The 57,671-nt window shown below is 54.5% G+C and carries 44 protein-coding genes (2 of these 44 running past the window's edge); 18 read left to right on the top strand and 26 right to left on the bottom strand.

The window, feature by feature from the left end:
* The 3 genes from F5984_RS22470 to F5984_RS26625 form a co-directional block, all read left to right on the top strand.
* Positions 1 to 2,189: the 3' portion of an Ig-like domain-containing protein gene (locus F5984_RS22470; RefSeq protein WP_185155617.1), read on the top strand. 6,160 nt of this gene lie to the left of the window's left edge; 2,189 of the gene's 8,349 nt are visible here — the last part of the coding sequence; its start codon lies off the left edge, out of view; it ends in the stop codon at positions 2,187 to 2,189.
* Positions 2,190 to 2,256: 67 nt separating this feature from the next.
* Complete coding sequence (locus tag F5984_RS22465) at positions 2,257 to 2,823, top strand: hypothetical protein (RefSeq protein ID WP_246169278.1); 567 nt, start codon at positions 2,257 to 2,259, stop codon at positions 2,821 to 2,823.
* Between the two features lie 28 nt (positions 2,824 to 2,851).
* Positions 2,852 to 3,682: a hypothetical protein gene (locus F5984_RS26625; RefSeq protein ID WP_185155616.1), complete on the top strand. Its 831-nt coding sequence runs from the start codon at positions 2,852 to 2,854 to the stop codon at positions 3,680 to 3,682.
* Between the two features lie 139 nt (positions 3,683 to 3,821).
* On the opposite strand, the gene F5984_RS22455 is transcribed toward F5984_RS26625, so the two are convergent.
* On the bottom strand, positions 3,822 to 4,898 hold the full coding sequence (locus F5984_RS22455) for a flavin monoamine oxidase family protein (RefSeq protein ID WP_152126461.1): 1,077 nt from the start codon (positions 4,896 to 4,898) through the stop codon (positions 3,822 to 3,824).
* Positions 4,899 to 5,217: 319 nt separating this feature from the next.
* Here F5984_RS22455 and uraH point away from each other — a divergent pair, with 319 nt between their 5' ends.
* Positions 5,218 to 5,640 carry a hydroxyisourate hydrolase gene (gene uraH, locus F5984_RS22450; protein ID WP_152126460.1) on the top strand — a complete coding sequence of 141 codons (423 nt, stop codon included), beginning with the start codon at positions 5,218 to 5,220 and terminating at the stop codon, positions 5,638 to 5,640.
* 8 nt (positions 5,641 to 5,648) lie between these two features.
* Here uraH and F5984_RS22445 read toward each other — a convergent pair whose 3' ends face one another.
* The 5 genes from F5984_RS22445 to F5984_RS22425 all read right to left on the bottom strand — a co-directional run bounded on the left by F5984_RS22445 (position 5,649) and on the right by F5984_RS22425 (position 16,566).
* Positions 5,649 to 6,752 (bottom strand): sensor histidine kinase, encoded by a 1,104-nt coding sequence (locus F5984_RS22445; protein WP_246169275.1) that lies wholly within the window; start codon positions 6,750 to 6,752, stop codon positions 5,649 to 5,651.
* Positions 6,753 to 7,166: 414 nt separating this feature from the next.
* On the bottom strand, positions 7,167 to 7,589 hold the full coding sequence (locus tag F5984_RS22440; RefSeq protein WP_152126459.1) for a hypothetical protein: 423 nt from the start codon (positions 7,587 to 7,589) through the stop codon (positions 7,167 to 7,169).
* Between the two features lie 56 nt (positions 7,590 to 7,645).
* Positions 7,646 to 13,621 (bottom strand): SdrD B-like domain-containing protein, encoded by a 5,976-nt coding sequence (locus tag F5984_RS22435; protein WP_152126458.1) that lies wholly within the window; start codon positions 13,619 to 13,621, stop codon positions 7,646 to 7,648.
* Between the two features lie 547 nt (positions 13,622 to 14,168).
* Positions 14,169 to 15,119 (bottom strand): DUF11 domain-containing protein, encoded by a 951-nt coding sequence (locus F5984_RS22430; RefSeq protein ID WP_262884517.1) that lies wholly within the window; start codon positions 15,117 to 15,119, stop codon positions 14,169 to 14,171.
* A complete protein-coding gene (locus tag F5984_RS22425) occupies positions 15,085 to 16,566 on the bottom strand; it encodes a flavin-containing monooxygenase (RefSeq protein WP_152126456.1) in 1,482 nt (493 codons plus the stop codon). Before F5984_RS22425 ends, F5984_RS22430 begins: the two co-directional genes overlap by 35 nt.
* Positions 16,567 to 16,712: 146 nt before the next feature.
* On the opposite strand from F5984_RS22425, the gene F5984_RS22420 reads away from it, so the two are divergent.
* Together F5984_RS22420 and F5984_RS22415 are read left to right on the top strand one after the other, a co-directional pair.
* The gene (locus F5984_RS22420; RefSeq protein ID WP_152126455.1) at positions 16,713 to 17,294 is read left to right on the top strand and encodes an NAD(P)H-dependent oxidoreductase; all 582 of its coding nucleotides are present in this window, start codon (positions 16,713 to 16,715) and stop codon (positions 17,292 to 17,294) included.
* 8 nt (positions 17,295 to 17,302) lie between these two features.
* Positions 17,303 to 17,902 (top strand): Crp/Fnr family transcriptional regulator, encoded by a 600-nt coding sequence (locus F5984_RS22415; protein ID WP_152126454.1) that lies wholly within the window; start codon positions 17,303 to 17,305, stop codon positions 17,900 to 17,902.
* 23 nt (positions 17,903 to 17,925) lie between these two features.
* On the opposite strand, the gene F5984_RS22410 is transcribed toward F5984_RS22415, so the two are convergent.
* Positions 17,926 to 19,293 (bottom strand): sensor histidine kinase, encoded by a 1,368-nt coding sequence (locus tag F5984_RS22410; protein ID WP_152126453.1) that lies wholly within the window; start codon positions 19,291 to 19,293, stop codon positions 17,926 to 17,928.
* Positions 19,290 to 19,985 carry a response regulator transcription factor gene (locus F5984_RS22405; protein ID WP_152126452.1) on the bottom strand — a complete coding sequence of 232 codons (696 nt, stop codon included), beginning with the start codon at positions 19,983 to 19,985 and terminating at the stop codon, positions 19,290 to 19,292. The genes F5984_RS22410 and F5984_RS22405 overlap by 4 nt, the downstream gene beginning before the upstream one ends.
* A 242-nt stretch (positions 19,986 to 20,227) precedes the next feature.
* Between F5984_RS22405 and F5984_RS22400 the strand changes: the two genes are divergently transcribed.
* From F5984_RS22400 to F5984_RS22380, 5 genes are all read left to right on the top strand, one after another.
* Positions 20,228 to 20,812: a hypothetical protein gene (locus F5984_RS22400; protein ID WP_152126451.1), complete on the top strand. Its 585-nt coding sequence runs from the start codon at positions 20,228 to 20,230 to the stop codon at positions 20,810 to 20,812.
* Positions 20,813 to 20,955: 143 nt separating this feature from the next.
* The gene (locus F5984_RS22395; RefSeq protein ID WP_152126450.1) at positions 20,956 to 21,327 is read left to right on the top strand and encodes a hypothetical protein; all 372 of its coding nucleotides are present in this window, start codon (positions 20,956 to 20,958) and stop codon (positions 21,325 to 21,327) included.
* Positions 21,328 to 21,488: 161 nt separating this feature from the next.
* Positions 21,489 to 23,837, top strand: coding sequence for a TonB-dependent receptor (locus tag F5984_RS22390; RefSeq protein WP_152126449.1), 2,349 nt, complete (start codon positions 21,489 to 21,491; stop codon positions 23,835 to 23,837).
* A complete protein-coding gene (locus F5984_RS22385) occupies positions 23,834 to 24,991 on the top strand; it encodes a sialidase family protein (RefSeq protein ID WP_152126448.1) in 1,158 nt (385 codons plus the stop codon). The genes F5984_RS22390 and F5984_RS22385 overlap by 4 nt, the downstream gene beginning before the upstream one ends.
* 141 nt (positions 24,992 to 25,132) lie before the next feature.
* Positions 25,133 to 26,686 (top strand): sulfatase family protein, encoded by a 1,554-nt coding sequence (locus F5984_RS22380; protein ID WP_185155615.1) that lies wholly within the window; start codon positions 25,133 to 25,135, stop codon positions 26,684 to 26,686.
* Between the two features lie 116 nt (positions 26,687 to 26,802).
* Here the strand turns inward: F5984_RS22380 and F5984_RS22375 are convergent, their stop codons facing one another.
* Positions 26,803 to 27,183 carry a hypothetical protein gene (locus F5984_RS22375; RefSeq protein WP_152126447.1) on the bottom strand — a complete coding sequence of 127 codons (381 nt, stop codon included), beginning with the start codon at positions 27,181 to 27,183 and terminating at the stop codon, positions 26,803 to 26,805.
* 172 nt (positions 27,184 to 27,355) lie between these two features.
* A complete protein-coding gene (gene sugE / locus F5984_RS22370) occupies positions 27,356 to 27,673 on the bottom strand; it encodes a quaternary ammonium compound efflux SMR transporter SugE (RefSeq protein ID WP_152126446.1) in 318 nt (105 codons plus the stop codon).
* 249 nt (positions 27,674 to 27,922) lie between these two features.
* On the opposite strand from sugE, the gene F5984_RS22365 reads away from it, so the two are divergent.
* A complete protein-coding gene (locus F5984_RS22365; RefSeq protein WP_152126445.1) occupies positions 27,923 to 29,626 on the top strand; it encodes a S8/S53 family peptidase in 1,704 nt (567 codons plus the stop codon).
* 51 nt (positions 29,627 to 29,677) lie between these two features.
* Here F5984_RS22365 and F5984_RS22360 read toward each other — a convergent pair whose 3' ends face one another.
* From F5984_RS22360 to F5984_RS22315, 10 genes are all read right to left on the bottom strand, one after another.
* Positions 29,678 to 31,678, bottom strand: a complete 2,001-nt coding sequence (locus F5984_RS22360; RefSeq protein WP_152126444.1) for a hypothetical protein — start codon at positions 31,676 to 31,678, stop codon at positions 29,678 to 29,680.
* 135 nt (positions 31,679 to 31,813) lie between these two features.
* Positions 31,814 to 32,023, bottom strand: a complete 210-nt coding sequence (locus tag F5984_RS22355; protein WP_152126443.1) for a helix-turn-helix domain-containing protein — start codon at positions 32,021 to 32,023, stop codon at positions 31,814 to 31,816.
* Positions 32,024 to 32,026: 3 nt separating this feature from the next.
* Entirely contained in the window at positions 32,027 to 32,554 is a 528-nt protein-coding gene (locus F5984_RS22350; RefSeq protein ID WP_152126442.1) for a DUF2975 domain-containing protein, read from the bottom strand.
* A 160-nt stretch (positions 32,555 to 32,714) separates the two neighbouring features.
* Positions 32,715 to 33,428: a CPBP family glutamic-type intramembrane protease gene (locus F5984_RS22345; RefSeq protein ID WP_152126441.1), complete on the bottom strand. Its 714-nt coding sequence runs from the start codon at positions 33,426 to 33,428 to the stop codon at positions 32,715 to 32,717.
* 203 nt (positions 33,429 to 33,631) lie between these two features.
* Positions 33,632 to 35,170, bottom strand: coding sequence for a carboxylesterase family protein (locus F5984_RS22340; protein WP_152126440.1), 1,539 nt, complete (start codon positions 35,168 to 35,170; stop codon positions 33,632 to 33,634).
* Complete coding sequence (locus F5984_RS22335; RefSeq protein ID WP_152126439.1) at positions 35,167 to 36,561, bottom strand: agarase; 1,395 nt, start codon at positions 36,559 to 36,561, stop codon at positions 35,167 to 35,169. Before F5984_RS22335 ends, F5984_RS22340 begins: the two co-directional genes overlap by 4 nt.
* Positions 36,562 to 36,634: 73 nt before the next feature.
* Entirely contained in the window at positions 36,635 to 38,284 is a 1,650-nt protein-coding gene (locus tag F5984_RS22330; protein ID WP_152126438.1) for a RagB/SusD family nutrient uptake outer membrane protein, read from the bottom strand.
* Positions 38,285 to 38,305: 21 nt separating this feature from the next.
* Positions 38,306 to 41,647: a SusC/RagA family TonB-linked outer membrane protein gene (locus F5984_RS22325; RefSeq protein WP_152126437.1), complete on the bottom strand. Its 3,342-nt coding sequence runs from the start codon at positions 41,645 to 41,647 to the stop codon at positions 38,306 to 38,308.
* 12 nt (positions 41,648 to 41,659) lie between these two features.
* Positions 41,660 to 42,679, bottom strand: a complete 1,020-nt coding sequence (locus tag F5984_RS22320; RefSeq protein ID WP_152126436.1) for a FecR family protein — start codon at positions 42,677 to 42,679, stop codon at positions 41,660 to 41,662.
* Positions 42,680 to 42,706: 27 nt separating this feature from the next.
* A complete protein-coding gene (locus tag F5984_RS22315; protein ID WP_152126435.1) occupies positions 42,707 to 43,366 on the bottom strand; it encodes a sigma-70 family RNA polymerase sigma factor in 660 nt (219 codons plus the stop codon).
* A gap of 191 nt (positions 43,367 to 43,557) precedes the next feature.
* Between F5984_RS22315 and F5984_RS22310 the strand changes: the two genes are divergently transcribed.
* Positions 43,558 to 43,917: a hypothetical protein gene (locus F5984_RS22310; protein ID WP_152126434.1), complete on the top strand. Its 360-nt coding sequence runs from the start codon at positions 43,558 to 43,560 to the stop codon at positions 43,915 to 43,917.
* 128 nt (positions 43,918 to 44,045) lie between these two features.
* Here the strand turns inward: F5984_RS22310 and F5984_RS22305 are convergent, their stop codons facing one another.
* The 6 genes from F5984_RS22305 to F5984_RS22280 form a co-directional block, all read right to left on the bottom strand.
* The gene (locus tag F5984_RS22305) at positions 44,046 to 44,990 is read right to left on the bottom strand and encodes a PDDEXK nuclease domain-containing protein (RefSeq protein ID WP_152126433.1); all 945 of its coding nucleotides are present in this window, start codon (positions 44,988 to 44,990) and stop codon (positions 44,046 to 44,048) included.
* A gap of 24 nt (positions 44,991 to 45,014) precedes the next feature.
* Positions 45,015 to 45,521 (bottom strand): hypothetical protein, encoded by a 507-nt coding sequence (locus F5984_RS22300; RefSeq protein WP_152126432.1) that lies wholly within the window; start codon positions 45,519 to 45,521, stop codon positions 45,015 to 45,017.
* Positions 45,522 to 45,705: 184 nt separating this feature from the next.
* A complete protein-coding gene (locus tag F5984_RS22295) occupies positions 45,706 to 46,869 on the bottom strand; it encodes an efflux RND transporter periplasmic adaptor subunit (protein ID WP_152126431.1) in 1,164 nt (387 codons plus the stop codon).
* 3 nt (positions 46,870 to 46,872) lie between these two features.
* Positions 46,873 to 49,968: an efflux RND transporter permease subunit gene (locus F5984_RS22290; RefSeq protein ID WP_152126430.1), complete on the bottom strand. Its 3,096-nt coding sequence runs from the start codon at positions 49,966 to 49,968 to the stop codon at positions 46,873 to 46,875.
* Between the two features lie 85 nt (positions 49,969 to 50,053).
* Positions 50,054 to 50,446: a hypothetical protein gene (locus tag F5984_RS22285; protein WP_152126429.1), complete on the bottom strand. Its 393-nt coding sequence runs from the start codon at positions 50,444 to 50,446 to the stop codon at positions 50,054 to 50,056.
* Positions 50,447 to 50,475: 29 nt separating this feature from the next.
* Positions 50,476 to 52,077, bottom strand: a complete 1,602-nt coding sequence (locus F5984_RS22280) for a DUF1593 domain-containing protein (RefSeq protein WP_152126428.1) — start codon at positions 52,075 to 52,077, stop codon at positions 50,476 to 50,478.
* Positions 52,078 to 52,247: 170 nt separating this feature from the next.
* On the opposite strand from F5984_RS22280, the gene F5984_RS22275 reads away from it, so the two are divergent.
* From F5984_RS22275 to F5984_RS22255, 5 genes are all read left to right on the top strand, one after another.
* Complete coding sequence (locus F5984_RS22275) at positions 52,248 to 52,919, top strand: response regulator (protein ID WP_152126427.1); 672 nt, start codon at positions 52,248 to 52,250, stop codon at positions 52,917 to 52,919.
* Between the two features lie 19 nt (positions 52,920 to 52,938).
* Entirely contained in the window at positions 52,939 to 54,294 is a 1,356-nt protein-coding gene (locus F5984_RS22270) for a sensor histidine kinase (protein ID WP_152126426.1), read from the top strand.
* An 83-nt stretch (positions 54,295 to 54,377) separates the two neighbouring features.
* Complete coding sequence (locus tag F5984_RS22265; RefSeq protein WP_152126425.1) at positions 54,378 to 54,671, top strand: hypothetical protein; 294 nt, start codon at positions 54,378 to 54,380, stop codon at positions 54,669 to 54,671.
* A 36-nt stretch (positions 54,672 to 54,707) separates the two neighbouring features.
* Entirely contained in the window at positions 54,708 to 55,808 is a 1,101-nt protein-coding gene (locus tag F5984_RS22260) for an efflux RND transporter periplasmic adaptor subunit (protein WP_152126424.1), read from the top strand.
* Between the two features lie 103 nt (positions 55,809 to 55,911).
* A protein-coding gene (locus F5984_RS22255) for an efflux RND transporter permease subunit (protein WP_152126423.1) crosses the window boundary here: on the top strand, positions 55,912 to 57,671 show its 5' portion. 1,444 nt of this gene lie beyond the right edge of the window; only the first 1,760 of its 3,204 coding nucleotides appear in the window; its start codon is at positions 55,912 to 55,914; the stop codon falls past the right edge of the window.

Genomic DNA, 57,671 nt, shown 5'->3' with positions numbered 1-57,671 from the left:
CAACTGTCGTAAATGGAGAGGTTGTTTACACACCACCGGTAAACTTCACGGGTACAGCGAACTTCACGTATTCAATATGTGACAAAGGCTCGCCTGTGTTATGCACAACGGCTACGGTTAATGTGAACGTATTGCCAGCACCGCCTGCCAACGCCACTTTGGCTCCTGTGGCTATTGATGATGCGTTGGTTACAAGGGTGAATACATCGGCAATAGCAACCGTAGCAGCTAACGACCGTGACCCGAATACTTCGCCACTTCCGTTGACGTACGCCAGTGGGCAACCCTCGTCAGGTACTGTAACGATGGCACCGAATGGTAGCTATACCTACACGCCTGGCAATGGCTATGTAGGACCGGATAGTTTTACCTACAGTGTGTGTAACACATCTGGTCTTTGCGATATAGCAACGGTTAGTGTAAACGTACTGCCTGTGCCTAATGCCGCGCCAAGCGTGACGCCAGACTTTGTCAATGTGGTGCCAGGTATCCCGACCACAGGCAATGTCCTGACCAACGACCGTGACCCCGAAGGTACGCCGTTGACGGTAAGTGTCATTGGTACATCACCGGCAGGCTTCACCCTGTCGCCCAATGGCAGCTATACATACACCGCCCCGGTCGGTACGACAGCTCCTGTGACGGTACGTGTTCAGGTTTGTGATGGTGGGACACCTCCTGCCTGTGCAACGAGTACCTTAACGATGGTTCCAGTGCCACCACAAAGTCTGGCCAACGATGCGCCGATTGCTAACCCGGATGCGCCCCGTCTTACTGCGGGCACTTCGGCAACGGTTAATGTGCTGGCAAACGATGTGGACCCCGAGGGGCAGCCCTTGAGTAACCCCACGATCATCGCTGGGCCGACCAATGGCACAGCAGTGGTGAATCCCAACGGTACGGTGTCTTACACCCCGGTATCAGGCTTTACGGGTACAGACAAACTAACCTATCAGGTTTGCGATGGCAGTACGCCGGCACAGTGTTCAACTGCTGTGGTGACTTTCACAGTAGACCCGGCCCCGCCAGTGGGCCTCACAAACGTGGCTCCGGTAGCGATCGATGATGCGTTGATTATCCAGCAAGGGGTAGTAAGTGCAACGGGTACGGTTGCGGCAAACGACTACGATCCACAGGGGCAGCCGTTGACGTTTACTAAGCTGGCTGGCCCAACGAGTGGCACGGTAGTGTTCTCGCCCACAGGTAGTTACACGTACACTCCGGCGGCTGGTTTTGTAGGTGGTACGAGTTTCAGTTATCAAGTGTGTGACAACGCAAGCCCGGCGCTGTGCAATACGGCCACGGCTTACCTGACTGTACTGCCTGCCCAGAGCGATGCGTACGTCCTGAATCTGAAAGTCATGCTCCAGGGTGCATTGGTTGGCAGTACTGGTAACCTCATGCGCGATGACCTGCGTAGCAAAGGTTTCCTGCCTGCGTTGGAACCGTACACAACCCTTGGCGGGAATCGCTTTGTCCACACAGGTGGTGGTGGCGGTGAAACCATGCCTAACAACGTGACCGCCCAGAATGTCGGTACAGGCGATGCGGTAGTTGACTGGGTGTTTGTGGAGCTACGCGACCCAAGCAATTTGTCGGTGGTAGTTGCAACACGGTCGGCCTTGGTACAGCGGGATGGCGATGTGGTGCTTGCCAGCGATGGGATATCTCCGTTACGGTTCACTGGATTAACACAGACCAGTTTCTACGTCAGTGTGAAGCACCGTAACCACCTGGGCGTGATGACGGCTACGGCCATCCCAATGTCGGCCAGCGGAACAGTTGTTGACTTTACCTCGATGACAGGCCCCCAGTTATGGAACAGATCCATTGGTGCTTTCAACTATGAGGGCTGGGAGCAGGTAACTGTCAATGGTAAAGCGGCAATGTGGGGTGGCGACGCTAACCACGACGGCAAAGTAAAATACCAGGGTGCGGCCAACGACCAGATTACCATCTTTTCGGAAGTAATCGGGGCTCAGAGCTCAAACAATCCGGTGTACAATTATAACGATGCGTTTGGGTACTACTTTGGGGATGTTAACATGGACGGTAAAGTGAAGTACCAGGGAACTGGTACCGACAATTCGCTCATTTTCACCAATGTCCTGAGCAATTTCCAGACGGCTACGCAGATGAACAGTGCGCAGTTGTACAACTTTGATTTCATGCGCGAGCAGATTCCTTAGTCAAGTGGGGAGCGGACCACAAGGCCCGCTCCCTGTCTTTTTTCTCATCTTGATTCAAACTTTGACCATGAAACGTTTTTTACTCCTAATCGGCCTGCTGGGTTTTGGTCTAACTGGCTGGGCGCAAACCGTGCAGTATACGATCCGGTACAATCTGACATTAAGCCGTTACGAAGTCTACGCGAAACCTAGTTTTAGCCAAAGTCAGTACAATTGGGGTAGTTCTCAGATAACCATTGTTACGCCCTCTTCCCTCACAAATGTTGCCTTTTCTGTAGTCAGTACGGCAGCGGGCGGATGGACCGACAACTCACAGGTGTATGATGTGTTCGGGAGCGATTTTCATGGGGTTGGATCAACGGGTCTGAAGGTAGATCTGGTAGCGGATCAGGAGGTATTACTGTTCCACTTTGTACTGGCTAGTGGTCAGTGTATACCTGGGCTACGGTTGTTTATTAATGGAACGGACCCAGGTTCAATTGCACCTGGAATGAATGGAGGTGATTTTAGCAATACCATGTACTCTTCCGGCGATATACTGGGTTCGAATAACTTGTATATAGCTAACTACGCCAACACCGGCACCGTATGTACGGCTTGTAACTTGCAGGCTCCGATCTTAAGTAAACTTTGATTCCAGAACCATCAGAACCAATATGTTTATGAAACGCAGTATTGTGTTGCTATGGATGCTGGGGTTTTGGCTCACTACGCCCGGAATAACAGCGTCGATGGCCGCTCAACCACACATAATAGCTGGGGATAGCGACTCCGATGGGGTCGATGATGCCAACGATCTATGCCCTGGTACACCAGCGGGGACCCCCGTCAACGTGTACGGGTGTCCGTTGTCGGTTAACAGTTGCGATTTCAACAGCAGTACTGTGACATTGGCCGCGTCGGGCGGGAGTACGGGCAACGGTGTCTCCACCCGGTATGTGTTAGCGGATAATCAGGGTACCATTCTACAAGTCAGCACATCGCCAAGCTTCAGTGGTCTTAACAACACGGCGACCTACATGGCGTTGTCAATCGTGTATGAGGGGGCCATAACGAACCTATCGGCCGGGCAATCGCTGAGTGTGGTGTCAGCCCCCTGTTTCGACTGGTCGAATGCGCTGGTTTTCAAAACGTGCCCGTTACCAACCACCCCCTGTGATTATCAGATTGGAGATATAATAACTCTGCAAAGTAATGGGGGGAGCGTGGGAAGCGGAGTTAAGACGAGTTATGTATTGACCAATTCGGCGGGAAAATTGATCGTGGTTTCGTCTACGCCCAGTTTCGATAGCAACCTCTTACAGGCGGGTACCTATCAAGCATATGCACTCACGTACCCCGACGATAACACGATTAGCAACCTCGTGGCAAACGGAGTCAATACGCTCGCCCAGGTGGGTGCCAGTTGTTTGGCAGTTTCATCCGGCTTGAGTATCACAATTTGTGGTTGTAGGACTACCTGCGTACCACTTTTGGCAACCCGAATCCGGTAAATTTTGCCTAAACCGCACCCGTCTACGCTTGTCTGCACGTTGCTGTTCACCTGTTTAGGATAAAAATCCTGAGCAGGTGAACAGCAACGTGTAACTCCACATTTTCCTATCCTGAATGAGCTGCATGGCGTATTGTCAATTACCCATCAACTTTTGCGAGTTCGGATAGGGTCGACGCCAGCCTACGGGCTGAACTAATTGCCCCTTCCATATAGCCGGGCGACTCGGTAGCCGTTTCGGTGCCACCCAAAAACAGTTTTCCGTTCAGGTACGACTGCTGAAGCAGGGGGTGTCCGTTGTTCTGATGCGGCCGGTTGAAACGCGGTGATCCCGATACGATCCATTCATCGTTCCATACTTTGTCGAAATAGGCGCTGGGCTGAAGAGCCTCCGAACCAAACAGGTCGCCGAGTTGCCGTAGCACCAGTTCCTGCCGAAGCTCTGGACTGTACGCGGCTGCGCCACTGTTCAGAAACCCGGTAAAGCCAAACCGTTGCCCATCGGCTGAGGTATGATCGTACATCTCCACCACAATGCCCGCATGGCTGTAGAGCATGCCCGAATACCCTTCAGTACGCCAGAATGGACGGTTGTACTCGAGCACAAACTTAATCGACCCGGCCATCCAGGTCTGAACCGTGGGCAACAGGGCCATTGTGTCGGGAGGCAATGGGGGTGTTATTTCCACCCGCGCACCGGTCAGTTGCGGGGGCAAGCACAGGGCCACGGCATCGGCAGCGTACGTTCGTCCATCGGCGGTTTCAACCACTACGCCCGGACCGTCTTCCTGAATAGTTGTTACCGCATTATTCAAGTGAATGGATTGTGGGTCGAGCTGTTTCACCATAGCCTGTATGAGCGCACTGGTGCCCCCCGTCAGGCGAAAAGAGGGCGACTCCGAAGCTGGTACGAAGAACCGTTGCGGAGGCTCAAATGATTTGGTCTGGAAAAGCGTGACGCCCTCCGAAAACTGCGGAAACGGGGTCAGGCCCAGCTCGTCAATCAGTTTGAGCAGGGTAGGGTGCCGGTCGGAGAACCAGGTAGCCCCCAGCTCCAGGGGTGTCGACTGGGGGCCTTCGACCGTGTGAATTCGGCCTCCCAACCGGTCCGAGGCTTCGAAGATAGTTACGGGTACGTTCTGTTTTTTGAGCAAATAGGCCAGGCACAAACCGCTGAGACCACCGCCCACAATAATGACACTTTTCGTCGATTCCATGAGGCAAAAGTACCCAATTCGCAGCTATCCGCTTCATCGGCATCATCGGCGGTCCATTTTATCAGAGCAGGTTGGTACGCGAATACCGCGGATTAGGCAGGTTTGCACGGATAGATGAACTACCGAAAAAGCAACTTTCTTCTCTGCATCAATTGGTGGGATATGCCGGGCAAAAAACGTAAGAACGTCAGCTTCCATTGATGTGTAAAGGGAGAAGAATGGAAATCAAGGGGGTAAGTTGCAGGGTATTCCTAATAAATGTTAAACCGCTAACAACCCCGTCAGACGGACTGTTGATCTTTCAACATCTATCCGTACAATGAAAAATTACCTCATTCTTTTCATGATGGCCGTGTCAACGAGCCTGTTTGTGTCAACGCAGAGTTTCGGGCAAGCGTCTGCCCATCAGTTGTCGAGTCATATTCTGGATGTGTCGAAAGGACAACCTGCCAGCGATGTTACCATTCGGTTGGAACGGCTTAACCCGCAAAGTAAACAGTGGGTGCGCGTCGACGAAAAAGCGACCGACCGGAATGGCCGAATCTCGGATTTCCTGCCCGCTAAAGCCGAGAATGGGGGCACGTACAAGCTAACGTTTTTGGTGGACGAATACTTCAGGAAAAATGGGGTCGCCAGTTTTTACCCGTTTATCGAGGTTGTGTTTGAGATAAAGGGATCTGACCATTACCATATTCCCATCACCCTGTCGCCCTACGGGTACTCGACGTATCGGGGAAGCTGATGGCTCGGTTAATTGGCGGAAGGGCTCAGCGGCAACCGAATCTCAAAGGTAGAGTCGGAGGCCGAGACAACCGGCTGCGGGAGGTTGAGCATCTGGTATTTGGCCACGATGTTGCTGAGACCCACCCCGTTTGAGAGAGCTCGTGTCGCTTTATGTTGCAGGTTATTTTGCACAATAAGCCAGCCTAACTGATCGGTCTGAATCTGAATGTGCAACGGCCGTTTCACTGACACCACATTATGCTTCACGGCATTTTCGACCAGTAATTGCAAGGTCAGGGGCGGAAGTTGAAGATTTTTGGCTGACTCTGGAATGGCAACACTAAGGGTGAGGCCGCTCCCATAGCGGGTTTGCAGGAGGTGGTAGTAGCCGTCAATGAACTGGAGTTCGGCGGCCAGTGTAGTCAGGTTTTGTTCGGTGCCGCTGCGCAGTACATATCGGTACACGCTGCTGAGTTTGTCTACGAACACCTCGGCTTTCTCGGGGTCTTCACTGATCAGCGCCGACAGCGAATTAAGCGCGTTGAACAGAAAATGCGGATTCACCTGCTGCTTAAGCACTTCCAGCTGACTTTGCAGATTCACCATTTGTAGGCGCTCGCGTTCGCGTTCCAGTTGCTCCAGCTGTGTTTTGTACACCGACGAATCCCGATTGTAAAAGTATAGTTCGTAGAGAATCAGGAAAAAAGCCGCAATCAGAAACGAACGAAACAGATCGAAACCAAAGGGGCTGGCGGTCAGAATAATTTTGTCGATGTGAACCTGCAACGCAACGGCTTTGCCATCATAGCCCGCCGGGGTGCCGGTGGTGACGATGTGCCGCCAGAGGTTAATGACCCAGGCGAGTACCGCCGTTCCGAGGGTACAGGCCAGCAGGGTAACGGCCCGGAGCGAGGGTTTGCCAAATGGGAACGTACTTCGCAGCCGGAAGTGAATGATAATGGCTCGGTTGAGGTACCAGTGCAACGTAATGGCTACCACTTTGGTAACTAACAGAATCAGATGGGTACGGGTGAGTGGCTCCCTAACCAACGGTTCGGTAAGGAGGGCAAAGAGGGTAACCAGGCTAATGCCGCCCCACCGGAGCCATCTATCTGAAATCATCCGATTCATACGCTGAGGTTTGCCCGTAAACATACGTAGCTACCCGGTTGGTTGTGTGCCAAACTACACTCGTCTGCGCAACTTTACGTATCAATTGTCAAAAAACCGGGACGAGTTGTAAAGAGCCCTCAAGCCGCTAAGGGAGGACGTAAATGAACCCAATACGGTAAGAACTCCCTTAAATAACGTGATGTACAGCCCTTGTCCTACAAGTAGTTGCTACGCAAGGGCCTTCGACAGGCTCAGGCTGACATTCGTCTTGAGAGCCCCCAGTCAGCCTGAGCCTGTCGAAGGCCCTTGCGTCAGCCATTATGCATAATTCACGTTAAATAGCCTTGCTGTCTGTTCTAAGTGGTACATACAAAAGCGGCACTGTCGAGAGCAACAGTGCCGCTTTTGATGCCGGTACGTTTAGGCGTCCTGCTAAGTCCGCTTCGTAGCCTGCATGGAGCCACCCATAGAACAGACCATGGCCAGCCGATGAAGTTCGTCAGCTTTCCACAGGTTATAATTGCGCTGCCGCAACACCATCTTTTTCCGGTCCAGACCTGCCTGCCGCAAAAGGCCCCGGCTGGTTTGTTCGGGTAAAAACTGAAGCAGAGAGCTAAGCCGTTTGATGTCCGACGCAGCTTTGCTTCCCAAACCAAGCCGCTCTGCCAGTGAGATCGTCTCGTCGATGGTCCAATTACTTACCTTTTCTTTTCGGTTCGCATACTGGACCGGTGATAGAGCCACCGTTTGGATCAATTCTTTTTTGTTCAGGCTTTTATCCTGTAAGCTGGACAGCACCCGTGCCCGAAGCGTTAGGTACGATTGTATCAGTTGCGCTATTTTTTCAGTATCCATGATGTGTAGAATAAAAGGTTGCTGAGGTAGCCCGTCGGGCTACCTCAGTACGTGTATTAGCGAACGATTTTCTTAATCGTGACAGGTACGCAAATATCGGTTGGGCAGGTACAGTTGGCCACGAGTGCCACAGTCACATCCCGGAAACAACCCGTCTGCCGGTCGGTGAGCCGCACCGTGTAATTGTTAGCCACCAGGCCCGTCCCAATTACCCCGTTGGCCGGGATGCTCGTCGCTGCGGCAGGTACCGCCGTGACCGCGTCAAAGCTCGTACCCACCGAGTACTGATACGTGTACCGGCGGGTGTCGGTCAGGCCCGTGATCGTCAGCTGACCGTTGGCCTGCGGCTCCGAGCCCACACAGGTGGGGTTTTGGGTAAGCACCGTAAACAGGGGCACTTCCACCTCCTCGATCACAATGGGGCAGCAGCCGCTCTGGGGACACTGACCGTTCACGCCTTCGTCGATGACCACCTGATAGGCACCGGGCAGGGTGGCTGTGAAGGAATTGAGCGTGCCGTCGGCAACCAGAGTGGCCGTGGTGGCTCCGGGTGCGGTCAGATACCACTGGTAACGACTGAACCCGGCGGGTGCATCGAGCTTGTAAGCAAAGGGCTGGCCTTTACACACGCGGTACGGGACAGTGGTGCAGACCTGATTGTCGTTACCGGGAATAGAGGCCGTGTTGTAGATGACCCCTTCGGTATCGACGCTGACGCTGTAGACGAGTGTGGCCGTGGCGTTGGCGGGCAGGGAGGCAATGGCCCAGCTGCCGCCGGTGAGCGAGGGGGTAAAGCTACCCGCCGAGACGGTGAGTGAGCCGGGTACGATGGCGATGCCGGGAGACGCGGCATCGTTGACCACGACGCTCGTAGCGGCCACGGGTCCGGTATTGGTCAGGGTGATGGTGTAGGAGATGACATCGCCAAACTGGGCGGCCGATGTGCTGACGGCCTTGGTGAGGACCAGATTGGGTGTACCGGCGCAGCTGTTGGGTGCGTCGAAGGCGGCCTCGGCGGACGCGCACTCGGGTGCCGAGAGCCGGGCAGTAGCCATCATGGAGGCCCCATTAGCGGGGAGGTTATCGACGGTTAGGTAGACGGTATTGGTGGTGAGCGCAGACAAGGCGAAGACTCCAGTTGTCCCCCCGATGGCGATGGTGGCCGACTGTGGCAGCAGGAGGTTGGTGACGGTGAGGGTGGCCGTTGCGGAGAAGGTGTTGGTTGCCGACTGGCAGGTACCGTGCGTCACCACGAGGCTAACCGAGCAGGGCTCCTGAGTATTGACCGTAATCGAAGCCGAAGTGAAACAAGTCGGCCCCGTGGTACAGGTCGCCGAGTAAGTCTGGGTCGGCTGGGTTGGGGTTACGACAATGCCCGCCCCGGTGCCACCATTGCTCCAGTTCACTGTGCCTACGCAATCCTGCGCGGTGAGTGTTACGCTGCTGCCTACCGTCACCAGTGTTGAGCTGGCCGAGAGGTTCAATACAGGTTGGGGTAGCACGGTCACAGTACCCACCGCAAAGGTGGTAGAGGTCGCGGTGGTACAGGTAGCCGTATAGCTGGTAGTCTGGGTCAGTGCAGGAGTGACCAGCGTGCTCCCCGAAGTTCCGTTGCTCCAGGCTAGGGTGCCTGTACATCCAGCGGCTGTCAACGTTGCCGAGGTGCCGTAACAAACGGTGGCCGAGGTAACGATCAGATTAGCGGATGCCTCGGTATTCACCACAATTGAAGCCGAAGTGAAGCAAGCCGGACCGGTCGTACAGGTTGCCGAATAGGTCTGGGTTGGCTGTGTGGGGGTTACGACAATGCTGGCCCCGGTGCCACCGTTGCTCCACCCAACGGTACCAGCGCAATTCTGCGCGGTCAAGGTCACGCTGTTGCCTACCGTTACCAGTGTTGAGCTGGCGCTAAGGTTGAGCACCGGCTGAGGTAGTACGGTCACAGTACCCACCGCGAAGGTGGTAGAGGTGGCCGTCGTACAGGTCGCTGTGTAGCTGGTGGTCTGCGTTAGAGCCGGAGTGACCAGGGTGCTGCCCGCATTGCCGTTACTCCAACTAATTGTACCGGCGCATCCAGCGGCCGTGAGTGTGGCCGAGGTGCCGTAGCAAACGGTGGCCGAAGTGACAACCAGATTAGCAGGCGTTTCGGTATTCACCGTAATCGAAGTCGAAGTGAAGCAAGCCGGGCCGGTGGTACAGGTCGCCGAGTACGTCTGAGTCGGCTGGGTTGGCATGACCACGATGCTGGCACCCGTGCTACCGTTGCTCCAGTTCACCGTGCCTACGCAATCCTGGGCGGTGAGTGTCACGCTGCTGCCTACCGTCACCAGTGTTGAGCTGGCGCTCAGGTTCAATACCGGCTGAGGTAGTACGGTCACTGTACCCACCGCAAAGGTGGTAGAGGTCGCTGTGGTACAGGTGGCTGTGTAGCTGGTGGTCTGCGTTAACGTAGGTGTTACTAGCGTAGAGCTCGTAGTGCCATTGCTCCAGCTGATGGTGCCTGCGCACCCGGCAGCCGTGAGTGTGGCTGACGTACCGTAACAAACGGTAGCCGAGGTAACAACCAGATTAGCTGGTGCCTCGGTATTCACCACAATTGAAGCCGAAGTGAAGCAAGCCGGACCGGTCGTGCAGGTTGCCGAATAGGTCTGGGTTGGCTGTGTAGGGGTTACGACAATGCCCGCCCCGGTGCCACCGTTGCTCCACGCAACTGTACCGGCGCAATCCTGGGCGGTGAGTGTCACGCTGCTGCCTACCGTCACCAGTGTTGAGCTGGCCGAGAGGTTCAATACAGGTTGGGGTAGTACGGTCACTGTACCCACCGCAAAGGTGGTAGAGGTCGCTGTGGTACAGGTCGCGGTATAGCTGGTAGTCTGGGTTAACGTAGGCGTTACCAGGGTAGAGCCCGAAGTTCCGTTACTCCAACTAATTGTACCGGCGCATCCGGCGGCTGTTAACGTTGCCGACGTACCGTAACAAACCGTTGCCGAAGTGACAACCAGATTAGCGGGTGCCTCGGTATTCACCACAATTGAGGCCGAAGTGAAGCAAGCCGGGCCGGTGGTACAGGTGGCTGAGTAGGTCTGAGTCGGCTGGGTTGGCATGACCACGATGCCCGCCCCGGTATTACCATTGCTCCACGAAACAGGGCCTATACAACCTGTAGCGGTGAGTGTCACACTGCTGCCCACTGTCACCAGCGTTGAGCTGGCGCTAAGGTTGAGCACCGGCTGGGGCAGTACGGTCACAGTCGCTATCGCCGACGTGCTGGCGCTTGGCGTCGTACACGTAACGGTGTAAGTGGTAGTCTGGGTCAAAACGGGAGTAGCGAGGGTTGTGGCAGTCGTTCCGTTGCTCCAGCTTACTGTGCCGAGGCAACCCGACGCCGTTAGGGTGGTAGAGCTACCGTAACAAATTGTGGCTGAATTGACCGATACGGTGGCGGCTACCGTACAACTTGCTGGTGCGTTGTACGTAATGGTTGCGGTGTCGCAGTTGGGTAGGCTTACCGTAACAGTATGCGATCCGGTGCCCGAGGTCAGACCCGTCAATGAGTAGGCCACCGAAGTCGCGCTGGCTGCTATCGAAACGGTTGTTGACCGTGTGCCATCTGTGATGGTAGCTGTACCGCCCGTCGTGTTGGTGAGGCTGATGGTGCCGCTAATAGAGTAACGATTCGTAACCGGGTCGCAGGTGCTTGGGGTCGCTGTGGCCGTCAATGCACATGGATCGACTACATAGGCAACGTCGTACGAAAAGTTATTCTGTCCGGCTTGGCCCAATGTAAACGTGATGAGTCCCTGTCCATTGGCGTCGGTGTCGATGGCATCGGCATTGATGCCGGTTGCGGTGTTAGCCTTTGGGCTGAGCACCAATGTGTTGGCGCTGGTGCTTTGTGGGAACGTCAGTGAGTAGCTGCCGCCCTGAGTCAGGCCCGTCAGGCTAAAGGCATAACCGGTTGCGGCTGTGCCCGACGTGTTGGCAAAATAATATTCACCGCTTGCATTCGTCGTGACCGACACCCCGGCCGTAGGTAAGCCCGGCCCTTTAAGGTTTACAACCACACCGGGCAACGCCGGTTCGTTCGCATCCTGCACGCCATCGTTGTCGAGATCGCGCCAAACCCGGTTTCCAATTTGTATAGGAGCAGGGGCGCAAACGGCCGAAATAATACCTAATCCATTGGCTTTTCCGTATGTAATGGGGTTGGCACCGGTTCCTACGGTGAGGGAGACCTCATACCGCTTCTCGTCGGCACCGTTGTTCGTGTTGAACCAGTTGAAACCACCCGACCAAACGGTCAGAGGGTCCATGGCGGTTACAACTACTTCGCCTTTGCCGGGAATGACGGCCAAACCGCCCTGAAAGGTTTCTTCGTGGGTGGGTGTTCCTATTTCGGGGTAGCGGTCGAGGGCATAGAATTCACCACCTCCGGGCCCTTGTAAATTCCCAACCCCAGTTCCGGTGAATGCCGGAAGCGTTGATGTTGCAGGCAGCGAGCCATTACTCTCGAGTGTCCAGCCGGTACTGGTCCGGCGGGCCATCAACACGTCACCCCCGATGTAGCCGTTGTAAAGCTGGGTATCGGTGGCGTCGGTCGAGCGTTGCTGGTAGCCCAGTTGATGCCCCCCACGGTCCATCAAACCCAATACCATATCGCCCCGGTCGGTAAAATCGATACTTGATAGCATGGGTTGGGCGCGGCCAATTCGGATACCGGCTGTTGAGGAGCCGCCCAGAAAGAGCGATGAGAAGTTACTGACCCACGGGCTCCACTCATTACCCAGGGTTTGCTGCGTAAAGTGGATGTAGCCTTTGGTGTAGTCGAGCGGAAAGCTTAGAACGGCAGTGTTGTTGAAGGTCAACGTCGCTTCGTCCATCTCAAAAACAGACGCTCTGAGGTTGGTAGGGCTGGTGGCTATGTTGTTTTCGCCTGTACAAACTATACCCACGTACACTTTGCCCCGGTACACTTTAATGGCAAATGGCCGGGCAACGCCATCGGTACAGGTCGTAGTGGGGAGGGCAATGGTAAGCATGTCGGCCGCCGTAACGGTTGCTTTTGCCGGATTGCCAATGTCGAGCCGGATAAGCCGACGGTTAAATAAATCAACTACGTAAAGCTTGCTCTCATCATCAGACAGGGCCATGCTCCCCAAACCCACCTTGCCAACCAGGTTAAACGCGTTGGCATCAATGCTTGAGTTGGTTGCGGTGGCTGGTAGGCCACGGGCTCCCAGTGTGCTCTGTCCGAGGTTCACACCCAGGTTCTCAATGTCGACAAACGTTGTACTGGTAGGGCCGCTGAGGGTGGTCACGTAAATACCGCCCAGACCCAATCGGCCCAAACCGACGTGCCGTTTCAGGAAAGCCGCTGAAAACATCTTTTGGGTGGACCGTTGCACCGCCGAGCCCCAGACACTACCAACCTCCGAAGCTATGGCAAGAGGAGATGGTTTTGTCGTCGACGCGTCGGGAATATCATATGGAACCAGTACAATGGCATCTTCGGCGGCTGAGGTACTACCGGAAGCCAGTGGGTCGCCACTCACAAAACAGGCAACGGCGAGGTTCGGACTGGTCTGACAGAAGTTTTGCGGATAGTTGACCCCAAAGTTGACCCCCGCTGTACCTCCCGTTACAAACTGAACCGAGGTAGCATTCTGCGTACCTCGTCGGCTTTCGTAGTCACCGGTCAGGAGGCCCGTAAATTCAACCCGGAACGGGTTATTGGAGCCTACCGTCAGCGTGTATGAGCCTGAGGCATTGGTTGTTGTGGAAAAGGATGTTCCGTTACTGGCGTAGGCTGTTACAGTAACACCACTAACGCCCGGTTCACCATAGGCGTAGGTGCCCGAGGTCGGGATAGCTGTGTAGACACCATCGGCGTTGAAATCTCGGAAAACAGTGCCCGATATGGTCTGCGCCGAAACAAGGCCTGGAATAACGCCAAATAGGCAGATCAGCAGCCAGCTAAAAGTTTGCCTGACCAGCAAATCCTTGCTAGTCAGGGACCCGTAAATTTTTTTCATAGACCGGTAGTAGGATATTAAATCAACTATGGATTTACTACGCCTTTGCCGGTACGCAAATTTTAGACCACTAAGTATAAATCATAGTGCTGAAAACAATGTATAATGGATGCCTTATGATCTTTGTTCGATATAAAGATTTGAAAAACAGTAATTTATAAAATTGTTTAGTGTTTGGGGACACTAGTAAATGGTCATAAAAGTTTACCTTAATTTTAGTAATAATTTCTCCTGTCTATTAATATCAATAAATGTGAGTAATTATACTAGCCCAAAAAGTATGCCGTAAATTCAATTTTTCTGTGTTTGTATAAGCGGACATCTAATTCGGCACAATAATTAATCGCTTTAAGAAACTTACTCCTTTGTATGGTTTGGATCGTCCGGGTATAAAGTCGTATTATTTTGACCGCTACTGAGTGAATTTGTCCGTATCGGGATAAAATAGAACCGGCACTGTAATGCGTTGCAGTGCCGGTTTCATATACCCGATTTACCGTGAAAGCTCCCCGCATCAGACCGTTTAGGATTGATGCAGGGAGAGTATTTACCGAGACGTAACTTTCCGAATCGTTACCGGAATGCAAACGTCCTCCGGACAAACGCAATTTGACACCAGGGCTACGGTCATATCCCGGAAACAACCCGTCTGCCGGTCGGTGAGCCGCACCGTGTAATTGTTGGCCACCAGGCCCGTCCCAATCACCCCGTTGGCCGGGATGCTGGTAGCCGGCACGGGTACCGCCGATGTCCCGTCGAAGCTGGTGCCTACGGAATATTGAAAGGTGTAGCGCCGGGAATCGGCCAGACCAGTAATGATTAACTGCCCGTTGGCCTGTGGGGTTGGGCCCACACAGGTGGGATTCTGGGTGCTCACCGTAAAGAGCGGCACGTCTACTTCCTCAATAAGCACGGGGCAGCAACCCGTTTGCGGACACGCACTGTTAAGTCCCTCGTCGATCACCACCTGGTAGGCACCGGGTAGGGTAGCCGTGAAGGAGTTCAGAGTGCCATCCGATACCAGCGTCGCCGTGGTAGCTCCCGGTGCGGTCAGGTACCACTGGTAGCGGTTGAACCCTGCTGGGGCTTGCAGCAAAATGGCGTAGGGTTCTCCCTTACAAACCTTGTAGGGAATGGTTGTACAGACTCGTGCATCGTTATCCGGTACTGAGGCCGTATTGTAAACAACCCCTTCAACATTCACACTGACGCTGTAAATGAGCGTGTCCGTAGCCCCGGCGGGCAGGGTGCCAACCGACCACGTACCACCCGTGAGGCCGGGCGTGAAGGTACCCGCCGATGCCGTGATGGAGCCGGGCACAATAGTCACACCTGCCGACGCGGTGTCGTTAACCACTACACTCGTTGCGGGTACCGGTCCGGTATTGGTCAGGGTGATGTTTAACGGCCTGAAATCGTAGAACCACGCTGCGTATTGTTTACCTCCCGCACAGGGTAAAGATTTAGTTTTGACTCTTCCCGAAGTGTAACACCCCATCATTTAACCGACCGAACCGTATTGTGAACAGGTCTTTCAGGTAGTTCTGATACACCTGCCACGGTCGGCGTGAGCCCTGTTGCGGTAGCAAATGGGCTCCCCGCTGTACGTACCCCGACGTGAAATCCAGAAAGGGGCGGGGCTCCACATCGGGCTGCCGCCGTGGCACAACCGTCGTGTACCCGTGCCGATCCATGTACCGCAACAGTCGGCACACATAGCTGGCGGTCAGGTCGGTTTTGAGCGTCCAGGAAGCATTCGTGTAGCCAAACGCAATGGCCAGATTGGGGACATCGCTCAGCATCATTCCCTTGTAAGCCATCAGCTCGCTTGTTTGGTGAACCTTACCGTCGACGGTAAACGCCATACCGCCAAACAGTTGAATGGTCAGGCCGGTGGCCATAACCACTACATCGGCGGGTACGTGTTCCCCCGATTTGAGTTGTAATCCGTCGGCCGTGAAGCGCTCAATCTCATCCGTAACGACGGAGGCTTTACCCGCCCGGATAGTCCCAAACAGGTCGCCATCAGGAACAAGGCAAACGCGCTGATCCCAGGGATTATAGCGTGGGCTGAAGTGTTTGTCCACGTCGTAATTGAGACCAAGTTCTTCCCGCACCAGTTGCACCAATTGTTTTTTGGCCAGCTTTGGCCACTGCCGGGCTATCCAGAAAACAACCACCCGTTGCACCATATTTTTTAGGCGAATGAGCCGGTACGCCAACCGTTCGGGCAGGAGTTGACGGATGCGTTGCGCCACGGCGTCTTCGCCCGGCATGGCTACCACGTAGGTAGGTGAGCGTTGCACCATCGTAACGTGTTCGGCGGTTTGCGCCATAGCGGGCACGAGCGTCATGGCGGTGGCTCCGCTCCCGATCACCACCACGCGCTTGCCGGCATACGAAACATCGCGCGGCCAGAACTGAGGCAGGATAATCGGGCCTTTAAAGTCGGCCTCGCCCGCAAACGTGGGCCGGTGCGGGTGGTCGTAGCTGTAATACCCACTGCACATGTACAGAAACCGGGTCTTCATCGGCTGTGTAACCCCCGTCGCGACGTCTACTACCGCTACGGTCCAGAGTGCGTCGGTCGATGCCCACGAGGCTCCAACTACCTTGTGCCCAAATCGGATGTGGGGCAAAATCCCATATTCGTGGGCGGTTTCTTCAATGTATTGCCGGATGGAAGGGCCGTCGGCAATGGCTCGCGCATTCAGCCACGGCTTAAAAGCGTAGCCCAGCGTGTACATGTCTGAATCGGAGCGGATGCCGGGGTACCGAAACAAATCCCAGGTGCCGCCGAGGGTTTGCCGGGCTTCCAGAATTGCGTACCGTTTGCCGGGGCATTCGTTCTGGAGCCACACGGCCGTACCAATACCCGACAGGCCAGCGCCAACAATCAGAACATCAAGCGGAGATTCATCGGGAGATAACGGGGAAGAAGACATGGAGGTGCGTCGGAACTGTACGGGGCTGCAAGATACAGCACGGGTAGAGGATTTAGACAAATGTCCTGAATCGCGGGTAGGCGGGCCGGTAATTTTGTGAACAGAACCAACCAATAACCACAAACAAAAACCATAAACCACTTTTCATGAGCAAACGAATTGCCATCATCAATGGTCATCCTGATCCCGAAAGTTTCAATACAGCGTTGGCCAGTGTGTATGCCACTGGGGCGAAGAGGGCGGGTGCATCCGTGCAAACCCTACACATAGGCGAACTGGAGTTTGACCCGAATCTGCGGTACGGGTACCGGAAACGCATGGACCTGGAGCCGGATTTGCTGGCGGCACTCGATACCATCCGGTGGGCTGAGCACCTCGTTTGGGTTCATCCGGTGTGGTGGAGTGGTTTGCCAGCACAGATGAAAGGGTTTATCGACCGGCTGTTTCTGCCGGGTCTTACGTTTCAATACCGGACCAATTCGGTCTGGTGGGACAAACTACTAACAGGCCGCTCGGCACGGATTATCACCACCCTCGACCAACCATTCTGGTACTACCAGTTGGCGTTTGGCAACCCGAGTGTGAAGCAGCTAAAACGGGGCGTTTTGCAATTTTGTGGCGTAAACCCCGTGCGGGTTAGTTACTTTGGGCCTGTCCGTAGCGCCACCGAACATCAGCGCCACCGCTGGCTGACGCAGGTGGAGCAGCTCGGGCATCAACTCGGTTAGTTTCTGCTATGGCTTTCGAATCACTCACAACCTATTTTCAGGAGGCTGGCTTCCCCGAATCAGACGCCGATCGAATAGCCGGGTCGTTTAACCCGCGCCCGTATCGAAAAGGTGATCTGGTTCTACGTGAAGGCGATACCTGTCGGCAACTCGGCCTGGTGGATTCGGGCTTGTTTATGTTCTACATGCCTGTCCGGGGCGAAGAGCGGACTACCTACGTGGTGGGTGAGGGGGGCTTTCTGGCCTCGCTCTGGAGCTTTATCGGCGAACGACCCTCGGCCGAATCTATCCGCTGCGTGCGCGACGGGCGCGTGTGGCTGATCGAGAAAGCCGATTTGCTCCGGCTCCGGGACGAGGTGCCGGGATTCGCCGATTTCTACACGGCCATGCTCGAACGCGAAATCTGTTGCATCGAAGAAAGTCGCTACGACCTGATCGCCCTCACCGCCGAAGAGCGTTACGAAAAACTACTGACCCAGACTCCCCACGTGCTCCAACAGATTCCCCTGTATTTCCTGGCGGCTTTGCTGGGCATAACCCCTCGGCACCTGAGTCGGATTCGGGCCGGACAGAGTCGCCGGGCCAAAAATTCGGCACGAAACGGGTAGTTGTTTTTGGCTTGCCTCCGGTATCAGATTATCGACGGCAACCGAATTTGTACCGTGGTGCCGGTATCTACTTTTGACGTGACGTTGAGCGTGCCCTGATGCAGCACAATAATGTTGCGGGCCAGGGGAAGGCCAATGCCGTAGCCTTCAAATAATTTGGTGTTGGACGCCCGGAAAAACGGGTCGTAAATAAACCGGATTTCCTCGTCGGGAATACCCACACCCTGATCAATAATGGCAATGACCACCTGCCCGGTGCCGGCCGCTATGTGTACCGAAACCGGTTTGTTATACGAGTATTTACAGGCATTGCTCAACAGGTTCACAAGCGCCAGTTGCAGTAGTTGCCGGTTGCCGTTCACCTTGAGCCTGCGCGGGTCGTCGGGCAAAAAGCCTAGATCCACCCGGATGTTATTCTGCGGGTTTAGCTTGTCGATAATCGTTTTGGCTTCCCAGATTAGCTCGTCCATCCGCACGATTTCGAACACCAGCTTTTCATTTTTGAAGCCCAGCTGCGCCAGTGATAGCAGCGACCGCGTGATGTCGTTGAGTCGCTCGGCCTGGGTCAGAATCGTTCGTAGGGTCTGCTGGTATTCGGCGGGGGTACGCTCGCGGATGAGGGTTACGTCGGCCTCGCCAATGATGGCCGTCAGGGGAGTGGCCAGCTCGTGCGATGCATTGCTGATGAAGTTTTTCTGAACCTCCAGCGCCGTTTCGATCCGGTTGAGCAAATGGTTGAATGTTGAGCTCAACTCGCCCACTTCGTTTCGGTACTCGTTTTCTTCGAGCCGCAAATGGATGTTTTCGGTGCTGATTTGCCGGACTTTATTCGTGATTTGGCGGATGGGCTCAAACACATGCCGCGAAAAGTACACCGATAGGTAGATCACAATGACCGACGACAGCAGAATGCCTACGCCCAGAATGTTACGCAAAAAGTTGAGGTGGTTATTGATGTAGTAATTATTAGCCGACACCACCACCACGTACCGCTGGCGACCCACCTGCTCGCGGATACCGGCGTAAAACGTAGCCCCCTCCCTGGCCGTAGCCCGCCCTTTGGCGAGTATCTGCGTAATCAGTGTTTCTGGAATCATCAGGGAGTCGGCAAGCCGGCTGGCCAAAACGTCGTTGCTTACCGGAATGAGGTATTCTCGTTCCTGGTCGAGCCGTTCGAGGTGTTTCTCGCGGATGGTTCGGTAACTTTCTGAATTGAGCGAATCCAGTTTCAGGTTGTACCGGGCCGAAATGGTCGCGCGGGTTTCGAGTCGTTTGTAGAAATCGACGTAAGCGAAGTTGTTCTGAAACAGATAAACCCCCGCCCCGAACAAGGTCAGCAGGGTGAGGCTGTACACAACCAGAATCAGGGCAAAACGGGTACGGGTGTTCATGGCTCTTTCAGGACATACCCCATTCCGACCACAGTGTGAATCAGTTTCTCTGGCGCGGCTGAGTCAATTTTTCGCCGTAAGTAATTGATATACACATCGACCACGTTGGTGCCGGTGTTGAAATTCAGATCCCAGGCGCTTTCGAGCAGGTCAATGCGCGACAGTACCTTGCCTTTATTTTTGATCAGGGCCAGCAGGAGCCTGTATTCGGTGGCCGTCAGCTGAATGGGCTGGTCGCTGCGGGTAACGGTTTTGGCCGTGTCGTCGACGCGTAAATCGGCGAGTACGTACAGATTGGTGTAGCTGGGCATTTCGGGCTCGGCCTTCTGGTTGGCCCTTCGCAGCAAGGCATTGATTCGGGCGTTCAGCTCAATAAACTTAAAGGGCTTTACGAGATAGTCGTCGGCGCCGGCATTGAGGCCCGTGACCACGTTTTCGGCAGTGCCGAGTGCGGTCAGGAACAGAATAGGGGTCAGAAGATGGTTGCTCCGTAGCTTCTGGCAAACCTCCAGACCGTTCATGTCCGGCAACATAATGTCCAGAATAATCAGGTCGTACGAAGAATCCAGCGCCATTTTGAGGCCGGTTGATCCATTAAACGCCACCGACACGGTGTAGTTTTCTTCGATAAGACCCCGGCGGATAAACTCAACGACGCTCACTTCGTCTTCGGCCAGGAGGATATGTTTCATTCGGTTGAAGGGTATGGTTGGGAACTGGATAGAAAACTGTTTTTGGTTTATCGTTTTTAAGCATGTACTATGGGTAAACCAAAAACATAAAACGATAAACCAAAAACTAATTTTAAGCAGAGTTAAAGCCTAAAAGTAAGCGAAAGAAAGCGCTTTTGGTCGGTTCTAATCGGATTCTAACAAGCCTCTTAGAGTTCTCTAATGGTGTTAGTAGACTTTTGAACACAAACTAAAACAGAACCATGAGCGAGCGACGTAAAATTCTGATTCCAACCGATTTTCGGGTTTCCTCGTTACATACACTCCGGCTGGCCCTCGGATCCATCGACGCACCGAAGGTCGATGTTGTGCTGCTGTACGGCACTACGCTCGACACGTCGATTACCGAAATGCTGTTTTATTCGCCCCGTCGGATTATTGCCGATTTACTCACCGACGATTTCCGGGAAGGAATCAGCATTTTGGTGAACCGCTTTGAATCGAAAATCGGCGACTGGCAGATTGAGCTGTTTCATGGCTATCGGCAGCGTTCATTCGACGCTCTGTTGGCTACGCTCGGCGTTGATACGTGTTACATGGGCCGTTCGTACCCGTTTCACCTCACGGGCGACGCCTTCGACCTGACGCCTTTCCTCCAAAAAACGGTAGTGCCCTGCCACGAGGTCGACTGGGCGCATGAAGTCGAACTCCCCTTTGCGGTGGACGCCCTCGAAAGCCTGTTTTTGCCATCTATGTTGAACGAGCAGTCGGCCTCTGAACCCTCGGCCCAACCCGAAGAAACCCTGGTTGACTACGAGTCAATGGGTGCCTGTAGCAGTCGGTTCTAAATTTTTTTGCGGTAAAAAATGGCCAGTAAGCCTCTGATGCTCATGTGCAAGCTGATATAAAAGACCTGCGGGTCTGATATTAGTCATAATTTGATGGGCTGCAGGCTTTACCTTTGGGTATCCAAAATCGGATAATGTCCCCAATGAAAAAGGCCATTCTTTACCTGCTGCTGTTCTTACTGCTGTTTCAAAACAGCGGGCGGTTGGTCGTGCTGGCCTGGTTCAAGCTCTATCAGCCACAAATTGTTCGGACACTCTGCGAAAATCGCAATCGGCCCGAACTGCATTGTGATGGTCAGTGTGTACTGGCCAAAAAGCTGGCAGAAGCGGATCGTCAGCAACAGGCCGCCAATTGGGACCGGCTCACCGAGGTGTCTATCTTCATGGCTCCTCAGCACCTGCAGTTCGCCTTCGACCCGGCGATTACTGCCCTTACCACCACCCAGCTGCCCCCATACCGGGCCGACTGTCGGCCCGTCTCCGGCCCGGCCATTTTTCATCCCCCCTGCGCATAGTTGTATCGGCGTATATACCCCACCGGTATTGGCTAAAAGCCTTTACCCAGGCGGTCTATTTCCTTTTCTAATTGCCCGAGGCTAAAAAGCACCGGCGTAAAACGTCGGGGCCAGTTGGCTTCGGAGCAGACCGGCTTGCCGGTTTAGTAAACCGAAACAACATGTTCCGTTCTATATTCTTTTTGATTGCCCTGGGGATTTCGCTTTCCCTGCGGGCGCAAACCGCTGTTGCCGTTGAGGGCGTTGTGTTTGATGTGCAAACCAAAGAGCCTTTGCCGGGCGTTACGGTGCTGGCCAACGGCACCCAAATCGGCACCACAACCGATGCTACCGGGGCTTTCCGGCTAAGTTGCCCGGCCAACTGTACCGCCCTCACAATTCGCTCCGTGGGTTATACCGACCAAACGGTTCGGCCCGGTGCGGGCAAACTGCTGGTACAACTGCAACAGCGGGTACAAGACCTGCAAGGGGTGGTTGTGACCGGAAGCCGCGAGGCCGCCCTGCGCACCCAAACCCCCATTGCCATTGCCCGGCTTTCGGCCCGGACGGTGGAAGAAACCAAACCGACTGCCCTGTACGAGGTGATAAACAAAGCGCCGGGGGCACTGATGGTGAATCTGGGCAATGAACAGCACTCGATGGCCATTCGACAACCCATGACCACCAACGCGTACTTTCTGTATCTGGAAGATGGTGTCCCGATTCGGCCGATGGGTGTGTTCAACCACAACGCCCTGCTCGAACTGAATCAGTTTACGGTTAGCTCGCTCGAAATTGTGAAAGGCCCCGTATCGTCGGTATATGGCCCCGAAGCCGTGGGTGGGGCGGTGAATGTGCTTACCCAACGCCCAACGGCTGTGCCTACGGTGCGGGCGGGTGTTCAGGTCGATCAGTTTGGCTACCGCCGGGTGCAGGTGGGGGCGGGGGCCCGGCAGGGGAAGTTTGGCCTCTACGTAGGTGGGTTGGTGAGTCGCCAGCGTGATGGTTGGATGGCCGTATCGGATTACGATAAAGCGTCGTACTACGGGCGGGCCGAGTACCAATTTACAGCCAAAACCCGCCTGACCGGTACGTTTTGGTACAACGACTACTATTCGCAAACGAGCGGAAGCGTAGACAGTGTCGCGTTTTTTGCCCGGCAATACATCAGCACAACGGGGTTTACGTACCGCCAAACGTTTTCGGTGCGTAGCCGGTTAACCCTCGAACACGACTGGCAAGGGGGCGCGCAAAGTTTCGTGACGGCCTTTTACCGGAACAACCGTAACGGGCAGAATCCGGCCTACGCTATTCGCTGGACACCGGGGCAAACAACCGCCCGGGGCGAAATTAACTCCAATGATTTTCAGAGTCTTGGCCTGATTGCCCAGCACACTCAACCCCTGGGGTGGCTGAGTGGCAAGCTGATTACGGGTGCTACCGTCGATGAGTCGCCTAACCAGTACTGGGCGTACCAGATTGACCTGAACGCGCAGCTTCGGCCCGACAAGCGGTCGGTAGAACGGTACAGCATGGCCCGCGAACGGCCCGACCTGCCCCTGGCCAATTACGAGGCCCGGATTCATAATCTGGCGGCTTACACCCAACTGGAGCTCGAACCCCTGCCCAACCTGCGGTTGTCGGCGGGTGTGCGTTACGACCGCATGGCGTTTTATTACACCAATGGGCTCGACCGCTCGGCGGGCCGTAAACAATTTAGTCAGTTTACGCCCAAGCTGGGAGCTACCTACGATTTGGGGCGTGGCAAAGGCTTGTATGTTAACTACGCGCAGGGGTTTGCACCCCCGGCACTCACCTCAATTTTTCGGAAACGGACTACCCCGGCTCCCAACGGCGACCTGTTTTACTACAACCTCGGCTCGGCCCGGTTCGACAATATGGAGCTGGGCGGATGGGCCGCGTTCTGGGCCGGAAAAGTGTACATCGATTATGCTCTGTACCAGATGCGTGGCCGCAACGAACTGCTGAACGTCAGAATGCCCGACAACTCAACCGATTACCAGTCGGCCGGAAAAACCCTGCACCGGGGTGTCGAATTGAGCGTTACCCTGAAACCTTCAAAGAACTGGCTGTTTCGGTTTGGGGGTACCTCGGCCCTGCACCGATTTGAGCAGTTTGCGCTGAGCGAGCGGGCGGGCGATGCCGTTCGGAATGTAGACGGCCGCGAAATGCCCTCGGCCCCCCGTACGGTTTGGAACACAGAACTGAGCTATTATCCGCAGTTCCTGCCCAATTTCCGGGCCTCGGTCGAGTGGCAACATGTGTCGGGCTGGTATCAGAATCAGGTCAATACGGTTCGGTATCCGGGCTACGACCTGCTCAACGGCCGCGTAGGGTATGCGTTTCGGGGCGTTGAGGTCTTCACGAACGTGCTCAACCTGACCAACGCCCTTTACGCCACCAATGCGAGCCGGGGCAATAACCCCACCGACCGCACCACGTTTACCCCGGCTGCTCCCCGCACATTTGTCGTGGGAATTCAGTACAACTTCACCGCTAAGACGAAATGAAAAAAGGACTTTTCTGGCTGGGTATGATCGCTACCGGAGCGTTTGCCCAACCCACAACGCCGGTTATGGAACCGGTGGCGCAGGCCACCCTGCCCCGGTTTACCACCGATCACCAGAACCGGCCGGTGGTGGCCTGGGTATCGACCGAAAAAAACGGGCCGGTGCTTTGCTATCGGGTTTCGGCCGATGGGGGTCGTTCGTTCGGGCCGGTGGTAAAAGTGCCCACGCCAACCGGTACGGCGGTGCATTCGGAGGGTCGGCCTCAGGTTGCCTTTCGGGTCGATGGCACCGTACTGGCCACGTTTGAAGTGCGCAAACCTACCGAGGCCCAGCCTCGTGCAGGTGATATTCTGTACCGGACCTCGGCCGATGGCGGGCAAAGCTGGTCGGACCTGAAGCCGCTTCACAAATCGGTTCGGGTTGGTGGTTCGCACTCGTTCCATGACCTAACCCGCCTGCCAAATGGCGAAATCGGGGCCGTTTGGCTCGACGAAAAGCTACCCGGCCGCGAGGGGCGTACCGTGCTCTTTAGCCAAACCGGCCCCGACGGGCAGTTTGGGGCCGAGGTGCTGCTCGATTCCAATGCCTGCCAGTGCTGCCGAACGAGCCTGGTGGTAGGCCCCGGCGGCTCGGTGTATGCTGCCTACCGCGATTTGCTGCCCGACGGAACCCGCGACATCGGCTATGTTCGGTCGATGGATGGAGGACGGTCGTTTTCGGCACCGGCCCTGCTTTATCCCGACCGCTGGAACATTCGGGCGTGTCCGCACAGTGGAGCGCAGTTGGTGGCTCACCCGTCGGGCGTATGGGCCACGTGGTTCAGCGGTGCCGAAGTGGGGGGCGGTATTCGGCTTAAATCGCTCGATGCGGCCGGGCTGGCGTTCAACCCCGCCCAACCGGCCATGCGTTATCCGCAGGCTGCCTGCACAGCTACGGGCCAACTGGCGCTTTGTTGGGAAGAATGGATGGGTGAAGGGGAAGAGGCTTACCGGAAACTGGGTCTGAAACTGGGCGACGGCCCGGTGCAGTACCTCACCCCGCCGGGTCAAATTGCCACTCAGCCTACCTTGCTGGCTACGCAGTCGGGACTTTTGCTGGCCTACACCGTGCTGAACGGTTCGGAGTCGGTGCTTCGGGTGGTACGTATTCAATAGCCCGGCCGCCATCTGTTTTGTGCCCGCATTGGGCGGGCTTATCCGGCATGGTTCGGGTAGGCCCGCCCGTTTTTTTGCCTTTTTGTTGGCGATGGGTTGCCCACGGGTAACTCAATCGGTTCAAGCCAACCCCTTTTCCGCATGAAACGAAATTTATTGACTGTTGCGCTAACAGCCCTGACAGCCTTGCTGCTCGCGCTACCTGCTTACACCCCCCTGAAGTCGCCCTCGGCACCGGTGGGCCAGCCGAACATTATCTTTATTTTTTCCGATGACCATGCTTACCAGGCCATTAGCGCGTACGGCAGCAAGCTCACCCGCACGCCTAACATCGACCGGATTGCCCGCGAAGGCGCTATTCTGAATAATAACCTGGTCACCAATTCGATTTGTGGACCCAGCCGGGCTACCCTGCTGACCGGCAAGTACAGCCACCTGAACGGCTACAAAGTGAATGAGCGAAAATTTGAGGTGAATCAGCCGGTATTCCCGGAGGTGCTCCAGAAAAACGGCTACCAAACCGCCTGGATTGGTAAAATGCACCTCGGCAGTATGCCCCACGGGTTCGATTACCTCAATGTGTTGCCGGGGCAGGGGCAGTATTATAACCCCGATTTTATCAACGGCAGCAACCAAACCGTGCGCTACCCCGGTTACGTAACCAACGTAACTACGCAGCTATCGCTCGACTGGCTGAAAGGGCGCGACCCGGCGAAACCGTTTTTTCTGGTCGTGGGCCACAAAGCAACGCACCGGGAGTGGCTGCCCGACTTGCCCGACCTGGGTGCGTATGATAACGTGACGTTTCCGTTGCCATCGACCTTCTACGACAACTACGAGGGCCGGGCGGCCGCCCGCGAACAGGACATGACCATCGATAAAACCATGCGCCTGAAAGAAGACCTCAAAGTACACGCCAACTATGACCAGAAAGGCCCGTACACTACGTACAGCCGGTTTTCTGCGGAGCAACGGAAGGCGTTTACGGATTATTACGAAGGGAAAGTAAGCCGGGAGTTCGACACGAAACAACTGACAGGTAAGGCATTGGTGGAGTGGAAGTACCAACGGTATCTACGCGATTATCTGGCCACGGCCAACTCGCTCGACCGGAATATTGGTGAGCTGCTCAACTACCTCGACCAAACGGGTTTGGCCCAGAATACCGTGGTTATTTACGCGTCGGACCAGGGTTTTTACCTCGGCGAGCACGGCTGGTTCGACAAGCGGTTTATCTACGAAGAATCGCTGAAAACCCCGTTTGTGATTCGGTATCCGGGCGTTATCAAACCTGGCACGAAGATCAATCAGCTGGTGTCAAATATCGATTGGGCGCCTACGGTGCTGAATCTGGCCGGGGCGGCTATTCCGTCGGCTATTCAGGGGCAGTCGTTTTTACCCCTGTTGAAAGGGCAGAAGGGGCCGTGGCGTAAAGAGGCTTACTACCATTACTACGAGTACCCGGAGCCACACCATGTATCTCCCCATTTTGGGCTCCGAACCGAGCGGTACAAGCTCGTTCGGTTCTACGGGCCGGCCGATTTCTGGGAATTGTACGACCTCAAAACCGACCCCCGCGAAGTGCGTAATCTGTACGGGCAGAAAGGGTATGAAGCCATCACGACCGACCTGAAAGCCAAACTCCGCGCTCAGATGGAGCAGTATAAAGATGCAGATGCCTTGAAGCTGCTGTAGGGTAGGGCCGGGGCCATTACTGGGGATACATCCTCGTTGAAGGGTGCTTTCGGTGGGTTTCAGTGCAGGCGTGTAAAGCCCCCTCCTGTTTTTCAGGAGGGGGTTGGGGGTGGTGATTACTCTTTCTTGCCTTCGAAAATCATGCCTTGGGCGTCGAGGGTCATGCCCTTCACTTTCTTGTTCTCATCGCGGACAAATTGCAGCTTGGCCCGCCCGGCCGCGTCGTACGCGTCGGGGGTGTCTTTAATGGGTGTCAGTTCACCGGTTTCTTCGCCAGTGCTCACCGTCAATTTGCCTTCTTTTACGGCGATGGTTAGGTACTCAAACGGCAGGCCTTCAAACTTGAACTTACCCGCGTACTGGCTCAGATCGACTGAGTCAGCCATAGCGACAGTATGGATTTGCACGGGGGCTGGCGTGGTGGCGGCAACCGTGTATTTTGACGTAAGGCTTAGAATTGCAACGGCACAGGCAAGGGTCAACAGGGGCTTTTTCATAAAAGTCAGTTTGAATTGTTGGTAGGCGAAGTAGACGCGGCAACGACTGGGCAGCGTTTTCGCCATCGTGTATTTTTCTGAACCAAAAATAGCACGCCCGGCGCGCCCTTCCTTCTTATTTCATGAAATTTAACGGAGAATTACAAAACATCGACCTCTGCCCCATTACTCGTTACTTCGATGAAAGCTTCAGCAGCACGAGCCCGGCTATAATCAGCAGGGCGGCCAAAAGCCGCAGGGTGGTAGCCGGTTCCTGAAGCCAGATGATTCCGACCAGAAAAGCCCCGACGGCCCCGATACCCGTCCAGATGGTGTAGGCGGTTCCCAGCGGTAACGACCGCATGGCAAGCGCCAGCAGCCCAAAGCTCGCGATCATGGCAACAAGCGTGATGATTGAGGGAATAAGTCGGGTGAACCCCGCTGACTGCTTCATGGAATAGGCCCATACCACTTCGAGTAGGCCCGCTAACACCAGATATATCCAGGACATGACGGTGACCGGTAAAAAATCGGGCCGTCCCGGTCTGATTCCCAATACGGGGGAGGTCGTCCTCCTGACACACGTGTGTGCGGGTACAACAAGTACGCACCCGTTTAGATTCGGGCCGGTGGGTAAAATGGGTTCCCCAAACGAGACACACCCTTCCTTTCCTAGAACGGGGGGTTGGTAAAATGGCCCCGGTAAAACCGGCGTGTAGTACGTAGTATTGTCCCATAAAACCCCCAACTACGGGCCTTTATGTCGAAACGATTACTTACGTTCGGGGCTGTGCTTGCCCTGTATGCCTGTTCGCCTGAGCGGACTATTGTTGTTGAGCCCAAGGATGCGCCCATCGAACACATTTCACTCGATGCGAAAGACGATAAACTAATTCCGAAGCCTGAAATTGATGCCTTTATTGAGCAACAGGCTGCCAAAGACAAAGAGCATCTGTTCCGGTGGTCGACGGCCTCCGATCTGATGATCTGGAGCGCCCTGACGCATTCGAGTAATATCCTGTCGGTGGGGTACGCTATTCCGTCATTCGACCCGAAGAACCTGGTCAAGCTGGACCTCAAAACCAAAGACTGGCTGGAAGCTCGCCAGCGTATTCTGTCCATTGTGTTTACCGAGGAAAAAGCGGTTGACAAAGACCTGAAAACCCCGGAGGATGTGATCGTTTATGGCGGTGTTGGTATGCCCAACTTCGACCTGAAGATTACACAGCTCAGCACAATTCAGAAGCTGCGCGAAACGGGCATGATTCGGTTTATGGAGCCCGCCGATTACCAGCCCAGATCCGACAAGGGTGGCAAAAAAGAGGCCCAATCGGCCCGGGCTCCGTTTTACGCGTTTGGTTGTGGTGACAACGAACACGCCGAACCGCCCGTGGTGAACATCATTGACTACACGGCCACCACGCCCAACAGCAGTAAAGTCTCGTGGAATCTGGTGCAGCATGGGTTACCTGCCGCCTGGAACCGCAGCGCAACCGGGTTGGGCCGAACAATTGCTTACTTCGACACGGGGTTGTCGCCCGAACAGTCCCGGATGAATAGCGGTTTCGCCACCGGCATGTCAGCAAACCGGTCGGTCCAGAAACTAGTAACCTTCCCGACGACCCGTCTGCAAGACTTTCTGGGGGATCGTGAGACCCCCGACGATTGGTGTGGGCATGGTACCTGTGTAGCGTCGATTGGCACCGCACCCCGCACGGGTTTGTCGCCTGTTGGGGTGGCGTATAGGGCTAACCTGATTAGCGTACGGGCAAGTTTCGATGTGTTGTTGAATACAACCCGCGAATGGCGCGGAGCGGCCGACGGCTTTTCGCTACTTGCACCTCGCTCCGATGTCCAGATTTACAGCATGTCGATGGGGGGAGTGCCGTTTTGGAACGGAACCATTTTGTACAGTATTTACAACAGCGTGATGGCCGATGCCGTGATGCTGGCGGCAGGCTACGGCAAAGTTATGTTCTGCGCGGCTGGCACAACACCCGAAGACTGGATGCCCAAGAATCTAGTGATTTTCCCGGCAACCATGAGCGAGGTGTACGCAGTAACCGGCGTGAAGATCAAGTATGATAACAATAATAACCCGCTGCCTATTCTGAACTACATTGGGCCCACAGCCTGCAATGAGTGTATGTACGGCCCGCAGGTCGACTTTGCGGTGTTGATGCAGAAATTCAACGGCAGCATCAACCGGGTCATGGCGCTTCCCCGCCTGAACGAAACGGAGCCGACCTCGTTCGGTGGTTCGTCGGGAGCTACGGCAACCATGTCAGCCATGTTCGCGGCTGTATGGTCGCGTTACCCGAATGAACCGGCTGCGCGGGTGCTCACGCACATGGTGAACCACTCAACCCACGGTTTCCAGAACCGGCACCCCAGTGTGGGGTGGGGGCTGGTCGATTTGGATGCAGCTACTGTTGATCCGACTATTCCACGACGAACGTTTTAAGTAAAAACGGGGGCTACTGCCCCCGTTTTTTATCGTGAGTTACGCAACCAATTACCAGGTGCACTTTACCATTTTTAGGAAAACCGCCTGGGGGTAGCTGTTTGCGCGTGCGCCTTTTTGAATGGTCTTGGGCAACGTTCGCAGGGGAATAGACACCTCGTTACGTTTAGGGCTCACCAGAAACAAGGGCTGGCCCGGCAAGCTGTAGCCGTAGCGCGCCATGTCCCGAACCGCCCCTGTCCCTTCTGAAGGTACCAGCAGGTATAAAACGGGAGCCATGTTGTACTGGCTAGTTTCGGTTGATTGGCGAAATTTGGCTACCCGACCATCGGGCCCAATGCTCCCTGCACCCGCACCACTGGTAGCGACGGCCTCCTCCACCGATTTTCCCTTGAGCAGACTCAACGCCATGCGTGCTCCCTGAACAGGAGTCGCGGTTTGGGCAGTACCTGTCGAGGGAAACATAACGGGGCCTGTGGTTACGTTGAAAAACAGGTTTTTCTGCCCCGGTTCCGCTTTAGGCATTGGGGCAAGCCCTTGCTGTAATTCCATATCAACCGTGGTAAAGCGGTCGAACACGGATGCGCGGGCGTTGCGGATTTCGCCCCCTACCAGAAGTACTTTACCATCGGCAAACGGCACTACGTGCAGGTCGGCGGCCTTCAACAGCGTGCCATCATCCGTTGCGCGGGTCTTGATGCTGTAATACCGCTCAAACAAGCCGGTTGGGGCCAGAACCTGCACCCCATAGCCATTGTCGTACTGGCAAAGAACCATCAACCGGCCATCGGGTAAACTCGCGAGCCGCGTGGCATTCTGGAAGATGCGGAACGGGCCGCTACCTCCACTGATGGGAATGATAGAGGCCGGGTCTTTTTTATCCCAGATGTGCTGCCAGGCAACCCCTTTGGGAGTGATGTAGGCGTAACCAACCTGGTATTTCAGGAGGCCTTTACCCAGCGTGACATGCACAAGCGCTCCGCCCTCGTCCGAAAGCATTTCCAATTGGGTTAGGCCAAACTCAGGGTAGGTGACCGTAAACGAATGGTCGAACACAAGGGCCCCGTCGGTGTTGGTACGAACCACGCGAAAGGTCGGGTTTTCTTTCTGGGCAGCATCGGGCCCAAAAATCCAGTCGGTAGCAACAACGGGCGATAGACCGGATGGGCGAATCAGCTCACCTTCCGGCTGCCCAATCACCTCGGCGCGTTTGTACAGGACCATCCCCGGTGCCAACCGGAGGTCTTCCGCCAGGCGTACCTGACCCAGCACCTTGCCCGTTGTGTCAATGGTGAGGATGGCCCCGTTTTTGGCGTGGTAGTAGCTCAGCCGCCCGAGTTGGGGGTAGCATGTGTTCAAAATGCCGTTTCGAGCTTCCGGGTTGAGCGGAGATTTCCGCATTGTGGGCTTGCCATCGGGTATATAGCGGGCCGCAAACGGTACAAACTGAAATGGTTCATAGTTGATAACCAGCTCATTGCCAATGACAGCGAATTGGCTGCGAATGTGACGGTCGCCCCGGTAACCCATGGCTCGGGCGGCCCCCTCCTTATCGGCCAGCAGGTTGTTGAGGTCTGTAGCGGTGGTCTGGTCGGCAAGCACCTTATCCGTTTGAACCCCGCCCCGTAAACTACTGATCTGATTGGCCCGGAACGTTAGGGGTTGGGCAAGGCCACTGGCCAGACTAATAGGTGTGTCCTGAACCGGACCAAACCCGCCGGGACCTTCGGCCGTGGGTGTGTAACTAACCTGCATGAGAGCGGGTAATGTGTTCAGGCCGGAGCGGATGTTGGTGGCTTTGTCGGCGGTTAGGTAGGTGTTGTGTTGTCGCCATATGCCAAATCGAAGGCCACCCTGCCCGGTAGGTTCAATTTGTGAAACATACCCCTGCTGTCGAAGCAACTCGTTGCCTGGCTGGAGGGCGTCCTGATCGAGCGTAAACAGTGCTACTGAATCGGTGGCGAAGTTAAGGGTGGGAGGTTTGGGCCGTTGAGCCTGGGTGGTGTAGGTTAAGGCTGAAAGAATCAGCGTCAAGGAGACTATTTTCTGCATGAAGATGGTGGTAAGTAAAACCACCAATGTAAATCATTTATTTGGTTGTCACCCCGGATTGATATAAAAAAATATGTAAACGGTAACCTGAACCAGCTCTGCTTATCTGCTTTCAGGTTACCGTTCATACATAGCTTATTCCTCCTCCCGAAACTCCAGTATATCGCCCGGCTGGCAGTCAAGGGCTTTACAGATGGCTTCGAGCGTGCTGAACCGAACGGCTTTGGCCTTGCCTGTTTTCAGAATCGACAGGTTCGACAGGGTGAGATCGACCTTGGTAGACAGTTCGTTGAGCGACATTTTCCGTTTCGCCATCATGACGTCCAGATTAACAATAATGGGCATGGGCTATACGGTCAGGTCGTTTTCGATTTGTAGTTCGGTGCCTTTCTGGAACACAATGGCGATGATGTAGATCACCCCGGCGAAAAACAGAATTTCGTTGGCACCCCAGCTGAGCAGCCCCTCGGCCCCGTGTTTGGCGAGCCACTTGCTCAGGCTACTGCCAATGAGGGCCACAATACCCGCGCCCACGGCTACGTGGCTGATGGTGCCAATAAGCCGCGTAACATTGGGGTTGAAGGGTTTGGCGGGATCGAATTTGAGGAAGATTTTGACCACCAAATAGGCAATGTAGGCTTTGAGCCCGCTGAGGGCAATGGTGAGCGTGGCCAGATGAATGTAGTAATTCTGGCTGTAGCGCTGTACGCCCGACAGGTCGAGGCCCATGTACAAGTCCTGTGCGGCTACGGGGTTCACGAACAGGCTCACGAAAAACGAGACGATGAGTGCCCCCGTTTTGATGCAGAGCCCGATAAACACGACCCAGAACAGTACGTTCATGGTTTTCAGAATGGTCAGGTTTGTGGTTGTCATGGATGATTAATGTCTGATTGATGGCGTAAAGGTCAATAAATATTTATTGTAAAGCAATAAAAATAGATTGAAAAATAAAAAAGTAGCCCGGCTGTATTATGGCCGGGCTACTTTTGGGCTGCTTGTGCATAATGCATGCACGAATATGAGTTGGGATGTATCAGGCGTGACTTTTAGCCGATTTGGGACGGTTTGTACGAGCTATTTTCTGGAAATAAATATGCGTGGCCATTACGATTCCAAACACGGCGAGTAGCATATAGCTGTTGCCAACCTTGCCGATGTAGTGTAACGAAACAGGCAAAAAAACGGCCTGTGTTCTACTAACAATGTCGCCCAAAAGTTTAGAAAGCAGAGATAGTAGACCAACCATGAGCGGAATACCGATAAAGGCCGGTGCCGACTGCCCGGTGAGCATAGTGGTGGGATCATCGAGTATGGCGTAATGCCAGAGAAACCAGCAAAGCCCAATCACGCCCGCCTGTTGCCATCCGTTTAATGGGGCAACGGCATTTTGGAGGTAATGACGCCAACCCAGTTCTTCGCCAAGCGTGTACACAAACTGCGTTAATACAAATCCCGCCCAGAGTATTGGATCGGGTTTTGCCAAAAATAGGAGTGGGAGTGACAAACTCAGAGCGACAATGCCTACACTGAGAGCAGGACGGCTGCCCGTGAGCGAGAGTTTGTACGTGTTAGGCGTACCAAACAGCCAATAGCAAATCAGACCCGAAACAGCCGGGCCAAAGCCCGTCAAAATTTCTTTCACATTGAGTCCAGAAACGATCAGCTCGGGTAAAAAATGGTTGATTGACCATGAGAGTGCGAAGGCCAGAATGGTAAAGACGCCAATGGGCAAGGCAACGTGTTTCATAAGATGGTAAAGGGTTTTTCTAGGCAGAGAGCATTTTGACGGGTAATATACGTGGTTGATACTCGGTGTCAAAACAAGCGGTACGGCTGTAAGCCGGTGCCCATGCTAACTAAAATCCTTCGTCCATCAATTGATTACCGCTTTTGAGATAAGTGGTGCTGAAAGAGCGAAAACGTAGAGCCTTGTTGAAGGAAGATCAGTCCTTACTTTCCAAGCGTGCGCTCGAGCTCCGCCCGGATGGGTATGGCCCAACGTTGGTACCCGGCCTCATTGGGGTGTAATTTATCGGCGTCGAATAGTGCCGGAATGGGCTTGCCGTCGGTACCCAGAAACGTATTACCTGCTTCGATATAGTGGAGGCCGGGTGTCTGCGCACAATACTGCCTGACCAGTTCACTGGCAGCACTGATTTGATCCCAAACCGCCCATCGGCGCTCGTTCGGTGAAATCTGAACCCAGAAAATGGGCAGACCCGGACGCAAGGCCCGAACCTGCTCGGTTACGTTTTTTACCAGATTCAAGACCTGCAGAGGGGTTTTGTCGGTGGGGCTGCCCACAATATCGTTGCCGACATAAAACAGGGCTGCCCGGGGCCGATGCGTACCCACCAGCGTGCGGATGTAATACGCAAAGTCGTTCAGTTTGGCCCCGCCGTAGCCGCGGTGGATAATCTGGAATGGAGCCAGGTCGCGGGCAATGGTGCTCCAGCGACGGATGTACGAGCTACCCGAAACCAATACCGCGCCCGGCGGGTCAATTGTGGTCGAGTCGAGGTGGCTTAGCTGACCGATTTCCTTCGCCCATTTAAACACCTCGGGGCCGTTTTTGGGCTCGTTTTGCTTTAGTTGGGTAAATAACCACCGACTAATTTCTTCAACTGCTTTTTGCTGTTTTGTCCGGTCGTTGTCCAGAGTATGGCCCGTCTTTTCAAACAACTGCAAGCCCGTGGGAATGCCCAACGCCAAGGCCCGGTTGTACAAAATGGTGCTGCCGTGCCGGAAACCGTGGTAACTGAATGACGAATCGTAGGCAACCGTGGCATCGGTCATACCATGAACGTTGAACAGTGGGGCATCCCCCCGGTTCATCCAGCGGTAATCAATCATAGCTCCCCAGCAGTTGACCACGCCCCGCACTTTCGACGAGAAACCGGGATTTCCACTGTCGCCTTCCAGCGTGCCAAGTCGTCGGGTGTCGAGCCAGTTGGGCACCTCGTGCGGGTCGAGGTAGGCGGTGTGCATGGCCGTTTTCGACCCGGCCGAACTGCCCATCAGGAATATCTGATCCGGGTCGATGCCGAAACGGTCGGCGTTTTTGCGGAAATAGCGCACGGCGGCTTTAGTATCCTGCACGGCCCGATACAAAGCCTCAAAATACGTAGTATCGCTTTTCGAGGGGGCCAGGCCCATCCGGTAGTTAATAGAACTGGCCACGTAACCGCGCTTGGCCAGCGTACCGCAAACGAGGGTGCTGAAAACCCCCACTTTGTCGTTATTCTGGAACCCTCCGCCATGAATAAAAATGAGCAATGGACGTCGGCGGGCGGTGTCGGTGGTAGGGGGCGAAAACACATCCAGCCGCAGCGTTTCGCGGTTGTTTTTGAGGTTCACAGCCTCGCCGTAGACCAAATTATTCAGTGTGTCGTAGCGGGCAAATATTTCTTGTCGGTACCGCGTAGGGGTTTGACCCTGAACCGACAGGCCGATGCACAACAGGCTTATAAACAGAAAGCAACGATTCATTTCCGCGTTTTATCGAAATAATTAATTAGCTCAAACCGGTTGTCGTTGAGGGATTTCATGCCGTTTATCAGCGCATCGTACGCTACAAAACGAGTATCGACCAGCCCCTTATTCGAATCGTTGTTCGAGGGGTCGGCACTTAGGTCGGCGGGGTCGTTGTCCTGGTACCGAAACCAGTGCCAGCCTACACAATTACGGGCCTGTAGCAGACTCAGACAGAAGTTCTGGTAGTGCACCGCCCGGTCGGCCTGCGTACGCACCAGCCAACCCGCTCCCGACATATTGGGCATACCGGTATCAGCCCCTTTAGTATAAAATTCAGTAATGATAAACGGTTTTTTAGACCAGGCCGCCCACTTTAAAAAGCTGGCCTTGGTGGGTTGCCACTGCCCGTAAAAATTAATCGAGATCACATCGATAAAGGGCTCCGCTGCCGCGAAAATGGCCGGGTTGTATTTGGCGTTGGCATGCAGTCGTGTGCCGAGGTAAAGATGATTTGGGTCAATGGCTTTCAGGGCCGGTACCACCGAGCGGTAATACACACCGGCAACCAATCCCTGAAAGGCTTCACGATCGGCGTCGGTGAGAGCCTGCAGATTGCTACCCCGCCCCGTCAGCCAGTCCGAAGCGGCCCGGTAAGCCGGGGTGTTTGGGGCTTTCAATGCCTGGTCGAGCAGGCTATTGGTAAACGCGATTTCGTTGTCTGAGAAGTAGCCAAGCACGTTCGGGTCTGTACGGTAGGTGTCGGCCCGGCGGGCATGGTCGCGGCAGAACTGAGCAAACGTCGAATCGAATACCAGTAAGGGCGCAGGCGGCAGTTCGGTATTCGGGTGCTTTGTTTTCCAGTCGCGCTCAAACGTGCTCAGAAAGCTCAGCATTACGCTGTACACCAGTGGCTTTGGGGTCGTTTGGTTGTATTGCCGAATTGGGTCTACCTCCGACCATGACCCGGCCTCGGTAAAGCCCGCCCGGTTGAACACCTGTTTGGTTTGGGCAATCCAACGGTCTGGATTACCAAATGATTCGTCGAAGGCCTTCCGGTTGTTGGGTGATTGTCCCGGTCGTACGCTATTTACAGCCAACGAAATATAGGGATGCCCTTCTGGATCGACTAACCACCAGCGCCCATCCACGTTTTCGGTACGGAAAAACCCGGTTTTGCGCCAGGTCCGTGAGGCATCGCCCCCATAAGTACTCAGTTTGGGACTCGACACGGGCCGGAAGCCGTTCAATCGCTCGACCGTCATGGCCCGGAAGGGTTTCCAGTCCGAGTAGACAATCTGCCGGTTTTTATCGCGGCTCCAAACGCGGGCCTCCACCGTCAGCGAGTCGGGGGCCTGCGCGAAAACCGGTTGGGTTAGCAGGCAGCCAAAAAACAGAAGTCGATTCATGAAATAGGTTGATTCGGAAACGGTACCCTGCCGGGCTGAGCGTTTGGTAACCCGGCATGGTACCCTTCCCTTGTTAGTACCCCGGATTCTGGGGCATAGTTTTGGTCAAGTTGGCGTCGATGACCGATTGCGGAATCGGAAGCAATTGATCGCGTTCGGTGATTTTGGACCCGGCAATGGCGTTGTTTCGCCGGGTCCGTTCAAGCCATTTACCGGTCCGTAGCAGCGTGTACCGGCGGTGCTCTTCGGTCAGCAACTCGCGTGAGCGTTCGTCCAGAATAAAATCGAGCGTCAGCTCCGCAGCGGTAATCGGTCGGGCTTTGGCACGGGCTCGCAGTGTGTTAATCGTTGCCACGGCTTCGGCGGTTTCGCCCAGCTTAAAATGAGCTTCGGCCAACAACAGGTAGGTTTCGCCCAGACGCAGGTAAATCTGATCGTTATACGACGACGATTGTTGTACATCCTCCGGCACCGAGGGGGCCCAGTCCCACTTGCGGGTATTGGGCCAGTTTTGGTTATTGAGGGTTTCGAGCCCCGTTTGGGCCGTCCGGACGGTATCGCCCAGTTTCGCATTGGTGGGTAACGAGGCTGGGTTATTCATGAGCCAGAACCGCCGGATGGCGTGGTATGACCCCCGGTCGTCGGTGGGTTCGTAGAGGTTCAGCCCGAAGCGGGTAATGCCGAACCGACCAATACCCCGTCCCCCGTTTTCAATTGAAAAGGTAATAGGCGTGCGGCCACCCACCGAGATTCGGTCGTAACGGTTCACCCACCACCGACGCATGATATTGTTGTCGCCCCCCGGTGATTGGTACTGATTCTGAATCACCCAGATCGCTTCGGTATTCCCCTCGGTCCGGTTCGAGTTACCGTCGATAAACATGTCGGTAAACGGGGTTCCGGGTTGGGTCCGGCGCACCCCGTAGCGGGCCGTTATGAGTTTGTACAACGGATTGGCAATGAGCGATTGTGCTTTCTGTTTCGCTTTCGAGTTATCACCAATCGTCAGGTACAACTCGGCCAGATAGTGCGTCGCTACGGCGCGCGGCATGCGCCCTTCGGTAGCCGGTGTTTCGGCCATGTTCGTTTCGGCAAAGAGCAAATCAGTCTCCATCTGCTTCCGTACTTCCGCCACAGGCGTGCGCTCCCAGTCGGTCCGGATCGTCGAACCGGTTGATTCTTTCAGGTTCAGGGGCACGTCGCCGTACAAAAACGTCAGGTGCCGATACGCCCACGCCCGAATAAGCCGTGCCTCGCCAACGATCTGATTTTTCTCGGCTGCCGTCCACTTGATGTTGGGGTTTTCGGCCCGGTTGATGATCGTGTTTGACGCGTTGATGATCTGATACAGCCATTCCCAGAGGCTCCGAACGTAGGGATTGATACTGTTAAGCAGAATGCCAAATTCGTTGAAAACCTGCTCGGGGGCCCCGCCGGCCGGAAACAGGCTAAACGCATTGTCGACACCAATAACGGCCGCAGTCATGGTGAGGTCGTTGGCTGGGTCGGGTGCACCCGAGCCTGTAGTGCCAATGCCCGCCCGCTCGCGCCGGACGAGGTTGTACAGCCCAAACAAGCCCGATTCGAACCCTTCGCGGTTCACGTACAGGTTATCCGGGGCAATTATGTTGAGTGGTTTTTCAACCAGAAACTCTTCGCGACAGCCGGTGCTCGAAAGGCCCGTGAGAAGTAGCGTAAGCGCGTACAGTTTATATCGTTTCATGGGGTTGACAAGTGAAGTGGGTTATAAGCTGAGGTTGATTCCAAACAGAATTTCGCGCTGAAGCGGGATGTCCAGCTGGTTTGAAATTTCGGGATCGAGCCCCTCGTACCGGGTGAAAGTGGCCAGATTACGCCCCGACACGTAGAACCTGAGGTTGTTCATTTTCAAGCGCCGAACCAGCGTTGCCGGTAGCTGATACGCCAGCGAAATGTCTTTCAGGCGCGCAAAACTGGCATCTTCGTAGATGTTGATGTTCAGCAGGTTGGCGTTGGCGTCGTTGGCCCAGTGGCCTGCATTGGGGTTTTGGGGCGTCCACCAATCCTTGCGGGTTGTGTTCCGCCGAACGTCGATAAACACGGCATCCTGCACGAGTGGATTCTCCTTCACAATCGATGCGACTCCCTGTACAAACACCATCAGGGAAAATCCTTTGTAGCTGAACGTGTTGGTCAGACCGTACAGATAAAGCGGGTCCTGATTCCCCTGAAACGTCCGGTCGGCTGCATCAATTTTACCATCGTTATTGGCGTCTTTGATGCGTACATAGCCGGGCAGGGCCGTTTTCTGGGGCGAAGCGGCTACCTCGTCCGGCGACCGGAAAATGCCGTCGTATTGCAGATCGAAAATTGTACGAACCGGCTTGCCAATAAACCAGCCGTTAGCCTGATCGTCGCGGCCATCGCCGTAGAGATCCACAATCCGGTTGATATTGTATGAACCATTGGTATTGGTGGTCCAGGTGAAGCCATTTCGGTTCAGGTTGGTAGACGTTACCGCCAGTTCTATCCCTTTGTTTGCCGTTTTTCCTATGTTCTGAATAATCCGGTTGAAACCCTGTACCGATGAGATAATCCGGTTTAAGAGCAGGTCCTGCGTGTTTTTCTGGTACACGTCGATGCTGCCCTGAATCCGGTTGCCGAGCATCCCAAAATCCAGACCCAGATTAAGCGAGCGCGTTGATTCCCAGCCCAGTTCTTCGTTCGCCAGCCGCGAGGGTACATAACCCGGCAGCACGGCCCCACTCGTGGTGATGTACGAGCGCGTGGCCAGCGTAGCCAATGCCTGATAGGGCGATACGGCCTGATTACCGTTTAGGCCATACGAGGCCCGCAATTTGAGGTTGGTCAGGAAGGGTACGTTGCTCATAAACGGCTCACGCGCCAGGTTCCAACCCACCGCTACCGACGGGAAGGTTCCGTATTTCCGACCCGCACCGAAGCCTGAATACCCATCGCGCCGGGCCGTGAGGGTGAGCAGATACCGGCCATCGTAGCTGTAATTCAACCGCAGCATTTGCGACTCCAGATTCTGTTTGCTGTACGACGATGTGGGCGTCAGCAACGTGGCTGTGTTCATCTGGAAATTGGTCAGCACATCGTTTGGAAAGCCAACGCCCACCACTTGCTGCTGCTCTTCGTCAGCACTTTGGCTGCTATACAATCCCGTCAGGTTGACGCTATGGTTGCCAAACGTGCGGCTATACGTGAGGATATTCTCAACCGTGAAGTTGCGTTGTTGTCCGTTGAAATTCGTGGCCTGCCCCTTGTTCTCGAAGCCGGTGCGGGTGTTGCGCCCGTAGTACGTCCGGCGTACATCGGTCTGGAATTCAACACCCGTATTGATTTTGTATGAGAGGCCCGGCACAAAGGGCAAATCGACTTTGAGCGAGTTGGTCGTAAAAATCCGGTACACATTGTTGATGTTGCGAGCGAGCGTAGGGGCCAGCGGATTAGCCGCCAGGTTGTACTCCGGCCAGGCATAGACCGTTAATGTTCCGTCGGGGTTAAACGGGGTGGTCAGCGGGTTCATGAAATTAGCTCCCTGCTGCCCCGAAAAGTCAGCGGGTAAGCCGCTCCGGTCCTGAAATGATAATTGGGAGTTCGACGAAAACGTAAGCCAGGGCGTTACCCGCACATCGAAGTTGGGCCGAAGGGTGTAGCGCCGATAATCGTCGTTTTTAGCAATACCGCCCACGTTGAGGTAGGTGCCTCCGATATAAAACGTTGCTTTATCATTGCCACCCGACACCGCGAGGCTGTGTTGCGACCGCCAGCCGGGGCGCGTTGCCAGAGCGTACCAGTCAGCAAACTGCCCCGACTGAAAAACGGCCTCTTCCGATGGCGTCATGGAGGTGTTGGGCGCATTGGCCCGCCCTTTTTTGAAGGCGTAAAATTCGGCACCCGTCAGCAGATCGGGCCGATTGGCAATAGTTTGGGTGCCGTAAAATCCGTCGTAATTGATTGAAAGTTTTCCTTTACTTCCCTGCTTGGTGGTTACGATAATAACCCCGTTTGAGCCCCGTGAACCGTAAATCGCTGCTGCCGACGCGTCCTTTAACACATCAATCGACGCAATGTCGGTCGGGTTTATGTCTGAAATGCCACCCGTGTACGGTACCCCGTCGAGAATAATCAGGGGCGCGTTGCTGGCGCTGATCGAACTGCGACCGCGCACAATAATCGAAACATCATTCTGTTCAGCTCCGCCATCGTTGTTATTGATCTGCAAACCCGGAATGGAGCCTTGCAACGCCTGCGCAATATTGGTATTGGGCAGTTGGGTCAGGCGCTCTTTACCGATGGCCACCACCGAGCCTGTCAGGTCGCTTTTCTTCTGGGTTCCGTAGCCCACTACCACCACTTCTTCAAGCGCCCGTGTGTCGGCCTGCATCGTAATATCCACCGTCGACTGATTGCCTACGACTCGCTCCTGCGTCACGTAGCCGACATAGCTGAAAACGAGTACAGTCTCGCCTGTTTCGGGGATGCTTAGCCGGTAAAGCCCTTTCGCATCGGTTGTGGTGCCGCGCTGTGTTCCTTTTACTGTGACGCTTACGCCCGGTAACGATTCGCCTTTTTCATCCACGACTGTACCGGTTAGTGGGCGCTCGGCCGCTTCGGTCCGGGCAAGGGTAGGGCGGGGCGTTTCGCCAACGGGTTCGGCCTGCGCCGGAGTCGTTAGGGGGGATTCGGGCAAGCCTGAACCCGATGGATTCAATTGTGATGTTTCTTTGGCGCTTGCCCGCCGACCAATAATCACGTAGGCTCCACTACGCGATTTCTTGTAATCCAGTCCGGCGGGTTTCAGTATCCGTTTCAGGTTTTCTTCCAGAGGCAAGTTGTAATTAACCTGATCGCTCGACACGGTTTGCCCCTCAACCATCCGGTCGAAAAACAAAATGTCGACTTTGTAACGGTCTTTTAAAGCCCCCAAAACCAGCGCCAGTTGTTGGCGGGCTTCACGGTCTGCCTGGAATGCCGACCGGCCAGTCGCTTGCGGGGCCTTGGCCAGCACCTGGGCCGTACCGGGTTGGCCACCCGCTATGAATCCCAATAGTACTACGGTTGATAGTCGTTTTATCATGTTGATGGTGAGTTAATTAGATGGTTTATAAATGCGAATGCGGTCTTCTTCGCGGGTATATGCCAACGAGGATGCCTCCATCAGCACCTCCAGTAGCTCGGTAGCCGATGATGCCGGAAACGAGCCGGAAACGGTCCAATTGGCCAGTTCGGGCTCGTCGAACTGGAGTTGAAGCCCGTAGTTGTCGGCAAAAAGCTGACTGATTTCGCTCAGGGTGGTGTTGGTAAATACGTACCGGTTCTGTTGCCAGGCCGACGCGGCTTCGGGTTGGGCCAGGCGTTGACGTTGGACCTGTCCCCGTTTGTCGAGGGTAACTTCGTCGCCCGGAGTCATGAGCAGTTGTCGGTTCGTTTGCCCGTCGGCGTAGCGGAGCTTTACCCGCCCTTTGCTGAGGACTACCCGCCCCCCTTGCCGGCGGGTGTTGACGGTAAATTCGGTACCCAGCACCAGCACGCTAAACCGACTTGGCGTATGCACCACAAATGGTTGGTCAGTTGGGGTATGGGTCACGGCAAACGAAGCTTCTCCCGTGAGCAACACCTCGCGCGAGGCCTCTCCGAATCCAAAGCGTGGGATGCGCAGGCGCGAATTGGCGTTGAGCACTACCCGGCTGCCGTCGGGGAGCGTAATTCGCTCGGTTTGTCCATAGGCCGTTTGAAACTGTTTGTACTGCCAAAGTGGGCGGGTTAGCCAGCCGGCAAGGGCCACCAAGACCACTGAGGCCGCCACCCACCACAGCCGGGTAAACTGATTACGAGTAGCGAGTTGCAATACGGGTACCGTGTCGGTTGAACCGCTCACTTCCGCACCTATTGACCGAAACTTGGCCATTCGGGCCTGATGCCGCTGAAGAGCTGCTTCGGGGTCGGTTATGTATTGAGGTTGCTGGTTCTCCCATCGGGCCAAAGCCTCATAGAATAGTTCCCAGTTGGCCGGGTCGCGGGCCCATTCATCAATGGACTGCTTTTGAATAGCGGTTGCCCGGCCAGCGAAATAGTTGGCTAGTAATTCGGGTGAAATGGATGTCTTCATGCGTCGAAACGTTGGGGAGGGGAGAGGTTAGCTAAGCCAGCACAGCAACAAGCTGATGAGCCATTTGCTGCGTAACAGTTCCCGGATTGCCTGGGTAGCGCGGTACATGTGAACCTCAACCGTTTTGGTGGCCATCTGAAGTTCGACGGCAATGTCGGCGTAGCGCTTACCCTCAAAGCGGTGCATCAGGTAGACTGTCCGCTGTTTTACGGGCATTCCATTAATGGCCTCTTCAATTGAGTGGTAAAGCTCTTCGTACTGCATCACGCCGTCGGGTTGTTGTGCCTGTTCAGCGGTCATTCCCTGTGCGTGCTCTAGCGAAGTTGCCTGTTTGTATTCGGTGCGTATATAGTCGAGCGCACGGTTACGAACCGCCGTAAACAGAAAAGCGCGGAAAGAGGTCGCTACCGCCTGGTAGGTCAGGCGGCTGTGCATCTCAAAAAAAATGTCGGACACCAGGTCTTCAGCGATTTCCTTAGAGGATACGAACCGGACTGCGTGGCTGCAAAGCGGCTGGTAGTAGTATCGGAACAGCATCGCCATGCCCACATCCGGGTCATTGTCGAATGCCCGCCGGATTAAGTATTCCGGATCGCCAATATGGGTTGCGTCAGACGCTTGCGGGTGTCTCTCGGGCAGCCTTTTTGGCGGTGTGTCAGACGTGTATTCAGGATTTATTTGTCCCATCGCGTAGAAGAGTGAACTCGACTTTGAATAAGTAAGTTTTATCCTTCTTTTTTCATAGACGATGCGGCTACCACAAACCCTTACTAAACGATGAAATTTTTTGCAGAATGACGTGATGTCCTGTACATTCAGGTTTGCCTTTCTACTTAAGGCAAATCACAACTTAAACCCTACACTGATTCGTAACCTGTATGTTTAAACCTAAAACCCTCCGAGCCCTGTCGGTTGTCGCTATTATCATTTGCATTTTTAGTGCTCTGTTAAGCCTCGTTATCGCCATTGGTGAAAGCGGCATGGCCTATGTTGCCGTCTGTTCCTGGGCCACCCTGGCCTATGCGAGTTATTGTGCCATGAAGTTGTCGGGGTACGACATTTATGAGAGTGACCTGAGAAAACTTGGGTGGAGCATCTACATTTTGTTCGCCATTTTTATCGCTTTTCTGTTCATTGGCCTTTCAGTAGGCCCTTTAATTGCGCTGGCGATAACAGCACGCTTACACTTTCAAAAAACAACGCTCGAAGAATGGATGCGGGAAAACCCTCAGTCTTGAGTGTCGGATTTGTGATAGTACACGGCTTCCCCTGTTATTAACTTTCAAAGGTTGCTGGAAGTCGATGAAATCATACAGGGCACAAAGGCTTTGTTGCTTCACTCAATACGTGATTTTCTGGCTTTATCTTAAAATGATAGTGGCAACACGGCCTCTTCATCCTGACCCAGCCGTACCTCTCCGCTTGTGGTTGCGTATTTTACCCGCCCAGCTTCATCCACCAGCAAACCAACCGGTAGGGTAGGGATGGTGGGTGGCTGTTTTTGGGCGTAGCTATCCAGAATGAGCCGGAACTCGGCGAGCGCTGCCGGGCTGTGCGTGCTAAGTTGCACCAATACAAACCGGCCCAGTACGATATGAAAAAAGACAAGCTCTACCCAGTAGTCTTTCCCCCGAACACTTACGTACTGCCGTTGCCCTACAAAGGCAAACCCCACATACCGTTTCAGCAGAATTTTTTTGACGGCCGCCAACCGACTCCGCTTCGTACCGCCCACAACTGAGGGGGTAGGGGAGGAGCCGACCAATGGTCCGTTGGGTGCATCGCGCCGGTTCGTTTTGCTGGGCAGCAGCTCGTTGTCTTCCAGCCCGACATGGTAGTAGTACCGTGACCGAATCATGCGTTGCATGAATCGGACGGTCCATCGCTCGTCGGCGGCTTGTGTGATGTAAAAATCGCGTTCCTGCACATTTTCGAGACTCATGAGCACGCGGTAGTGTGACCACGTTAGCTCAGTGCGCAGATGATTTCGAAGGTTTATAAATTCTCGCCCATTTGTGGCGAGAATTGGGAATGCCAAAAAAAACTGCTTGAACCGCCACATATTCGACATACCGTACCCTTTACCAAAAGCCTGTGTAAGCTGATCGGAGAGGGCTTCAATCAGATGAATACCGTAGTCGGCGCGGTGTTGGCCTTGCTGTTCAATTTCTACCACAATACGACCGATATGCCAATATGCTTCGACCAGGGCAAATTTGGGTGTCGGGTCACTGTCTGACTGAGCGGCTTCGACCAGCGTTCGCAGGTAACGATACAGTTCAATGGGTTCGGTTGGCGATTCGGGATTCATTGTTTAGGGAAAATTAGCGGCCAGTTAACGAGCGTAGGCTACCGTGTTTGACGGAAATAAGATGCAGTTGACGAACAGTTCTCGGTTGTAGAGTACATTGAATTCGGATTGTGACTCGGGTTCATATATGGGCTTACTGCGACTGATCGACACAAATAATGGCAATAAATAACACCCATGAAGTACGGCAACAGAATGCCTCTGTAACTGGCTAAAGCTTTCGGTGATGGCCTTTTCCAAGGCAGCCTCAAACTGTGGATTAATAGCACGAGATAGACGATTGTTTTCCGCTTGCCCTACGCCGTTGACATCAAATCGTATAAAAACTAAACCCTCAAAACCACGTGGACTATCATACATTTTACTCATAATGGGCCTTGATAGCTTCCCAAAATTATGCCAGATTAGGGTGTGTGTCGATTTGACGAAGGCTGTTGTATCGAGCACGGCGGCTGGCTTAGTTTGCGCCTGTAGGTTGGCCATGCTCCCGATATAGAACATGACCAAAAACAAAAGCCGGTATACGTTCATCGTGTGTGGTTATATAACGAGCGAAAATCAAAGGTACTAGATGTCCAATTCTTGTGAATTAACCAATCGGTTGCAATAGCACGCGGATGACGCGAATTGGGCAGATGTACACCGGATCAGCCAGAATAATCCGCGAAAATGGATTTAATCCGTGTCATCCGCGTGCCTATTCCCCATACCCTCCTTAACCAGCCATTTTGGCCCGTTCGGCGCTGATAAAGTAAGCACCCTGCCGAACAATGGCTGCCCGGTTTATCTCTTTTGACAGAATTACCTCGATCCGGTGATTCTGCGTCACCCCGGTCTGAATCGGAACGAGGGTAAAAACCTGTTCACCGCTGGCTTGAGCTGGCTGCTGAACGTACACATAAGCCCGATTACCCTCCCGAACAACGGCATCTTCGGGCAGGGCCACCACCTGTCGGGGATTGGCCTGAATGGTAGCCCGCACGTACGAGCCAGCAAACAATCGGCTATAATCGCGGGCTTTCAGGTTGGCATGAACCAGCACCGTTCGGGTCTGATCGTCGAACGACTGCCCAACCCGGTACACCACAGCTTCTAACGGGCCGGTTTGCTGCTGAGCCACCGAAAACACCACGCGCTGCCCTTCGCGCACTTTCCGAATATCACTCTCAAACACCCGTAATTCAAGGTACAGGTGGTCTTTGTTCACAATCTCGACCAGCCCATCAGTAGGCCCCACGTATTGCCCAAGCCGCAGATTAACCTTGTCGACATACCCGCTAATAGGTGCCAGAAGCGTAATCGTGCGGCTAATGGTTCCCCGGCGCAGCGAGGCCAGTGGCAAATGAAGCTGAGCCAGTTGAGCCTCCAATGACGCCAGCAGGGCGCGGGTAGTTTCGTAGGCGGCCGATGACTCCTGCAACTTGCGCCGTGCCCCCACCTCCTCACGAGCCAGCTCAGTTTGGCGATCCAGCTCCTGCTGTTCAAACCGACTACGGGTAAGGGCCTGTAAGTATTCCTGTTGCAGCTTTACATAATCGGGGTGTTCGAGCACGGCCAACACCTGACCTTTACGCACAAAATCGCCCTCAACCAATCGGGTGGCCCGCACATACCCGCCCATGGGCGCGTGAACCGTGGCCCAGTGGTCGGGCGGAGCCTCTACTTTACCCGTTGCCTGAATCATGTCGCCGAGGGTTAGGGTATCCGGTGGGCCCAGCTCTATCCCCGTTTCCCGGAATTGCGCTTCCGTAATGGTCACCGACCGGATTTGGGTCTGCTCCGGTGTTTGGGTCGGGGTATCGGCTTCTTTCCCCGAACAGGCGAACAAGGTACCCGACAGGCTAATAAGCACTGCTTTATAGATGAGTGATGTTTTCATGGATTACGATTTTGTTTTGTGAGCAGACAGACTATACAATACCGGCAACACCACCAACGTGAGCAGCGTAGCCGACACCAGCCCGCCAATTACAACGGTAGCCAGCGGCTTTTGCACCTCAGCCCCAGCCGAGGTCGACAGGGCCATGGGCAAAAAGCCCATCGAGGCCACAGCAGCCGTCATGACTACGGGCCGAAACCGCACGGCCGTTCCCTGCCTGACCCGTTTGAGCGCATCGGCCACGCCTTCTTTTTGCAACTCATTGAAGTAGCTAATCAGCACGATTCCGTTCAGCACGGCTATCCCGAACAGGGCAATAAAGCCCACCCCGGCCGATATGCTAAACGGCATACCGCGCAACCAGAGGGCCACTACCCCACCAATGGCCGACAGCGGGATGGCCGAAAAAATAAGCAGAGCCTGCTGGGCCGAGCCAAACGTAAAATAGAGGAGTAAGCCAATGAGCACCAGGGCAAGCGGGACGGCAACGCCCAGCCTTTCTTTGGCTTTGACCAGATTTTCGAACTGCCCGCCAAACGTATAGCTGTACCCGGCCGGCAGAGGCACCTGCTTTTCGAGCACGGTTTTCATTTCGCCCACCAGACTCTCCACGTCGCGACCCCGTACGTTAATGCCAATGGTGATCCGGCGCCGGGCGTTGTCCCGCGAAATCTGCATGGGGGCATCCTGATAGCGAATGGTGGCCAACTCGGCCAAAGGGACCTGCTGGCCACCGGGCAAATCGACGTAAAGCTGACGGATATTTTCGATGTCCTGCCGATACGTGCTGTCCAGTCGTACCACCAGATCGAACCGCTTTTCCCCTTCAAACACGACCCCGGCTGCCTCACCCGCAAATGCGGCCTTCAAAATGCGGTTTAAACTCGCTACCGACACGCCGTACTGTGCCAGCCGAGCCCGGTTGTACGAAACGAGCATCTGCGGAAGCCCGCTAATCTGTTCTACTTTCAGGTCGGCCACGCCCGGAATCGACTTTATTTTAGCAGCCGCCAAATTGGCTTTGGCAAAGAGCGTAGCCAGGTCTTCGCCATAAATTTTGACCGCAATATCGGACTTCACACCTGTCATCAGCTCATTGAACCGGAGCTGAATAGGCTGGGTAAACTCCACGTTTAACCCCGGCATAACACTCAGGGCCCGCTCCATTTGGCCGATTAGCTCTTCTTTGGTCTCGGCCGAGGTCCACGCATCCGGTTCCTTGAGCAGCACCATTATGTCGGCCGCTTCAATAGGCATGGGGTCTGTGGGAATTTCGGCGGTACCAATTTTCGAGATCACATCGTTAACCTCCGGGAAGCTATTTTTCAGGATAGTCTCCATCCGTTGGGTGGTTTCGATGGTTTGCCGCAATGATGAGCCGGGTTTCAGGGTCAGGCTGATGGCAATATCGCCCTCGTCGAGATTTGGGATAAACTCACCCCCCATCGACATAAACAGCCCCACAGCCCCCGCCAGCAACCCCACCGACGCAGCCAACACGCTCTTGCGCCAGCGCAGGGCCCCCTCGAGCAAGGGGGCATAGAGCCGGTACAGCCATTTCATGATCCGGTCGGCCAGGGTGCCCTCTTCCTCAATGTCGCTGCGGAGCATCGTTGCGGCCATCATAGGCACGTACGTAACGCACAGGATCATGGCTCCTAAAATGGCAAACCCTACCGTCAGGGCCATGGGTCTGAACATCTTACCTTCAATGCCCGTAAGCGACAGAATTGGCACATACACAATCAGGATAATCAACTGACCAAACAAGGCCGACCGCATCAACCGACTCGCGGCATCCAGAGCTACATCGTCCATTGATTGCGACTTTGTAGCCCGGTTGTGCACAATGGTAAAAATCATGCTCTCGACAATAATCACAGCCCCATCAACAAGCAGCCCAAAATCGATTGCTCCCAGGCTCATAAGGTTTGCCGACACACCGAACGCGTGCATCATACCCAGCGCAAAGAGCATACAAAGTGGAATTACGGAGGCCACGACCAGACCGGCACGCCAGTTGCCCAGCAGCAAGAGCAGCACAGTCATCACAATCAGCCCCCCTTCAATGAGGTTCTTGGTCACGGTATGAATGGCCTTGTCGATGAGCACTTTACGGTCCAGAAATGGCTCAATGACCAGCCCCTCAGGCAAGCTCTTCTGAATTTCGACAATTCGCTCTTTAACGCCCGCGATGGTTTTTTCAGAGGATGCCCCTTTGAGCATCAGTACAATACCGCCAACTACCTCTCCTTTTCCGTTGCGGGTCATGGCACCGTACCGCACGGCATGGCCCTCGCCAACATCGGCCACATCACGAATAAGGATTGGGGTAGCCCCCACATTTTTCACGACAATCTGCCCGATTTCTTCGGCTGTTTTAACCATCCCTTCACCCCGAATAAAGAAGGCTTCGGGGCCTTTTTCGATATAACTCCCCCCGGTGTTGGCGTTGTTATCGGCCAAAGCGTCCATCACTTCGGTCAGGGTTGTGTTCATCCCGTGCAGCCGCTCTGGATTAATACGTACCTCGTATTCTTTCAGATAGCCGCCCAAACTGCTGATGTCGACTACACCGGGTACCCCCGCGAGTTGCCGTTTCACGATCCAGTCCTGCACCGTTCGGAGGTCGGTGGCGGAGTAGCGTTGTTCAAAACCGGCCTTCGGGTGAATGACATATTGGTAAATTTCGCCCAGACCAGTGGTGATGGGGGCCAGCTGCGGAGTCCCCATAGTCAGGCTCCCTTCGGCGGCTTTGAGCTGCTCGGTCACAAGCTGACGGGCCTGAAACGTCGGGGTAGCATCGTCAAAAACCACGGTAATTACCGACAAGCCGAATCGAGAAATCGACCGAATTTCGGTAACGCCGGGTACGTTTCGTAAAGTAGTTTCGAGCGGAAATGTGATAAACTGCTCGGTTTCCTGCGCGGCCAACGAAGGCACCTGCGTGATAACCTGCACCTGATTATTGGTAATGTCAGGAATGGCGTCGATGGGCAGCTGTTGCAGGGCATACAAGCCCCAGGCAATCAGCGCCAACACGCCCAGCCCCACCATCAGCTTTTGGCGGATGCTGAACTGAATGATTGTATGTAGCATAAAAATGGATAACGCGTTGAAACATAGCCTCAACTGGGCTTATCGAAACGATAAGCCGAGCGTGTAAAGGCAGAAAAAGGGGGCGTTATCCGAGCCGGGGCGGCTGGAGGAGCGGAGCTACCCGCAGAAAGGTGTACAGATTCTCGTACGTAAAGTGAATTGAGGGCCAGTTGAGAAAAGACTCCAATCGGGCCGGGACAAACTGAGGGGGCGTCAGCACAAAGACAAAGCCCGCCGACAAGTGATTATACAGCGGAATTTTGACACCTTCATGATCCGTTTTGGCATGTTTGGAAGACAGACCGTAGTGCATCTCCAAAAACTGCCAGATGTCAATATCCCCTTTGGCAATCTGTTTGTGCCACTGATAATGGGTGACCAGCCCGGGCAGCTTGAATACCTCCTCCACGTCAGTCTGCGGAAACAGACTGCCTACCAGGAGCAGCATACCCAAACACAAAGCGGTCACCGATTTCATAGAACAAAGGTAGGCAGAAATGAGGTTCGTTAGTTCTCGCGCACCTTCACAACCACCCGCACGTACCGGGTTAGGGCCGGGCTACCGGTGTCAGTTGCCTCCAGAATCAGGTGAATGGTTTGCCCACCTTTGGCATCTTTCGGAATCAAGATTTCGGTTCGGGGTGCGTTGGGACTCGTTATGGTTACCTCACCGGGGTAAGTGCCTACCCGAAATTGCCACCACCGAACCGCAACTGATTGCCCGTCAGGGTCAGACACCAGGCCGTTGAGCCGAATCGTTTGACCAGCCGACGCCATCACCGTGAGCGGCCCTTCCACCCGAACCACGGGTTCATGATTCGCATCGGCAAACCGAGGAGTTACCGACCATTTCATCCGGGCGGCAAAATCGCGCTGGGCATACGGGAAAAAGTTGGGGAACGTATTCGCGTTTTTAGCCATACGGGTATTGGCGGTACTCAGCGCGTTGGCCATGGCACTGGCACTCGTATCGAGCGACGTTGCCAGGCCAAACATGGAATTTTTCTTGCTTTCCTCCCGATCGATGCCCTGACCACCCCAACCCCCAAAGGAACCGAGTTCATAGGCCCGCAAGCCATTGCCGAGCATATTCATAAACGTGTGGTTGTCGCCCTCGCCAAGCCACGCCCCCTTAGGCTGCACCGGCATCCAGACGGCATAACCCATTTTTTTGAGTTGCTCGTTGGTGTAGCCAGTCAACCCAAAATAATCGAGTTTGTCGTCTTTAACCATTTGCTTCCCGTCGCCCCAAACGCGGTAAAGTGCGCCCAGCGGCCCCCGGCCGGTTACGTTTTCACTCATCCAGTTCGCAGTCAGGTACGGCGCATCTTCAGCGCGGGCTCCGAGTTGTGCCCCATAGCCGTAGTTAGGTCCCCCTTTGAACTGACGGTATTCAATAGCTGGCCAGTTGGGTGCGATGTACGTAGCGTACGTATCATCCTGATCACCCGAAGGCAGCAACACAACTTTGCGTGCTATTTTCGCTTTGATAGCCTCCCACTGTGCGGTGTATTCGTACTGCTCCTGAATGGATTTGAGCGCCCGGGCGATGGTGCTTTGCCCGCCCCAGGCTGTAATGTAAAGAGGCCCCGGTTTATCGTCGAGTATCAACGACTTTATCAGCTCAGAGCCGGGTGTATCCTTCGAGTAGTCCCCGTCAAACTCAATGTTTCCGTAGCGGATTTTAGCCTTCAGTTCAGCCGGAGCCGGGTAGCGGGTATTGTGAATTTTGAGGTTCGGGTACACCTTCGCATACGCATCCACGATGTCGTGAATAAACCGTTCGTCCTTGGCCCACCGCCATGATTCGCAGGGGCACAGATTCAGGCCAAACCGCGTGTACTCCCGGCCGGGCACAAACCAGCGGGTTCCCTTGCCGTCGCCTTTCCAATGGTAGCCGCTGCTGGCATAGATCAACCCCTCAATGTTCAGGTCGCTGCTATACAGCAGAAACCGGATAAGTGAGTTGTTATCATCCAGCTCAGGGTCGGCCGTAACCACAATCCGGGGCCGGGCGAGGGTTTGTGCGGCTGCGGATTGGCTGCCAAAGCAAAACAGAACAAGTACAGCTTGCAGGTAATGAACCAGTTTTGGCAGATTGCTTTTCATGCGTCGGAAGTTTACAGTCACGTTACGGTAGGCCCAATTGGGTATCGTGAAGGTAAACCACCTGTGACTGGTTTTATACTATTCAGCAACCGGAGTATTAACTTAGCCGCAGGGTTTCGATTCGGGTCGGGCAAAGCCTTTGCTACTTGTATTAGACTCCCAAACGTTCCATGAAAATACTTTTAGTTGAAGACGAAGAACGGCTGGCTTCCTTTATCCGCAAAGGAATGTCGGCCGAGGGGTACGAGGTTGAAGTGGCTTATGACGGGCGCATGGGCCTTTCGCTCTTTCGGCGGGATATGTATGATGTGATTATTCTGGACGTTAACCTGCCGCAGATGAACGGCTTTGAACTGTGCCGACACATCCGCGCCGAGAATGAGGCTGTGCCGGTACTGATGCTTACCGCGCTGGACAGCCTGGCGGATAAATCGGACGGCTTTGGTGCCGGGGCCGACGATTACCTCGCCAAGCCCTTTGAATTTGCCGAGCTGCTGCTACGGGTGCGCGCCCTCACCCGCCGGAGTGGTACCAAACGCGGGCAAATACTCCGATTGGCCGACCTGGAACTAAACCTCGACGCCAAGACCGTAACGCGGGCGGGCAAGCGTATTGACCTGACCACCCGCGAGTATGCCCTGATGGAGTACCTGATGCTTAACAAGGGCAAGATTATTTCCCGCGTCGATATTAGTGAGCGTGTCTGGAGCCTCAATTTCGATAGTGCCACGAACGTTATCGACGTGTATATCAGTTACCTGCGTAAAAAAATCGACAAAGACTTTTCGCCCAAATTGCTGCACACTATTGTGGGTATGGGGTACGTTCTGCGCGAAGATTAACCCGTTGCCACCCCGCTTTATGCTGATCCGAAACCGCCTGACCATCACGTTTACCCTTCTGGCCACCGCCATTCAGGTGACCCTTTCGGTGTTGGTCTGGTACTTCTACTCCCTGTACCGGCAGGAGGAGTTTTACAGTCGGCTGGAGTCGACGGCGCGGGTGGCCGGGCGGGTGCTGATTTCACGGCGGCATTTGCACGACGACTTCTTTAAGAACATGATTCGTACCGATCTGCTGTCCATTGTTGAGGAACAGATCAGTATTTTCGACAGTCGGCATAATCTCGTTTTCACGAACCGAACCCTCAAAGAATCAGACTACTACAAAGAAAAGATCCCCAAACTCGATACCACCTCCCTGTTTGAGTTTCGGAGCGGGCACCTGGAATCCATTGTCATTGCGTACCGGGACCGGGGGCAGTTGTTTTACATTTTTGCGTCCGGCTATGACCGAATTGGGCTGGTAAAACTAGAGACCCTGCAACAGATTCTCCTGTTAGCCAACCTGTTGGGCTTCACCCTGATTGTTCTGGCAGGCTGGTATTTTTCAGGGCGAGTGCTGCGGCCTATCTCGCAGATTGTCGATGAGGTAGAACAAATTACAGCCGTTGATCTGCACAAGCGGGTGCACGAAGGCAACCGGCGCGACGAAATCGCTCAACTCGCTATGACCTTTAACCAAATGCTGTTTCGGCTCGAAGATGCCTTTATTTCCCAACGCAGTTTTGTGGCCCATGCATCCCACGAGCTTCGTACCCCGTTGACCAACACCCTCGGCACCCTCGAAACGTCGCTCCGGTACGACCAAAACCCGGCCGATTGGCGGGAGAGTATGGAGGTGGCCGTCGACGAACTGAAAAAAGTAATTGCGCTGACCAACAGTTTGCTCAGTTTGGCTAAAGTCACCGACGGGTCGGTCACGCTGAGCTTAATTCAGGTTGATGATTGCCTGCTGACGGCCATCGGGCAGGTGCAGGCGAAATATCCGGGGCGGAGCCTGCCCCTACAGTTTATATCTGACGAAGACGATTCGTTTACCATCCGCGGCAGCGCAAGCCTGCTCACTACCGCTTTGCTGAACGTGCTCGATAATGCCTGCAAATACTCGAGCGAACCCGTTTCGATTCAGTTACGGGCCTGGGACGAGCACATTATTGTAACGGTGATGGATCAGGGACGGGGCATCACCGACGCCGACATTGTTCACATTCTCGACCCATTGTACCGGGGCAAAAACGTGGACGGCGTACCGGGCTACGGCATTGGGCTGGCGGTCACCCAGAAAATTATCGACCTGCACCAGGGCACCTTACACTTCACCTCCAAAGAAGGTCAGGGCACGTCGGTAACAATCACCCTGCCCAGTGCCCTGTAGCGCTTCTAATATCTTCTAATTTCCTTCTCATACCGCTCTAATGTGAGCCGCTTGTTTTGTGTCTGTAATCAGAGACACAGGCAATGCAACGTCCGAATATTCCCGCTCGGCGGTCAGAATCGATCTTACTGTATGGCTTTGGACTGGCGCTGGCCCTTTCGCTGGCGTTCAACGGTTTCTTATTGATCAAGCAAAGCCATACCCGCAGCATTTACGAATACGAAATGCGCAACACAACCGCTCATGCCGGCGACGACACCGATGAGCGGGTCAGGCTCCGTGCTGTCGACGTGCCACAGGCAAACCCGATGGACTCGACTACGGAAGCACCACCGCCCAACCACCCGAACTCCGGTCAGAAACCCGCAGAAAAGTAATCTCAATCTCCCAAACATAATCCCGTCAATACAACCATGTTCATTACGGTTCATACCAGAAAAATTCTCCTGCTTAGCTGCCTGAGTGCCTTGTTGGGCAACGTAGGCTGTTCGACCAAAGCGGAAGAGCACAAAGAGGAAGCGGTTAGCTACCCGGTGACCAGCCCTCTACTCAAAGACACAACGGCCACCAAAGAGTACGTGTGTCAGGTTCGGGCTATTCAGCACATTGAGGTCCGCGCCCTCGAAAAGGGGTATCTACAAAAGATTTTTGTCGATGAAGGCCAGCACGTAAAAAATGGACAACTGATGTTTCAGATCATGCCCGTGGTTTACAATGCCGAGTTGCAGAAATCACAGGCCGAGGCCAACTATGTCGGCATTGAGTACCAGAACACCAAGCGGCTGGCCGACAGCAATATTGTCTCAAAAAATGAGCTGGCACTCGCCAAAGCCAAATTCGATAAGGCAAATGCCGAGGTTGCACTGGCTAAAACGCATTTGCAGTTCACCCAAATCAAGGCTCCGTTTAGCGGCATCATGGACCACTTTCAGGTACGGCTGGGTAGCCTTGTCGACGAAGGTGATTTGCTCACAACCCTGTCGGATAACAGCAAAATGTGGGTGTACTTCAACGTACCCGAGGCCGAATACCTCGATTACAAAACCCACCAGAAAGACAACGGCGTAAACGTGAATCTGGTAATGGCCAACAACGAGGTATTCCCGCATCCGGGCGTGGTGCAGACCATCGAAGCCGACTTCAATAACGAAACGGGCAACATCGCGTTTCGGGCCACATTCCCAAACCCACAGGGGTTACTGCGGCACGGCGAAACAGGACTTGTGCGTATGAAAGTCCCTCTCCGTAACGCCCTCATTATTCCGCAGAAAGCCACGTTTGAGGTGCTGGAGAAAAAATACGTGTACGTAGTAGACAAAGCCGGGGTGGTACGGTCGCGGGAAATCTCAATTGCCGCCGAAATGCCCCACATTTTCGTGGTGCAGAGTGGCCTGAAGAAAGACGACACCATCATTCTGGAAGGTCTGCGTCAGGTTAAGGAAAACGAAAAAGTGCACGTGAAATACCAGCGGCCCGAAGCCGTGATCTCGAACCTAAGCCTTTACGCTGAATAGTGCAGCTAGTTTTGCGTGTGCAGTTTTCGGACGGCAGTTGAACGACATCACTGATACGACCACCCGAAAACTGTACACCGAAAACTGTAAACTTTTCTTTTTTATGTTTTCAAAATTCATACGCAGACCCGTATTCGCAATTGTAATATCGGTCATGATCGTCTTCGTTGGCGTACTGGCGATCAAAAAGCTTCCCATCTCACAATTCCCCGATATTGCCCCGACTACGGTCAACATATTTATTGCGTATCCCGGTGCCAGTGCTGATGTACTCGTAAAATCGACGCTCATCACGCTCGAACAGGCCATCAACGGGGTGCAGGACATGCGCTACATCGCTACCGATGCCACGAGCGCGGGCGAGGCTACCCTCCGCATTATTTTTGAGCCAGGTACCGACCCCAACGACGCCGTTGTCCGGGTTAAAACGCGGGTCGATCAGGTGATGCCGCTGCTGCCCGAACTGGTGCAGCGCGAAGGGGTAATTATCACACCCGTGCAGCCAAGTATGTTGATGTACGTGAACCTGTATTCGAAGGATAAGCGCATCGACGAAAAATTCCTGTTCAACTACGCGACGGTCAAAATGATCCCCGAAATCCAGCGGACCAAGGGCGTTGCCCGCGCGCAGATTCTGGGTAGCCGACGGTACGCCATGCGGGTGTGGCTCAACCCCGACCGGATGCGGGCTTACAATATTTCGACGGAAGAAGTGATGAAAGCTCTGGGCGAGCAAAGCATCATTGGCCGGCCGGGTCGTATCGGACAAAGTTCGGGTATTGCGGCTCAGTCGCTCGAATACGTGCTCACCTACAAAGGCCGCTACAGCGAACCCAAAGAGTACGAAGACATCATTATTCGGGCCAATGCCGAGGGAGAAAGTATTCACCTGCGCGATATTGCCCGCGTGGAGCTGGGTAGTGAATTTTTCGACATCTACTCCAACCTCGACGGGCAGGCTTCGGCCGCTATTGTACTGCGGCAAAACTACGGTAGCAATGCGAGTGAGGTAATTGATGAAGTAAAGGCGAAACTCGAAACCATGAAAGGGTCGTTTCCGCCGGGTGTCGACTACAAAATCAGCTACGACGTATCGCAGTTTCTCGACGCATCTATTGAGCAGGTGATTCACACCCTCCGCGACGCTTTTCTTCTGGTAGCACTCGTCGTCTTCGTGTTCCTCGGCGACTGGCGGTCTACGCTGATTCCGATTCTGGCCGTTCCGGTATCGTTGGTCGGAGCCTTTTTTGTGATTCAGTTCTTCGGTCTTTCCATCAACCTCATCACCCTGTTTGCCCTCGTACTGGCTATCGGTATTGTGGTCGATGATGCCATTGTGGTGGTTGAGGCCGTGCACGCAAAAATGGAAGAAGAGCCTCATATATCACCGTTTGGGGCTGTCCGGAAAGTGCTGGGTGAAATCAGCGGGGCTATTATTGCCATCACAGCGGTTATGGTATCCGTGTTTCTGCCCATCTCGTTTATGACGGGTCCTGTGGGTACATTCTACCGTCAGTTTTCCATTACGATGGCCTCATCCATCGTGATTTCGGCCCTGGTTGCCTTGACGCTGACACCGGTTTTGTGCGCTATGTTGTTGAAAAACCATCACGGCCACACCCGACGCAAAACCCTGCTGACGCGGGCTCTCGACCGGTTCAACCGGGGTTTCGACAAGCTGACCGGGCGTTATGTAGGCCTGTTGAAACTGATTGTCAACCGCCGGGTGGTCACGTTTGGAGTTTTGGCACTCTTCTGTCTGGGTATTGCGTACGAGAACAAGATTCTCCCAGCCGGTTTTATTCCGAATGAAGATCAGAGTACCATTTACGCCATCATTCAGACCCCTCCGGGTTCCACCCT

It is taken from the genome of Rudanella paleaurantiibacter, assembly GCF_009184635.1.
Classification (GTDB): domain Bacteria; phylum Bacteroidota; class Bacteroidia; order Cytophagales; family Spirosomataceae; genus Rudanella; species Rudanella paleaurantiibacter.
This window is presented reverse-complemented; position numbering and strand designations above follow the sequence as displayed.

Coding starts and splice junctions, on each gene's coding strand:
- F5984_RS22440 (WP_152126459.1), bottom strand. CDS start 7,589: ATGGATACTGAAAAAATAGCGCAACTGATACAATCGTACCTAACGCTT.
- F5984_RS22365 (WP_152126445.1), top strand. CDS start 27,923: ATGTCGAAACGATTACTTACGTTCGGGGCTGTGCTTGCCCTGTATGCC.
- F5984_RS22410 (WP_152126453.1), bottom strand. CDS start 19,293: ATGAACACCCGTACCCGTTTTGCCCTGATTCTGGTTGTGTACAGCCTC.
- F5984_RS22380 (WP_185155615.1), top strand. CDS start 25,133: ATGAAACGAAATTTATTGACTGTTGCGCTAACAGCCCTGACAGCCTTG.
- F5984_RS22445 (WP_246169275.1), bottom strand. CDS start 6,752: ATGAATCGGATGATTTCAGATAGATGGCTCCGGTGGGGCGGCATTAGC.
- F5984_RS22300 (WP_152126432.1), bottom strand. CDS start 45,521: ATGAACGTATACCGGCTTTTGTTTTTGGTCATGTTCTATATCGGGAGC.
- F5984_RS22465 (WP_246169278.1), top strand. CDS start 2,257: ATGAAACGTTTTTTACTCCTAATCGGCCTGCTGGGTTTTGGTCTAACT.
- F5984_RS22400 (WP_152126451.1), top strand. CDS start 20,228: ATGAGCGAGCGACGTAAAATTCTGATTCCAACCGATTTTCGGGTTTCC.
- F5984_RS22280 (WP_152126428.1), bottom strand. CDS start 52,077: ATGAAAAGCAATCTGCCAAAACTGGTTCATTACCTGCAAGCTGTACTT.
- F5984_RS22340 (WP_152126440.1), bottom strand. CDS start 35,170: ATGAATCGTTGCTTTCTGTTTATAAGCCTGTTGTGCATCGGCCTGTCG.
- F5984_RS22420 (WP_152126455.1), top strand. CDS start 16,713: ATGAGCAAACGAATTGCCATCATCAATGGTCATCCTGATCCCGAAAGT.
- F5984_RS22325 (WP_152126437.1), bottom strand. CDS start 41,647: ATGATAAAACGACTATCAACCGTAGTACTATTGGGATTCATAGCGGGT.
- F5984_RS22425 (WP_152126456.1), bottom strand. CDS start 16,566: ATGTCTTCTTCCCCGTTATCTCCCGATGAATCTCCGCTTGATGTTCTG.
- F5984_RS22360 (WP_152126444.1), bottom strand. CDS start 31,678: ATGCAGAAAATAGTCTCCTTGACGCTGATTCTTTCAGCCTTAACCTAC.
- F5984_RS22430 (WP_262884517.1), bottom strand. CDS start 15,119: ATGGGGTGTTACACTTCGGGAAGAGTCAAAACTAAATCTTTACCCTGT.
- F5984_RS22260 (WP_152126424.1), top strand. CDS start 54,708: ATGTTCATTACGGTTCATACCAGAAAAATTCTCCTGCTTAGCTGCCTG.
- F5984_RS22335 (WP_152126439.1), bottom strand. CDS start 36,561: ATGAATCGACTTCTGTTTTTTGGCTGCCTGCTAACCCAACCGGTTTTC.
- F5984_RS22320 (WP_152126436.1), bottom strand. CDS start 42,679: ATGAAGACATCCATTTCACCCGAATTACTAGCCAACTATTTCGCTGGC.
- F5984_RS22355 (WP_152126443.1), bottom strand. CDS start 32,023: ATGCCCATTATTGTTAATCTGGACGTCATGATGGCGAAACGGAAAATG.
- F5984_RS22385 (WP_152126448.1), top strand. CDS start 23,834: ATGAAAAAAGGACTTTTCTGGCTGGGTATGATCGCTACCGGAGCGTTT.
- F5984_RS22270 (WP_152126426.1), top strand. CDS start 52,939: ATGCTGATCCGAAACCGCCTGACCATCACGTTTACCCTTCTGGCCACC.
- F5984_RS22455 (WP_152126461.1), bottom strand. CDS start 4,898: ATGGAATCGACGAAAAGTGTCATTATTGTGGGCGGTGGTCTCAGCGGT.
- sugE (WP_152126446.1), bottom strand. CDS start 27,673: ATGTCCTGGATATATCTGGTGTTAGCGGGCCTACTCGAAGTGGTATGG.
- F5984_RS22290 (WP_152126430.1), bottom strand. CDS start 49,968: ATGCTACATACAATCATTCAGTTCAGCATCCGCCAAAAGCTGATGGTG.
- F5984_RS22265 (WP_152126425.1), top strand. CDS start 54,378: ATGCAACGTCCGAATATTCCCGCTCGGCGGTCAGAATCGATCTTACTG.
- F5984_RS22435 (WP_152126458.1), bottom strand. CDS start 13,621: ATGAAAAAAATTTACGGGTCCCTGACTAGCAAGGATTTGCTGGTCAGG.
- F5984_RS22330 (WP_152126438.1), bottom strand. CDS start 38,284: ATGAAACGATATAAACTGTACGCGCTTACGCTACTTCTCACGGGCCTT.
- F5984_RS22405 (WP_152126452.1), bottom strand. CDS start 19,985: ATGAAACATATCCTCCTGGCCGAAGACGAAGTGAGCGTCGTTGAGTTT.
- F5984_RS22310 (WP_152126434.1), top strand. CDS start 43,558: ATGTTTAAACCTAAAACCCTCCGAGCCCTGTCGGTTGTCGCTATTATC.
- F5984_RS26625 (WP_185155616.1), top strand. CDS start 2,852: ATGAAACGCAGTATTGTGTTGCTATGGATGCTGGGGTTTTGGCTCACT.
- F5984_RS22350 (WP_152126442.1), bottom strand. CDS start 32,554: ATGACAACCACAAACCTGACCATTCTGAAAACCATGAACGTACTGTTC.
- F5984_RS22315 (WP_152126435.1), bottom strand. CDS start 43,366: ATGGGACAAATAAATCCTGAATACACGTCTGACACACCGCCAAAAAGG.
- F5984_RS22285 (WP_152126429.1), bottom strand. CDS start 50,446: ATGAAATCGGTGACCGCTTTGTGTTTGGGTATGCTGCTCCTGGTAGGC.
- F5984_RS22305 (WP_152126433.1), bottom strand. CDS start 44,990: ATGAATCCCGAATCGCCAACCGAACCCATTGAACTGTATCGTTACCTG.
- F5984_RS22395 (WP_152126450.1), top strand. CDS start 20,956: ATGAAAAAGGCCATTCTTTACCTGCTGCTGTTCTTACTGCTGTTTCAA.
- F5984_RS22390 (WP_152126449.1), top strand. CDS start 21,489: ATGTTCCGTTCTATATTCTTTTTGATTGCCCTGGGGATTTCGCTTTCC.
- uraH (WP_152126460.1), top strand. CDS start 5,218: ATGAAAAATTACCTCATTCTTTTCATGATGGCCGTGTCAACGAGCCTG.
- F5984_RS22295 (WP_152126431.1), bottom strand. CDS start 46,869: ATGAAAACATCACTCATCTATAAAGCAGTGCTTATTAGCCTGTCGGGT.
- F5984_RS22275 (WP_152126427.1), top strand. CDS start 52,248: ATGAAAATACTTTTAGTTGAAGACGAAGAACGGCTGGCTTCCTTTATC.
- F5984_RS22345 (WP_152126441.1), bottom strand. CDS start 33,428: ATGAAACACGTTGCCTTGCCCATTGGCGTCTTTACCATTCTGGCCTTC.
- F5984_RS22375 (WP_152126447.1), bottom strand. CDS start 27,183: ATGAAAAAGCCCCTGTTGACCCTTGCCTGTGCCGTTGCAATTCTAAGC.
- F5984_RS22415 (WP_152126454.1), top strand. CDS start 17,303: ATGGCTTTCGAATCACTCACAACCTATTTTCAGGAGGCTGGCTTCCCC.